The 57,671-nt window shown below is 41.0% G+C and carries 49 protein-coding genes and 1 tRNA gene (2 of these 50 cut by a window edge); 28 read left to right on the top strand and 22 right to left on the bottom strand.

The window, feature by feature from the left end:
* From ACM44_RS10535 to ACM44_RS10545, 3 genes are all read left to right on the top strand, one after another.
* Nucleotides 1–1,299 carry the 3' portion of a putative LPS assembly protein LptD gene (locus ACM44_RS10535; RefSeq protein ID WP_048500010.1) on the top strand. The gene continues 1,293 nt to the left of window position 1, outside the view, so 1,299 of the gene's 2,592 nt are visible here — the last part of the coding sequence; its start codon lies off the left edge, out of view; its stop codon occupies nucleotides 1,297–1,299.
* A 111-nt stretch (nucleotides 1,300–1,410) separates the two neighbouring features.
* Complete coding sequence (locus ACM44_RS10540) at nucleotides 1,411–1,791, top strand: RidA family protein (RefSeq protein ID WP_048500011.1); 381 nt, start codon at nucleotides 1,411–1,413, stop codon at nucleotides 1,789–1,791.
* Nucleotides 1,792–2,235, top strand: a complete 444-nt coding sequence (locus ACM44_RS10545; RefSeq protein WP_048500012.1) for a hypothetical protein — start codon at nucleotides 1,792–1,794, stop codon at nucleotides 2,233–2,235.
* Nucleotides 2,236–2,301: 66 nt separating this feature from the next.
* Here the strand turns inward: ACM44_RS10545 and ACM44_RS10550 are convergent, their stop codons facing one another.
* Nucleotides 2,302–3,819, bottom strand: a complete 1,518-nt coding sequence (locus ACM44_RS10550) for a Do family serine endopeptidase (RefSeq protein WP_048500013.1) — start codon at nucleotides 3,817–3,819, stop codon at nucleotides 2,302–2,304.
* A 389-nt stretch (nucleotides 3,820–4,208) separates the two neighbouring features.
* Between ACM44_RS10550 and ACM44_RS10555 the strand changes: the two genes are divergently transcribed.
* The gene (locus ACM44_RS10555; protein ID WP_048500014.1) at nucleotides 4,209–5,123 is read left to right on the top strand and encodes a dimethylarginine dimethylaminohydrolase family protein; all 915 of its coding nucleotides are present in this window, start codon (nucleotides 4,209–4,211) and stop codon (nucleotides 5,121–5,123) included.
* A 16-nt stretch (nucleotides 5,124–5,139) separates the two neighbouring features.
* On the opposite strand, the gene ACM44_RS10560 is transcribed toward ACM44_RS10555, so the two are convergent.
* Nucleotides 5,140–5,799 carry a copper homeostasis protein CutC gene (locus ACM44_RS10560; protein ID WP_048500059.1) on the bottom strand — a complete coding sequence of 220 codons (660 nt, stop codon included), beginning with the start codon at nucleotides 5,797–5,799 and terminating at the stop codon, nucleotides 5,140–5,142.
* A gap of 66 nt (nucleotides 5,800–5,865) precedes the next feature.
* Here ACM44_RS10560 and ctlX point away from each other — a divergent pair, with 66 nt between their 5' ends.
* Nucleotides 5,866–6,789, top strand: coding sequence for a citrulline utilization hydrolase CtlX (gene ctlX / locus ACM44_RS10565; protein WP_048500015.1), 924 nt, complete (start codon nucleotides 5,866–5,868; stop codon nucleotides 6,787–6,789).
* A 97-nt stretch (nucleotides 6,790–6,886) separates the two neighbouring features.
* On the opposite strand, the gene ACM44_RS10570 is transcribed toward ctlX, so the two are convergent.
* Together ACM44_RS10570 and ACM44_RS10575 are read right to left on the bottom strand one after the other, a co-directional pair.
* Nucleotides 6,887–7,663 carry a sterol desaturase family protein gene (locus tag ACM44_RS10570; protein ID WP_048500060.1) on the bottom strand — a complete coding sequence of 259 codons (777 nt, stop codon included), beginning with the start codon at nucleotides 7,661–7,663 and terminating at the stop codon, nucleotides 6,887–6,889.
* 434 nt (nucleotides 7,664–8,097) lie between these two features.
* Nucleotides 8,098–11,460 carry a methylmalonyl-CoA mutase family protein gene (locus tag ACM44_RS10575; RefSeq protein WP_048500061.1) on the bottom strand — a complete coding sequence of 1,121 codons (3,363 nt, stop codon included), beginning with the start codon at nucleotides 11,458–11,460 and terminating at the stop codon, nucleotides 8,098–8,100.
* A gap of 592 nt (nucleotides 11,461–12,052) precedes the next feature.
* Here ACM44_RS10575 and ACM44_RS10580 point away from each other — a divergent pair.
* The gene (locus tag ACM44_RS10580; RefSeq protein WP_048500016.1) at nucleotides 12,053–12,847 is read left to right on the top strand and encodes a response regulator transcription factor; all 795 of its coding nucleotides are present in this window, start codon (nucleotides 12,053–12,055) and stop codon (nucleotides 12,845–12,847) included.
* A 213-nt stretch (nucleotides 12,848–13,060) separates the two neighbouring features.
* On the opposite strand, the gene glyA is transcribed toward ACM44_RS10580, so the two are convergent.
* The 3 genes from glyA to ACM44_RS10595 form a co-directional block, all read right to left on the bottom strand.
* Nucleotides 13,061–14,332: a serine hydroxymethyltransferase gene (gene glyA, locus ACM44_RS10585; RefSeq protein WP_048500017.1), complete on the bottom strand. Its 1,272-nt coding sequence runs from the start codon at nucleotides 14,330–14,332 to the stop codon at nucleotides 13,061–13,063.
* A gap of 361 nt (nucleotides 14,333–14,693) precedes the next feature.
* Nucleotides 14,694–15,581, bottom strand: a complete 888-nt coding sequence (locus ACM44_RS10590) for a hypothetical protein (RefSeq protein ID WP_048500018.1) — start codon at nucleotides 15,579–15,581, stop codon at nucleotides 14,694–14,696.
* 1 nt (nucleotide 15,582) lies between these two features.
* Complete coding sequence (locus tag ACM44_RS10595; RefSeq protein ID WP_152669341.1) at nucleotides 15,583–15,960, bottom strand: hypothetical protein; 378 nt, start codon at nucleotides 15,958–15,960, stop codon at nucleotides 15,583–15,585.
* Between the two features lie 608 nt (nucleotides 15,961–16,568).
* Between ACM44_RS10595 and ACM44_RS10600 the strand changes: the two genes are divergently transcribed.
* On the top strand, nucleotides 16,569–17,063 hold the full coding sequence (locus ACM44_RS10600) for a Smr/MutS family protein (RefSeq protein ID WP_048500020.1): 495 nt from the start codon (nucleotides 16,569–16,571) through the stop codon (nucleotides 17,061–17,063).
* 16 nt (nucleotides 17,064–17,079) lie between these two features.
* On the opposite strand, the gene ACM44_RS10605 is transcribed toward ACM44_RS10600, so the two are convergent.
* From ACM44_RS10605 to ACM44_RS10635, 7 genes are all read right to left on the bottom strand, one after another.
* Nucleotides 17,080–17,673, bottom strand: a complete 594-nt coding sequence (locus ACM44_RS10605; RefSeq protein WP_048500021.1) for an RsmD family RNA methyltransferase — start codon at nucleotides 17,671–17,673, stop codon at nucleotides 17,080–17,082.
* Nucleotides 17,674–17,804: 131 nt separating this feature from the next.
* Nucleotides 17,805–18,521 carry a DUF3822 family protein gene (locus ACM44_RS10610; protein WP_048500022.1) on the bottom strand — a complete coding sequence of 239 codons (717 nt, stop codon included), beginning with the start codon at nucleotides 18,519–18,521 and terminating at the stop codon, nucleotides 17,805–17,807.
* A 288-nt stretch (nucleotides 18,522–18,809) separates the two neighbouring features.
* Nucleotides 18,810–19,640 carry a glutamate racemase gene (murI, locus tag ACM44_RS10615; RefSeq protein ID WP_048500023.1) on the bottom strand — a complete coding sequence of 277 codons (831 nt, stop codon included), beginning with the start codon at nucleotides 19,638–19,640 and terminating at the stop codon, nucleotides 18,810–18,812.
* 87 nt (nucleotides 19,641–19,727) lie between these two features.
* On the bottom strand, nucleotides 19,728–20,852 hold the full coding sequence (hemW, locus tag ACM44_RS10620) for a radical SAM family heme chaperone HemW (RefSeq protein ID WP_083993713.1): 1,125 nt from the start codon (nucleotides 20,850–20,852) through the stop codon (nucleotides 19,728–19,730).
* A gap of 139 nt (nucleotides 20,853–20,991) precedes the next feature.
* Nucleotides 20,992–21,942, bottom strand: a complete 951-nt coding sequence (locus ACM44_RS10625; protein WP_048500024.1) for a PorP/SprF family type IX secretion system membrane protein — start codon at nucleotides 21,940–21,942, stop codon at nucleotides 20,992–20,994.
* 49 nt (nucleotides 21,943–21,991) lie between these two features.
* The gene (locus ACM44_RS10630; RefSeq protein ID WP_048500025.1) at nucleotides 21,992–23,047 is read right to left on the bottom strand and encodes an RluA family pseudouridine synthase; all 1,056 of its coding nucleotides are present in this window, start codon (nucleotides 23,045–23,047) and stop codon (nucleotides 21,992–21,994) included.
* A 59-nt stretch (nucleotides 23,048–23,106) separates the two neighbouring features.
* Nucleotides 23,107–24,165, bottom strand: coding sequence for a PASTA domain-containing protein (locus tag ACM44_RS10635; RefSeq protein WP_048500026.1), 1,059 nt, complete (start codon nucleotides 24,163–24,165; stop codon nucleotides 23,107–23,109).
* A 146-nt stretch (nucleotides 24,166–24,311) separates the two neighbouring features.
* Between ACM44_RS10635 and ACM44_RS10640 the strand changes: the two genes are divergently transcribed.
* The 5 genes from ACM44_RS10640 (at nucleotide 24,312) to lnt (ending at nucleotide 29,083) form a co-directional block, all read left to right on the top strand.
* The gene (locus ACM44_RS10640; protein WP_048500027.1) at nucleotides 24,312–25,169 is read left to right on the top strand and encodes a YicC/YloC family endoribonuclease; all 858 of its coding nucleotides are present in this window, start codon (nucleotides 24,312–24,314) and stop codon (nucleotides 25,167–25,169) included.
* A 65-nt stretch (nucleotides 25,170–25,234) separates the two neighbouring features.
* A complete protein-coding gene (gmk, locus tag ACM44_RS10645; protein ID WP_048500028.1) occupies nucleotides 25,235–25,798 on the top strand; it encodes a guanylate kinase in 564 nt (187 codons plus the stop codon).
* 107 nt (nucleotides 25,799–25,905) lie between these two features.
* Complete coding sequence (gene nadA, locus ACM44_RS10650; RefSeq protein WP_048500029.1) at nucleotides 25,906–26,925, top strand: quinolinate synthase NadA; 1,020 nt, start codon at nucleotides 25,906–25,908, stop codon at nucleotides 26,923–26,925.
* A gap of 64 nt (nucleotides 26,926–26,989) precedes the next feature.
* On the top strand, nucleotides 26,990–27,352 hold the full coding sequence (folB, locus tag ACM44_RS10655) for a dihydroneopterin aldolase (protein ID WP_048500030.1): 363 nt from the start codon (nucleotides 26,990–26,992) through the stop codon (nucleotides 27,350–27,352).
* A 96-nt stretch (nucleotides 27,353–27,448) separates the two neighbouring features.
* Complete coding sequence (lnt, locus tag ACM44_RS10660) at nucleotides 27,449–29,083, top strand: apolipoprotein N-acyltransferase (protein ID WP_048500031.1); 1,635 nt, start codon at nucleotides 27,449–27,451, stop codon at nucleotides 29,081–29,083.
* A 52-nt stretch (nucleotides 29,084–29,135) separates the two neighbouring features.
* Here lnt and ACM44_RS10665 read toward each other — a convergent pair whose 3' ends face one another.
* Complete coding sequence (locus tag ACM44_RS10665) at nucleotides 29,136–31,256, bottom strand: helix-turn-helix domain-containing protein (RefSeq protein ID WP_048500032.1); 2,121 nt, start codon at nucleotides 31,254–31,256, stop codon at nucleotides 29,136–29,138.
* 123 nt (nucleotides 31,257–31,379) lie between these two features.
* Between ACM44_RS10665 and ACM44_RS10670 the strand changes: the two genes are divergently transcribed.
* Nucleotides 31,380–31,835, top strand: coding sequence for a hypothetical protein (locus ACM44_RS10670; protein ID WP_048500033.1), 456 nt, complete (start codon nucleotides 31,380–31,382; stop codon nucleotides 31,833–31,835).
* Between the two features lie 49 nt (nucleotides 31,836–31,884).
* Here the strand turns inward: ACM44_RS10670 and ACM44_RS10675 are convergent, their stop codons facing one another.
* Nucleotides 31,885–32,436, bottom strand: a complete 552-nt coding sequence (locus ACM44_RS10675; protein ID WP_083993714.1) for a GNAT family N-acetyltransferase — start codon at nucleotides 32,434–32,436, stop codon at nucleotides 31,885–31,887.
* Nucleotides 32,437–32,561: 125 nt separating this feature from the next.
* Nucleotides 32,562–33,074, bottom strand: a complete 513-nt coding sequence (locus ACM44_RS10680) for a gamma carbonic anhydrase family protein (RefSeq protein WP_048500034.1) — start codon at nucleotides 33,072–33,074, stop codon at nucleotides 32,562–32,564.
* Between the two features lie 141 nt (nucleotides 33,075–33,215).
* Between ACM44_RS10680 and ACM44_RS10685 the strand changes: the two genes are divergently transcribed.
* Nucleotides 33,216–34,094 (top strand): NifU family protein, encoded by an 879-nt coding sequence (locus ACM44_RS10685; RefSeq protein WP_048500035.1) that lies wholly within the window; start codon nucleotides 33,216–33,218, stop codon nucleotides 34,092–34,094.
* A 65-nt stretch (nucleotides 34,095–34,159) separates the two neighbouring features.
* Nucleotides 34,160–35,188, top strand: a complete 1,029-nt coding sequence (hemH, locus tag ACM44_RS10690) for a ferrochelatase (RefSeq protein WP_048500036.1) — start codon at nucleotides 34,160–34,162, stop codon at nucleotides 35,186–35,188.
* Between the two features lie 37 nt (nucleotides 35,189–35,225).
* On the opposite strand, the gene ACM44_RS10695 is transcribed toward hemH, so the two are convergent.
* Nucleotides 35,226–36,437, bottom strand: coding sequence for a type IX secretion system plug protein (locus ACM44_RS10695; RefSeq protein WP_048500064.1), 1,212 nt, complete (start codon nucleotides 36,435–36,437; stop codon nucleotides 35,226–35,228).
* A 125-nt stretch (nucleotides 36,438–36,562) separates the two neighbouring features.
* Here ACM44_RS10695 and ACM44_RS10700 point away from each other — a divergent pair, with 125 nt between their 5' ends.
* A complete protein-coding gene (locus ACM44_RS10700; RefSeq protein ID WP_048500037.1) occupies nucleotides 36,563–37,198 on the top strand; it encodes an MBL fold metallo-hydrolase in 636 nt (211 codons plus the stop codon).
* Between the two features lie 23 nt (nucleotides 37,199–37,221).
* Here ACM44_RS10700 and ACM44_RS10705 read toward each other — a convergent pair whose 3' ends face one another.
* Together ACM44_RS10705 and miaA are read right to left on the bottom strand one after the other, a co-directional pair.
* Nucleotides 37,222–37,782, bottom strand: coding sequence for a thioredoxin family protein (locus ACM44_RS10705; RefSeq protein WP_048500065.1), 561 nt, complete (start codon nucleotides 37,780–37,782; stop codon nucleotides 37,222–37,224).
* Nucleotides 37,783–37,835: 53 nt separating this feature from the next.
* Nucleotides 37,836–38,744 carry a tRNA (adenosine(37)-N6)-dimethylallyltransferase MiaA gene (gene miaA, locus ACM44_RS10710; protein ID WP_048500038.1) on the bottom strand — a complete coding sequence of 303 codons (909 nt, stop codon included), beginning with the start codon at nucleotides 38,742–38,744 and terminating at the stop codon, nucleotides 37,836–37,838.
* 158 nt (nucleotides 38,745–38,902) lie between these two features.
* Here miaA and ACM44_RS10715 point away from each other — a divergent pair, with 158 nt between their 5' ends.
* The 5 genes from ACM44_RS10715 (at nucleotide 38,903) to ACM44_RS10735 (ending at nucleotide 46,584) form a co-directional block, all read left to right on the top strand.
* Nucleotides 38,903–39,586, top strand: a complete 684-nt coding sequence (locus ACM44_RS10715; protein WP_048500039.1) for a response regulator transcription factor — start codon at nucleotides 38,903–38,905, stop codon at nucleotides 39,584–39,586.
* The gene (locus tag ACM44_RS10720; protein ID WP_048500040.1) at nucleotides 39,583–40,932 is read left to right on the top strand and encodes a sensor histidine kinase; all 1,350 of its coding nucleotides are present in this window, start codon (nucleotides 39,583–39,585) and stop codon (nucleotides 40,930–40,932) included. Before ACM44_RS10715 ends, ACM44_RS10720 begins: the two co-directional genes overlap by 4 nt.
* 129 nt (nucleotides 40,933–41,061) lie before the next feature.
* Complete coding sequence (locus ACM44_RS10725) at nucleotides 41,062–42,273, top strand: TolC family protein (RefSeq protein WP_048500041.1); 1,212 nt, start codon at nucleotides 41,062–41,064, stop codon at nucleotides 42,271–42,273.
* 7 nt (nucleotides 42,274–42,280) lie between these two features.
* Nucleotides 42,281–43,369: an efflux RND transporter periplasmic adaptor subunit gene (locus tag ACM44_RS10730; RefSeq protein ID WP_048500042.1), complete on the top strand. Its 1,089-nt coding sequence runs from the start codon at nucleotides 42,281–42,283 to the stop codon at nucleotides 43,367–43,369.
* 107 nt (nucleotides 43,370–43,476) lie between these two features.
* The gene (locus ACM44_RS10735; protein WP_048500043.1) at nucleotides 43,477–46,584 is read left to right on the top strand and encodes an efflux RND transporter permease subunit; all 3,108 of its coding nucleotides are present in this window, start codon (nucleotides 43,477–43,479) and stop codon (nucleotides 46,582–46,584) included.
* A gap of 159 nt (nucleotides 46,585–46,743) precedes the next feature.
* Here the strand turns inward: ACM44_RS10735 and ACM44_RS15025 are convergent, their stop codons facing one another.
* Entirely contained in the window at nucleotides 46,744–47,394 is a 651-nt protein-coding gene (locus tag ACM44_RS15025; protein ID WP_083993715.1) for a very short patch repair endonuclease, read from the bottom strand.
* 287 nt (nucleotides 47,395–47,681) lie between these two features.
* On the opposite strand from ACM44_RS15025, the gene tuf reads away from it, so the two are divergent.
* From tuf to ACM44_RS10765, 5 genes are all read left to right on the top strand, one after another.
* The gene (gene tuf, locus ACM44_RS10745) at nucleotides 47,682–48,869 is read left to right on the top strand and encodes an elongation factor Tu (RefSeq protein ID WP_048500044.1); all 1,188 of its coding nucleotides are present in this window, start codon (nucleotides 47,682–47,684) and stop codon (nucleotides 48,867–48,869) included.
* A gap of 58 nt (nucleotides 48,870–48,927) precedes the next feature.
* A tRNA-Trp gene (locus tag ACM44_RS10750) sits at nucleotides 48,928–48,998 on the top strand.
* 13 nt (nucleotides 48,999–49,011) lie between these two features.
* Nucleotides 49,012–49,218, top strand: a complete 207-nt coding sequence (gene secE / locus ACM44_RS10755) for a preprotein translocase subunit SecE (protein WP_048500045.1) — start codon at nucleotides 49,012–49,014, stop codon at nucleotides 49,216–49,218.
* Nucleotides 49,219–49,232: 14 nt separating this feature from the next.
* Nucleotides 49,233–49,775 (top strand): transcription termination/antitermination protein NusG, encoded by a 543-nt coding sequence (gene nusG, locus ACM44_RS10760; RefSeq protein WP_048500046.1) that lies wholly within the window; start codon nucleotides 49,233–49,235, stop codon nucleotides 49,773–49,775.
* Nucleotides 49,776–49,901: 126 nt separating this feature from the next.
* On the top strand, nucleotides 49,902–52,187 hold the full coding sequence (locus ACM44_RS10765) for a T9SS type A sorting domain-containing protein (protein WP_048500047.1): 2,286 nt from the start codon (nucleotides 49,902–49,904) through the stop codon (nucleotides 52,185–52,187).
* A gap of 126 nt (nucleotides 52,188–52,313) precedes the next feature.
* On the opposite strand, the gene ACM44_RS10770 is transcribed toward ACM44_RS10765, so the two are convergent.
* Complete coding sequence (locus ACM44_RS10770) at nucleotides 52,314–53,900, bottom strand: helix-turn-helix domain-containing protein (RefSeq protein ID WP_160304014.1); 1,587 nt, start codon at nucleotides 53,898–53,900, stop codon at nucleotides 52,314–52,316.
* A gap of 573 nt (nucleotides 53,901–54,473) precedes the next feature.
* Here ACM44_RS10770 and ACM44_RS10775 point away from each other — a divergent pair.
* Entirely contained in the window at nucleotides 54,474–55,469 is a 996-nt protein-coding gene (locus ACM44_RS10775; protein WP_160304016.1) for a T9SS type A sorting domain-containing protein, read from the top strand.
* A 128-nt stretch (nucleotides 55,470–55,597) separates the two neighbouring features.
* A protein-coding gene (locus ACM44_RS10780; protein ID WP_048500050.1) for a GEVED domain-containing protein crosses the window boundary here: on the top strand, nucleotides 55,598–57,671 show its start. It continues 3,257 nt past the right edge of the window; 2,074 of the gene's 5,331 nt are visible here — the first part of the coding sequence; its start codon is at nucleotides 55,598–55,600; the stop codon falls past the right edge of the window.

Here is a 57,671-nt window from a genome sequence, read left to right on the forward strand (position 1 = left end):
GGACTTTTGGAAAACATCACCGTAAATACCGGTTTAAACCTCAATAATTACGTGCAAACCCCTATCGATGAGCTCTTCACCAAAGCGATGTTTGACAAGATGCAAACAGGGCTGAAAAACAACATCAGTTTGGGAACAAATACTACTCTGGCAAAGTATTTCACCTTCTCGCTTTCCGCAAATATTGATAATGCATTGACCACTAAAACTTTAACTAGATTTTACGACCCAGTCAATAATAAGCTCGAAGATGTCCTCAATAAAAAAATTGCGGGATATTCCACGTTTTCTACAAGTGCGAGTTTGCAAACGGTACTTTATGGGATGTTGAACTTCAAGAAGGGTTCTGCGATTCAGGCGGTTCGACACATGATGACTCCACAGATCGGATTCTCTTATGCACCAGATTTTTCAGCAGCCAGTTTTGGATATTACAAGAATTATTATAATGAAAGGGGAGAAATGACGATGTATTCCATATTTGACAGAGGAATTATTGGAAGTCCGAGTTCGCAGCTGGTTCAGGCGATGACTTTCGGCATCAGTAATAACTTGGAGATGAAGGTGAAATCCAAGAAGGATTCCACCGGGGTAAAAAAATTGAAGCTATTTGAAAGTCTGAACTTTAACACCAATTACAATTTCGCCGCACCTAGCCATAAGTGGGCAATGTTCCAGTTCAGCGGGCAAACCACGCTTTTTGAAAAGCTGAACCTGAACACGAGTTTGACTTTGGAACCTTATCAAATCGTTTTCGAACCAGGTTCAGAAACCGGAATTAGAACCGAAAACTTTGGCCATTTCAGTGTTCAGGGATTCAATGCGCAAATTTCTTATCCGCTGAGTGAAGCAATTTTCACCGGCAAAGAAAAGGTGGATCTTTCCAAAAAATATCCAAAGAAAGGAGAAATCCGAAATGAAAACTATTACTTTGATGATGATAATTACGCCAGATTCCAGCAACCATGGACATTAAACATCAACGCACAATACGGCTATACCAAAAGTTTATCTAAATTTGGAAACCAGGTAGCATCCGTAGGTTTGGACGCAACCCTTAAGCTGACGCCGTACTGGAACCTCAACGGAAACCTGTATTATGATGTAGTCACAAAACAGATTGCCAACACCAGGATTGGTTTTGCACGCGATCAAAGAAGTTTCACCATTAATTTCAACTGGATTCCTTATGGGCAATATAAAGTGTACGATTTCTTTATTGGAATCAAGGCGAATATTTTGCAGGATGCCCTGAAATACAAGGATAGAAGCTTCAATCAGCCGAATGCACCTTTTTAGAGGAATGATTGAATCATAAAAGTGGCCGGGCAAAATCTCAAACTTTACAACTCCCACCAAATAATTCGAAAAAACTTTATATTTGCAGATTAGATCTAAGAGAAAAGTACTATGAAAAAAATAATCTCTACGGATAAAGCTCCGGCTGCAATCGGCCCTTATTCACAGGCCAATTTGGCCAACGGGATTTTATATATTTCTGGACAGATTCCGGTAAATGCGCAAACCGGAAAACTGGAAGAAGGCATCGAAAATGCAACCCACCAGGTGATGAAAAACCTGGAAGCCATTTTAGCCCAAGCCGGAATGACTTTCAAAAACGTGGTGAAGGCAACCATTTTCCTTAAGAATATGGACGATTTTTCGGCGATGAATGAAATCTACGCTTCGTACCTGGATCCCGAAAGTTTTCCTGCAAGAGAAACAGTTCAGGTTTCCTGCCTGCCAAAAAATGTGGATATTGAAATCTCGATGATCGCTCACGAAAATTAAATGAATTTCCTTCGGAATACTTTGGCGGTGCTTATTGGCCTCGCTGTTTCGGCACTTATTATCACGATCGGGATTCGTTTGAATCCTTCGTGGATCAACTATGAAGCCATGTCGCCATTCCAGCAATGGGAGAAAGTACTGAGAAGTGTGGAACACAATCCGTACTTCTTTGTGGTGCTGCTCATTTCCTCGGGAATTGCGGCAACCGTGGGCGGCGTGGTAACCGCCATCATTGTGAAATATGCTAAAGTGGCTTACGCCATCCTGATTGGCTTTATCCTGCTTTTCATTGCGATGCTGGACATCATTATTTTTCCTTATCATCCTACTTTCTACAAGATTCTGATCTTCCTCACCTTCTTCCCTTTCGCATGGATAGGCGGAAAAATCACTGAAGTGATTTATGAAAGAAAAAAGAAGCGAAACCGAAGGCTTCAAAAATAAAAAAGCGCAACCTTTCAGTTGCGCTTTTCTTATTAATTTTCTTCATTCGTGTTTTTTGTTTCTAAATCAAGGCATTTTAAATCCTCTCGTCGTGATTCTACCGAAATCATCCACATATTTCACCTGAACGTTTCCTTGGTATTTGTCCAGGATTTTCTCCACATCTTTCTGTGAATTCACAGGTTTTCCATTGATTTCGATCACGATATAATTATCTACGATTCCTATTTTCGCCATTTCACTTCCATCTAGTACATTTTTGGCGATCACACCGCTGGTCAAACCATAGTCGGTTTTGAACTTTTCACTTAATGGCTCAAATTCGGCGCCGATTTTTTCGGTCACGCTCAAATCGGCTTTGCTTCTGAAAGTGGTATTCCCTTTTTCATCTTTCAGGGTCACATTGGTGGTGTTTTCCTTGCCGTTTCTAAGGTAAGTTACCGCCACTTTATCTCCCGGTCTTTTGCTTCCCACAGCAAATGAAAGGTCATAATAGTTTGAAATCACGGTATTGTCCACTTTGGTAATGATATCGCCGGGTCTCAAACCAGCATCTTCCGCTCCACCTTTTGCAGTGACATCTGTGATGTAAACCCCTTCATTGGCTTTAATGTTGGTTTTGTTTTGTTGGTTGTATTGCGCAACTTGTCTGGTATCCGACAGATCCAAAGATCTCACGCCCAGGAATCCTCGCTGAACCAAACCAAATTTCTTGATATCTTCCACCACTTTTCTCGCGAGATTGGATGGAACTGCAAATCCGTAACCTTCATAATATCCGGTTTTGGATGAAATAGCGGAATTGATCCCGATCAGTTCTCCATTTGGATTTACCAAAGCACCACCTGAATTTCCAGGATTGATCGCCGCATCGGTTTGGATAAAGTTTTCAATCGGCGTTCTGGATTGCTGACTTAGTAAATCAATGCTTCTTCCTTTAGCAGAAACGATTCCCGCGGTCACCGTGGAATTCAGACCCATTGGATTTCCTACTGCCAAAACCCATTGCCCCACTTCCACATTGTCAGAATTGGCAAAATTGAGGTAAGGCAAACCTTTTTCTTCAATTTTTAAAAGTGCGATATCAGTGGTTGGATCTGTCCCAACCAAGTTAGCGACGTATGTTTTCTTGTTCGAAAGCTGTACCTCCAGTTTTGTGGCACCTGCAATCACGTGGTTATTTGAAATAATATAGCCATCTGGGGAAATAATCACTCCGGAACCCATTCCTCGAGGCATTTCCTGCTGTGGCTGCTGTTGTGGCTGTCTTTGGTTATTCCCAAAAGGATTCCCAAAGAACAGGTCAAACAAATCCTGATCGCTTCGCTGGGAGGTCCGGTTGGAAAAATTCTTGATACTGACCACCGCGGGCACGGTCATTTTTGCGGCCTTCACGAAATCATCACCCACTCCCGCCATATTGAATGATGCGAAACTGGCGTCCGTATTTTTCTTCGGAGCGAAATAGGAAAATTCCGAGTCATGATTTTTGACTCCGAAATAATTAATTGCCCCAAAAGTAGTTGCGCCGGAAATTACTCCGACAAAAGCATAAGGTATAAGCTTTTTCAAGTTGTTCTTCATCGTCATAAATTATTTATCTTTTACTTTTTTAGAATTGTTACTCAACAAATTTAGTGCTAAATAAGTAATGATGGAAATGGGATTGTTTCAGTTTTAACTATAATTTAACAGGAATTAGTATTTTTTAATGTATTGTGCTTAATTTTAACGAAAACCGATATCCGCTTCAACAAAAAATCGGAAATTTTGGCAGATTCCATGATTTCTAAAATGACCTGAAATATGGCTCCAAAACTGAACCGAAAATTAAAACGAAACAAATATTTCCCCAACTCAATTCCTTTGTTTAAATTTGTGACAAGCCGCCGATTTAGAAAATCGGAATCAATAAAAATATAGATTTAAAAGGCGATTCCGGCTAACTATGAAAAAATATTAAACCTTAGCAAATGAAGCTCAACATAAAAAACGAAACCGGAAGATTAAAGTCCGTGGTTCTGGGTCAACCAGGTTCCATGGGAAAAGTTCCGACCCTTGAAGAAAGTTATGATGCCAAATCCTATGACACCATCCAAAAAGGAATTTATCCGAAGGAAGAAGATATTGTCGCTGAAATGACCGCATTCGAGAAGGTTTTGAAAAAATATGGAGTAAAGGTTTTCCGCCCGGAAATCATTGAAGATTACAACCAGGTTTTCGCAAGAGATGTGGCTTTCGTGATTGACGATAAAATGATCATCTCCAATGTGATCTCAGACAGAGCGGATGAACAGGACGCGTACAAAAAAATCTTCGAAGAGGTGAAATGGCGGGATATCATCAATCTGCCAGAATCCGCACATATCGAAGGCGGCGATGTGATTGTCTGGAACGACTATCTTTTCATCGGAACCTGCTACAGCGAGGATTACCGCAATTTCAAGACCGCCAGAACCAACGAATATGCCATTGATATTTTAAAGGAATATTTCCCAAAAAAGAGAATCCTGGATTTTGAATTAAACAAAAACGACCACGAACCTTTCAAGGGAATCCTGCACCTGGACTGCACTTTTAATCCGGTAGGCAAAGACAAGTGCATTATTTACAAAGACGGTTTTGTGGATGAAAGCGACTACACCTTAATCCTGGATATCTTCGGTGAGGAAAACTGCTTCCACGTGACTGCGGAAGAAATGTTTGAAATGAATCCGAATATTTTCTCCATTTCTCCGGAAATCGTGGTTTCCGATAAGTCCTTTACCAGAATGAACAACCACCTTAGAAACGAATGGGGAATGACCGTGGAGGAAATTCCGTACCGGGAGATCTCCAAAATGGGCGGCTTGTTGCGATGTTCTACTTTGCCTTTAGTTCGGGAGTAGGTTTTTCCGGTTTATGCTACAATGCATTTTTCAGCTTTTTGATTTCGTCATCATCCGCAAAGGTTTCATAAGAAGGAATCGCCGAGGAATGAAAGTAGGATCCGCCGGTAAACGATTTCAGCTCATGAATGTTCCCGGATCTTACGCCGCCGCCGATCAGAATATTAATCTGATGGGAATACTGCTCGATAAGTGCTCTTAATTTCTCCTTCCCCTTCATCGCATTTTCGGCACCTCCCGAAGTAAGAACGGTTCGAAAACCAATACGGATAAGCTTTTTGATGGCCACATCCAGATCCGGAGTCCTGTCGAACGCCCGATGAAAAGTGCATGGAATTTCACCCGCAAGTTCCACCAATTGGCGGTTTCTCTCAGTATCGATATTGTTTCCCGCAGTTAAAATTCCAAAAACAAAACCATCTGCTCCTGCTTTTTTAAACTCCACAATGTCTTTTTTCATCTGCTCAAATTCCATGTCGGAATAGAGAAATTCGCCCCCTTTTGGACGAATCATCACGAAAATGGGTTTGCGGTAAACCGACTTCAGATATCTGAACTCCTCAATGTAAGGAGTGGTTCCGCCCAATTGTTGGTCGGCACAGAACTCAATGCGGTCTGCAACTGATTTCAGGGCGGTTTCGGCGGAGGTCATTTCAAAGCATGCGATTTCTAACATATCATTTTTTATTCTGTATAAATTTAAGTATTTTTGAAACAATTTCAATATTAAAAATCACCATTAATGCAAGCTACAGATACCGTTCTGATGATTGAGCCGATCGCTTTCGGATACAATGCGCAAACCGCTGAAAACAATTATTTTCAAGTAGAACAAAAAGATTCCGACATTCAGCAAAAAGCACTTGCCGAATTTAATCATTTTGTGGAAAAATTACGCTCGAAAGGAATTCGGGTCATCACGATCAAAGACACTTTGGAGCCCCATTCCCCGGATTCTATTTTCCCCAACAACTGGGTAAGTTTCCACAGTGACGGAAAAGCGGTACTTTATCCCATGTTTGCTCCAAACCGACGGGTGGAGCGGCGTGCAGATATATTGGAAACTTTGAAATCAAAAGGTTTTGAAATTACGGAAGTGGACGATTTTTCCCAGTTCGAGCAACAGGACAAATTTCTGGAAGGAACGGGTAGTATGATTTTCGATCATGACCATAAAATTGCTTATGGCTCTGTTTCCCTGCGATTGGATGAAGGCTTGTTCAGAAAATTTTGTGATAAATATGGTTTCACTCCGGTTGTTTTTCACTCTTTTCAAAACGTAGGTGGCGAAAGATTACCGATCTATCACACTAATGTGATGATGTGCGTTGCAGATCAGTTCGTGGTCATCTGTCTGGACTGTATTGATGACGAAATGGAAAGAGAAAAAGTTCAGGAAGTCATCAAATCCACCGAAAAAGAGCTCATTGAAATCTCAGAAGACCAAATGCAGCAATTCGCCGGAAACATGCTCCAGGTAAGGAATTCCGAAGGAAAAACATTTTTAGTCATGAGCGAAACCGCCTACAAATCGCTAACTCCCGAACAAATTTCTGCGATTGAGAAATACTCAGAAATCATTTTTTCCGATTTGAACACCATCGAAACCAATGGTGGCGGAAGTGCGAGGTGCATGTTGGCGGAAGTTTTCTTGCCCAGAAATTAGCGGAGGCAATTGATTGAAAATCAACATGATCGATTCCTATTCCGTAAGAACTACCAATTATTAATCTGGATCCTACTACATCCGGTATTCCTGCGATTCAGTTCCGATCCATGTAGATGTCTTTGAAGAGGATCATCTTGGTGATTTTGGATGAAGCCCCGTCATAAAATCCAGTTTCTTTCGAGAACTCCTTTGGATTTCTGAATGTTCCAAATATAAGGTCAAACAAAGGCAGATCAGAATAATTGTAGGCGTGTACTCCTTTGGCATGATGCAGGGAATGGGATTCCGGCCTTTGAAAAATAAATCCCATCCATTGTGGCGTCTTGATATTGGCATGCTGAATGACCGCTAAAAACGTGGCACCGTACAGCGCATAGATACTTGCCTGCGGCGTGAAACCGGCAATCCAGACCATGGTGAGACTCCCCAGAACCGTAAATCCAATCATGTCCATCGGGCTAAAAAAGAACGCCCCATAAGTATCCACCCTTTCCGCACTGTGGTGCATCTGGTGAAAAACCCGCCACAAAACATTGTTTTTATGCATCGACCGGTGCCAGATATAGACGCCAAGCTCATAAAGCAGCAAAGCAACTAAAGCTCCCCAATAATCTCCGAGTAAGGTGAGGTCGAAGATCCGGTATTTGTCTAAAGTTTCACCCCAAATCATCGGCAAATAAGTGGACAAAAAGAAATATGCAACAAATGCAGCAATGCCTTTGAGGCGCCAAAATTTAACATGGGGAAGTTTTCTGCCCGGAACTACTTCTTCGGCGGTCATAAGAATCAAAAAAATGGAAATGACTACGATGGATGCCGGATCCTTTGCAACCTCCCAAGGACTTGGGAGCTGTGAAAAAAAATTGTTCATGATATTTGTTATTAGTTTTATAAAAATAAGTGCCGCACAAAAGAATTTCAAAATTCCATCATCTGCCACAAATGCCATGAAACTAAAACGCCATCCCACACAACCAATCCCGGAGGTGGTTTCTCATGCTTTTGAGCTTCCCCGATCTTCTTCCAATATGCTTTTTATCTAAAGTGGGAAGTTACAAAGAAATCAAATACAAAATAAAAAATATTTACTTTTTTTGAGTAAATCGCAAGTTTCTTCTACAAAAAACATATAAAACAACAAATATTTTCAATCGCCGCTACATAAAAAGCGTCGGAAAAATTCCAGCCAGGGATTGCCGAACATCCTCTCTTTTTGCGGGAAACCCTTTGCAGTTTTAGCAAAATAAAATCTCCCGAAAATTTCGGGAGATCATGACAGTCTTTTTACGGACCTTTTTTCTTTTTCTACATATTTCTCCTGTACTTCCCACCCACTTCAAACAGTGCATTGGTAATCTGTCCGAGTGAGCAATATTTTCCGGCTTCCATCATCACTTCGAACAAATTCTGTTGGTTGATGGCGGCAAGTTGGAGCTTTTCCAGCATTTCACCAGATTTGTCGGCATGGGATTTCTGGAAGTTCTCTAAATTGTGAATCTGCAACTGCTTTTCTTCTTCGGTGGAGCGGATGACCTCTCCCGGTAAAACTGTAGGCGATCCATCTTTGCCAAGGAAAGTATTCACACCGATAATCGGATATTCTCCGGTGTGTTTCAGCATTTCGTAATGCATGCTTTCCTCCTGAATTTTGGAGCGTTGATACATGGTTTCCATCGCACCGAGAACACCGCCTCTTTCGGTAATCCTATCGAATTCCGCATAAACAGCTTCTTCCACCAAATCGGTCAATTCTTCAATAATGAAGGAACCCTGAAGTGGGTTTTCATTTTTCGCAAGACCCAATTCTTTGTTGATGATCAACTGAATCGCCATCGCTCTTCGTACCGATTCTTCGGTGGGAGTGGTAATCGCTTCGTCATACGCATTGGTGTGGAGCGAGTTGCAGTTGTCATAAATCGCATATAAAGCCTGAAGCGTTGTTCTGATATCGTTAAAATCAATTTCCTGGGCGTGAAGCGATCTTCCGGAAGTCTGGATGTGGTATTTCAACATTTGGCTTCGGTCATTTGCGTGGTATTTTTCGCGCATCGCTTTAGCCCAAATCCTTCTGGCAACACGACCAATTACCGCATATTCGGGATCAATTCCGTTGGAGAAGAAGAAGGACAGATTCGGTGCAAAATCATTGATGTCCATTCCTCTTGACAAATAATATTCTACATAAGTGAAACCATTTGCCAAGGTAAACGCCAACTGTGAAATTGGATTCGCTCCTGCTTCTGCAATGTGGTAACCGGAAATAGAAACCGAGTAAAAATTTCTCACTTTATGGTTGATGAAATATTCCTGAACATCGCCCATCAATCTCAACGCAAATTCGGTAGAGAAAATACAGGTGTTTTGTGCCTGATCCTCCTTCAAAATATCGGCTTGCACGGTTCCACGAACGGTAGCGATGGTTTCCGCTTTAATTTTGTTGTACACTTCTGCAGGCAAAACCTCATCACCGGTGATTCCCAAAAGTTTTAATCCCAAACCATTATTGGAAGGTGGAAGTTCACCATGGTAGGAAGGTCTTTTCAGTCCCTTATCATCAAATTTTTCTTTAAGTTTGGCTTCAACTTGCGCCCAAAGCTGATGTTCTTCAATATATTTTTCGCAGTTCTGGTCAATTGCCGCATTCATAAAAAACGAAAGCAACATGGGAGCGGGACCGTTGATCGTCATGGAAACTGAAGTCAGCGCATTGATTAAATCAAAACCGGAATAAAGTTTCTTGGCATCATCCAAAGTGGCGATGGAAACTCCGGCATTACCGATTTTCCCATAAATATCTGGCGGCAAAGCGGGATCCTGTCCATAAAGGGTCACCGAATCAAACGCCGTGGAAAGTCGTTTTGCAGGCATTTCCGCAGAAACGTAGTGGAATCTTCGGTTGGTTCTTTCCGGTCCGCCTTCACCGGCAAACATTCTGGTCGGATCCTCTCCGGTTCTCTTAAAAGGATAGATTCCCGCGGTGTACGGAAATTGCCCGGGAACATTTTCCTGGCCTTTCCAACGGATTAAATCTCCCCAATCCTGGAATTTAGGCAAAGAAATTTTCGGAATCTTCAGTCCGGAAAGTGATTCGGATTTGGTTTCCACTTTGATTTCCTTTCCGCGAACCAGATAAGCGAAAGTGTCCTCTTTCATTTCTTCTTTGAACTTCTTCCATCCTTGCAGGAAAAGAGTGTTTTCTTCAGTAAGTTCCTTTTTGGTTTTGATGAATACTTTCTCCAGTTTATGTTGAGTATGTTCATCATCGGTAATCAGTGCTTTTGCACCATCCACCAAATACATTTTTTTTGCAATCAATGCCTGTTCTTCGACCTCTTTGTCATATTGCCTGTTGTTTTCCACAATTTCGGAAAGGTACCGAACCCTTTTTGGTGGAATGATGGTGGATTCTTCTGAAACATTATGTTCTACATACTCGCTGAAATCCAAATGCTCAAACCTGGAATTGACCTTTTTAATCAAAGCGTTATAAAGCTCGGTCATTCCCCAATCGTTAAACTGGCTTGCTTTTGTAGCGAAAACCGGCATCGCCTCCAACGGTTGGTCAAAGGACAGATGATTTCTCTGGTATTGTTTTCTAACGGCTTGCAATGCGTCTAAAGCACCTCGTTTATCAGATTTATTTAATGCGATCAGATCGGCATAATCCAACATGTCGATTTTTTCCAACTGCGTGGAAGCGCCATATTCCGGCGTCATCACATACATGGAAACATCAGCGATTTCGGTGATTTCCGAACCACTTTGACCAATGCCGGAAGTTTCCAGAATAATCACATCCGGTTTTGCAATTTTCAGAATATTGATCGCCGAATGGATATAAGGCGAAACCGAAACATTGTTTTCGCGTGTCGCCATGGAACGCATATAAACCCGCGAATCGTTGATGGAATTCATCCTGATCCTGTCCCCCAAAAGTGCGCCTCCAGTTTTCTTTTTGGAAGGGTCCACGGAAATGATCGCAATTTTTTTATCCGGATTGGAACGAAGAAATCGGCGGACCAATTCGTCTGTTAATGAGGATTTTCCGGCGCCTCCGGTTCCGGTAATTCCAATGATGGGAATATTGGCGTTTTTTGCTTTTTCGTCAATGGCTTTGACCAAATCTTCTTTCTCTGTGGAGAAATTTTCCACTGCGGAAATGACTTGCGCGATGGATTTTGAGTCTTCGAAAGAGATTTTATCCAGATCGGAAACCGTTACGTTTTCGCCGGTCGCGAAATCCGACTTTTCCACCAAATCATCAATCATTCCCTGCAAACCGAGCGCCCTTCCGTCATCCGGCGAATAGATCCGGTCTATTCCGTAATCCATCAATGCTTTGATTTCTTCCGGCAGAATTACGCCTCCGCCACCGCCGAACACCTTGATTTGGGGGGCGCCTTTTTCATGCAAAAGGTCGTAGATGTATTTGAAATATTCATTGTGCCCGCCTTGGTAGGAAGTCAGCGCAATTGCATTTGCATCTTCCTGAATGGCAGTATTCACTACTTCTTCAGCGGATTTATCGTGACCAAGGTGGATGACTTCACATCCTGTTCCCTGAATCACACGGCGCATAATGTTAATCGACACATCATGTCCGTCAAAAAGTGATGCCGCGGTTACAATTCTTACTTTATTTTTAGGTTCGTATTTTGTGGTTTCCATAAAGAAAATTAAGATTTTTGTGGATTTTTCAAAGATACGGATTTTTGAAATTTTGGAAAAAGGAAAAATTGCAATCTTCCCTGCAATGGGCATACCCAAAAGTAGCGTTATTAATTGGAAAATAAGGGAGGTGTTGCGGCCGGATTTTGATAAAATTTGGAAGGCGCTCGTTCGGCGGAGGAAATCATTTCGATACGATTTCGAAATAGCGACGATCTATTTTGCTTTTTACTATGAAGTGGTATTTTCATGGACTCCTAATGAACTATCCATGAAGTATCTATGAAGCATCTATGGGGGAAGGGTCGGTTGAAGGTGAAGATGACCCCGTCCAAAATTAACTATTCACTATCTTACTTTTGTTTTCCTGCATCAACAACTATGATTTCCGGCGGGTTTTCTTAATTTTCATATTTGTGTTTTTAGAATCTGTTGCATATCAATACATCCCCGGTTACGGCCGGAAAACAAGTTGCTGTCAAATGGTTTTCATCATCGCCTCAAAGTTGCATTAATTTATTGTTACGCGCAATACCGCTTTTGTGGTATATTTAACAAAATATTTGTATTTTTACCTCGAAAATGTTAACAAATGGAAGAGAAATTTAAGAATCACCCCAAAAAACCCCATCCACTGCAAAAGATCTGGAACCGGCATCCCGGATTTTTGAAGAATGAAACCGGCATCTATAAAATGCCTTCGCTGGAAAAGTTGATTGGCGAAATATTTTCGGTGGGTGAATACTATTACTATACTATCAAGCTGACCGACAGCACCCTGAGTAACCACCACGAAAATATCCTCAAAATGCACGGTTTCAACACGCCACCACAACACCTAAGTGAGATTATCGAGCTTGTTCATCCCGACGACATGAATTTCGTGCAGGAAGCCGAACAGATGTCGGTAGAGAAAATGAAGGAAATTGGATTCGAGCACCTGATGCAGCTGAAAACCAGTTACAGTTTCCGGATGCGTACAGGCAGCGGTGGATACGAGATGTTTCATCACCAGTCTGTCCCCACACTGAAATCCGAAAACGGTCAGCTGCTGGAAGCGGTGAACATCCACACGAATATTCATCATGTCGCTCCCAAAAACAACTATTTTGTAGTGGTTTCGGGCATTGGCGGCAGAAGCGATTTTCACAGGATGTCCTGGCCCGGAAAACATCTGGAGGACAACCAGGAGAATCACATCCTCTCCAAAAGAGAAATCGAAATTATCACCCTTCTGGCAAAGGGTCTGGATACCACAGAAATCTCGGAGCAACTTTTTATTTCCGGCCATACGGTTCGCACGCACCGGAGGAATATGCTGGCCAAAACAAAATGCCGAAACAGCTCCGAACTCATCTCCAAAGCGTTCGAACGAGGCTACCTCTAAAATCGCGAAAAAAAGCAGGAGCTGCTCTCAAATGGCCATGCTTCATTTTGATGAAACTTTTATTTCAACCATGTGAAAGACCGGCCCTTTCCAGATGTGGAAATACTAAGGCGTTGGTCTTGACGCAATTGATTTGGAGCACGGATTATCCAAAATATTTTCGGCATCCATCTCAAAGACGGGATTACTTTAAGTTTTCGGAGGGGGCGCTTTCTAGTAATTAAATAGTGCTTTACCTTCCATCAAGTCGTTGACTTTTTTGCGGACTCCGGAAATTACGGCTTCATCCTTAATGTTCATCACCACGTCGTTGATCAGACCCGCGATGGTTTCCATATCTTTTTCCTTCAATCCCCTTGTGGTAATCGCTGCGGTACCCAAACGGATTCCCGAAGTGGTAAATGGTGATTTGTCGTCAAAAGGAACCATGTTTTTGTTGCAAGTGATATCGGCTTTTACCAACGCCTTCTCGGTTTCTTTTCCGTTCACATTTTTATTTCGGAGGTCCACCAACATCAAATGGTTGTCGGTTCCGCCGCTCACAATATCAAAGCCGTTGTCCATCATCGCTTTTGCCAACGCCTGTGCATTTGCGATCACCTGTTTTGCATATATTTCAAATTTGGCATCAATCGCTTCTGCAAATGCCACCGCTTTTCCGGCAATCACATGTTCAAGCGGGCCACCCTGAATTCCTGGGAAAACCGCGCCATCCAAAACCTGGCTCATCATTTTTATTTCGCCTTTCGGGGTTTTGTGTCCGTAAGGGTTTTCGAAATCCTTACCCATCATAATCATTCCACCTCTTGGTCCGCGCAGCGTTTTGTGGGTGGTAGTGGTCACCACATGGCAGTGTTCAAAAGGAGTAGAGAGCAAACCTTTCGCCATCAAACCTGCCGGATGCGCGATATCTGCCCACAAAGTAGCGCCCACTTCATCGGCAACTTCACGGAATTTCTTGAAATCCAAATCTCTGGAATAGGCTGAATATCCTGCAATCAACATTTTCGGCCTCACTTCCAAAGCTTTTTGGCGCATCGCCTCATAATCTATTGTGCCACTTTCCCTTTCAACACCGTAAAAATTCGCATGGTACTGAATTCCGGAAAAGTTCACCGCGGCACCGTGTGTCAAATGTCCTCCCATGGACAAATCCAGACCTAAAATCTTATCGCCGGGTTTCAAAACCGAAAGATAAATCGCCGCGTTTGCCTGCGATCCGGAATGTGGCTGCACATTGGCATATTCCACTCCGAAAAGTTCCTTTGCCCGGTTAATTGCCAAAGTCTCCACTTCGTCCACCACTTCGCAACCGCCATAATATCTTCTTCCCGGATATCCTTCCGCATATTTGTTCGTAAGCACGCTTCCCATCGCCTTCATCACATTTTCTGAAACAAAATTTTCGGACGCGATGAGTTCAATTCCATGGGTTTGTCTTTGTCTTTCCTGTTCGATCAAGTCGAAAATGGGTTCGTTGGTCATGATTTGATATTGATTAAAGATAGCCTCAAATTTAGTGAATTTTCACCACTAAAATCAAATTGAGAATTGGGAAGCTGGTTAAATCCATTTAAATTTAATGATAAATCCTGAGTATGTTTAGCAACGTCACTTTAAATAAAGACTTTTTCATCTCATTGAAAGTGAGTTAAGGCAAATAATGAGACTTCGTTTAGTGATGAAATATAAAGCTTTACTTTTATGTTAAAAAACTTTTCTTTATCGATACTGGATGAATTAGCGGAATTATCCTTGAATTCGAGGCGGTTTTAATGTGCTTGAACTGCCTTTTTCCCAATTTTCCACTTCAGTGAACAGACTTTAGTTTTTTCAAGTAATGAGATTACTGCAGTTTAATCAGTTTTTCCAAAAGAGGTGGAAGTCCGGTTTCAGGGTTTATCTGATCATTGTTCCAAAAACTCATTACCGCACTCACATTTTTATTTCTTACATTTTCAGCAACATAATAAACAGTCAGCGATTTCCCACCGGACATTGCGGCCAAAGCAGAAGGTACTCCTGTAAAATTATAAATCACTTTTTTTGCTTTTGTTGGGACTCCTTCGAACACTATATCTACCATTTCTTCCGAGGTCACTTTTCCGCCTTTTCGTGATTTTGTTACCTTGAGCTGATTATCAACCGCCTCTTTTGCATCTTCCAAAGTTTTGTGGACACTCCAATTCATTTCACCAAAATACGGACATTGAACGGTATTGAGAAAAGTCCAGTAACAACTGTTTCCAAGCTCTATTCTTCTCCCTGCAAAATTGATTGAACTGATTTGCATCGGGACAAAATTTTCATTAGGAATTATATTTTCAATAATTGCATTTACGAGCTTTTCTTCAGTTTCTTTATCTGTTTTTCCGTTTTTGATAAACCAAATTACCGTGATTGTCTTGTCAGGATTTTCAATAAAATAATAATTATTGATTTGGAAATTATCATCCGAAATCTTTTGCTGTTTCGTCACAACCAAATTGTTTGAACTGATTTGATCATCTTTAATTTTTGTTTCCGACTCAGAGATTTGGTGCTTTTTAAAAACTTTTTTTAAACCTTTTTCATCAAAAGTGTTTTTGAACTTTTCGCTTGTAACACTATAGCCATCAATATTATACCAGATTTTCCCATTGTTGTTTAAAGCGGAAAGTCTTTCAAAAATATTATTTTCCTGTGAAAAGCAAATCGAAAAAAACAAGATAAAAAACAAATCTAAAATTTTCATTTTATTTGTTTAAAGTAAAAGTGTATATCTGAATTTTATCTTTACTCGATTTTATCCAGTTTTCTGGCTTTTTGGGATCGTTCATTTCAACCTGGTCAACCGGAAAAATTTCAAACGAAGCAAACCAGCTTTGCGGCTTTTCGCTGTCTTTTTTGAAAATGGTCTGTCTTGCAATGGTGCTGTCATTTGGTTTTACCATAAACGTGTTTTTGTACTCCTGGCAACCAAAAGCCTGAGAGCACTTAATGACTCCGATGGTCATATTAATTGGTTTTTCAGAAGTGTTTTTCAGGATGAAAGCTGTATTTGCTTCGCCGGGCAGAGCAATACAACCGATCATAAAGACTGACACAAAAAGGGAAATAAATATTTTTTTCATATTGAAACATTTGTTTATGAAACCTTATGATTTACTTCAAATTTACAGAAAAAATTCATCTCTCCAATTATTTTTTTCCATTGACCAGGCAAAACACATTAAACTTAGCAGTAAATCATATTTTTTTAAAGAAACGCAAGGATTAAGAATATTTTTTACATCTCATAGAAAATAATTTAGCGCAAAAGAAAGCAGTCCGTTTAATGATGAAAGCCAATTTTTTTAAGCTAAAAAAAATGATTCCGGAGGAATCGTATCTGCGTAGCTGAATCAAATCCTATTTATGGGGCGTTCCGGAGGAACGCTATCTCTTTTCACCCGACTTAAAAACAGTTGAACGTTATTGTTGCAAATTTCCATTTATAAAATATTTTTAACAAAAGGAAAGTTCTTTTTAAGATAGCATTCCTACGGAATGCCAACTTTCTGCGAACTGTCTTTCTACACAGATACCGCTCCTCCGGAGCATTACGTGACGTTTTTAGGAATAAAAACCAGTCAAATAGCGGAATTATCCTTGAATTCGACGGGGTCTGAAAAACCATGAACAAATTAGGATGTTTGAGAATTGAATTATAGATTTTAACTTTGCATTAAAAATAGGAGGCATGAAAATCGGCGATACCGTTTCCGTGGTGGATGAAGATTTGAAGGGCACGATCACTTCAGTACATGGGGAAACCGTGGTTTTCAGGGATGAATACGGCTTTACGCACCATTACAAAAAAAACGAACTGGTTTTACAAAATCCAACTATTTACGAGGGTCTTAATACCATTCAAAAATCTGAATCCCACAAAGCCACCTCCAAAAAGCACCAGAAAAAACACCTGGTTCTGGATCTGCATTTTGAAAATCTGGTGGAAAATCCGCAAGATTACACTTCCACCGAAAGACTGTTCATTCAAAAAGAAAAACTGATCGAAACTTTTGAATTTTGCAGAAAACACCGATTGAAGGAATTGGAAATTGTGCATGGAATCGGCGACGGAGTTGTACAGAACATGGTTCACGATTTCCTGATTGGTCAAACAAAGATCGATTTCGAACAGGATGAATTCTTCTATCATTCCGTTGGAAATGTGATGGTCCGGTTCAGGTAATTAGGCCCAAGAAAAGTTATTGCTCAGAAGGAACTTCCAATGTTTCGGCCTCTTCATTAGGCTTAAAGAATGAAAAACTCACATTTCCGTATTTCCGGGTATCGAGCAAATTCGGGTGGGAAAGCTTGATGCGGCTTTGATGTTCGAGCGCAAAAACTCCCCCTTTTTTTAGAAATTTATTATTTAAGACCAAAGAAATCAACTCGTTATACTTTTCGACCGAAGTCTCGAAAGGCGGATCTGCAACCACCAAATCGTATTTTTTGTGGTTCCTGTTTTTCTTTAAATAATCAAAAACATCGGCACGCTGCACCGCAATCTGCACAGCCATATCCAAATCAGAAGCCGTGGAATTGATAAAGGCGGCGTGTTTTGGATTCATTTCCACGGAAGTCACATCTTTGCAACCTCTGGAAGCCAGTTCCAAAGCGATCGATCCGATTCCGCCAAACAAATCCAGCGCGGAATCAAATTCAAACTCCAAATCAAATCGGTTTTCCAGAATGCTGAAAAGGGCCTCTTTCGCAAAATCCGTTGTAGGACGGACTTCGAAATTTTTCGGTGCCGAAATCCTTTTGGACTTCCATCTTCCACTGATTATTCTGTACATTTTGGGGTTTTCTAATGGTTTATATGTTGTTTAAATTTTCCGGCATCCATCCAGATTTAATTTGCGCATCGCGAAAGAATCTAAATTTGGTCTTCAATGCAGGGAATTTTCCGAAATACGAATGAACGCATTTAGTTCAAAATAAAATTCTTCTGAGGAAGGTTGTCAAAAACAATCTTCAAACTCTTCACAAATTTTTGCAGTTCAGAAATAAAGGTTTCATTTTCGGTGGTTTCGCCATAAACAAAAAAGCTGGTTTCATCTGTTCCAAAACCTATTTTGCTCAAAGTGAACATGATGAAATATAGAAAATCGACCTCAGAATTCACATCCAGATTGTTATAAAGAATCACTTTTTTCTCCTCCAGCGCAAAAAACTCGCACTGGTTGTGATAAAGATTGATGTGGATTTCTTTTTGATTTTTCACGTTAAGGTTATTTAAAAACTGCTCGCCGGAAAAATTAAATCGGGTCGGTTTTTGGATATTTTTGATTTCTAAATAATACTTTTTTGGAAGCGTAAAATAAAACTGTACTCCAAATTTTTTGTTGACCGCAAGCATCAGTTCCTCGTGTTCACGATTGATTTCCGAATTATAAGAAATCAGATCAAAACCCAGTTCGTGGGCGGAAAAATCTGCCGGCATCAGGGTAAACTGATTCAATGCCGAAATGACCGAGATTTCATCAAACTGCTTTTGGGAAAGGATTTCGCCTAATTTTTGCTCGATGAAATTTTCGGGAGTTTCTTCCGAAACAAAAAAAGTGGACTCCTCCAAAAAGGCTTTGTTTTTGGAAATCCGGTACTGTAAACCGTCTTTGGTGAAAAGCAGGGAAAGTTTATGCATGACTGTGGTGCAAATTTAGTCAAAAATAAGAAATTTTGATTGGCGAAAATTCCGAGTGCGCAGAGAAATAGATTTTGCAAATTTATTGTTTCACGATGGCTTCACAGCGGTCAAAAGTTTGCGAAAAAATAATGACGCAAAAAACTCAGAAACCACATGACTTTCAACTATTGAGAAAGGTTCCCGGAACGGCCTGCAAATATGGCGCGATTTCAAATATATTTCGACTGATCGATCGGGATTATTTCGGATACTGGCAAAATCCCGAAATATTTTTTTTCGCATTGATTAAAGTACCTTCAACTCCAAATCAATGGACTTCCCGAAGAATTTCTTGGAAATTTTTTCAAAGTTTTTGGTGATATCCGAAAGATAAAAATGAGTAGTCGGTTTTGGATTATGATCATTCAGCAGATGGTGTTTTTCCAGAATCATCTTCAACTGGTTCGCCACAATATTTGGCGAATCAATGACCCGAACGCGGTTTCCGTAATACTGTTTGATTTCATCAATCAGCAAAGGATAATGCGTGCAGCCCAAAATCAAGGTTTCAATATTTTTCAACTTGCTATTGCTCAGATAATTATAAATAATCGCATGAGTAATCGGATGATTTTTAAATCCTTCCTCAATCGCCGGAACCAAAAGCGGCGTCGCCAATTCATCCACTTTGATGAATTTGTTGTGCTTGCGGATGGATTTTCGGTAAAGGCCTGAATTCACCGTAGCTTTCGTGGCGATCACTCCTACATTGTTGTGGATTTCATAGGAAACTTTTTCCGCCACCGGATTGATTACATCGATCACGGGAACTTTTTCTGCAACCAGATCCTGAACTTCCGCCAAAGCATTTGCTGTAGCCGTGTTACAGGCAATCACAATCGCTTTGCAATTTTTCTCTAGCAGAAAATTGGTGATTTTTGACGAGTATTCCACAATCGCTTCCTTGGACTTATCGCCATACGGAAGGTGTTTGGTGTCACCGAAATAGATCAGATCTTCATGTGGAAGCAACCTTTTAATTTCTTTAGCCACCGTCAAGCCGCCTACTCCCGAATCAAAGATTCCAATGGGTTGCTGCGCGGAAAGATGGCTGAAATCTTGTTTTTTCTTTTTCAAAGGAAAATGTTTGTGCAAAAATAGAGATTTTCTGTGAGTGAAATTGCTTCTCCGTGAAATTGGCAATCCACTTTAAGCATTCCGTTTTTAAACCAAAAACAAATCACTCGCAATTCCATCGGCCATAAACCAGTGTTTTTCGGGAATTTTCAAGTGGTCATTTTCGATGGTCAAAATGCCTTCCTCGATTTTTTGTTGCATTTCATGCTGAAGATATTCGAACGTTTTGACGGGAAACTGCTCCTTTAAAGAAACCAGATCAACTCCCCAAACCGTCCTTAAACCGATCATCAGCATTTCGTTGAACCGGTCTTTTTCGCTGAGGATTTCGGTTTCTTTGGCGAGTTTGTTTTCGCTCAAGAAATCGATGTATTTCTTGTTATTGGATATGTTCCAGCTTCTTTCATTTCGTCCGTTGTAGGAATGTGCGGAAGGTCCGATTCCCAAATATTCCTGATATTTCCAGTACGCCGAATTGTGTTTGGAATGAAATCCTGGTTTGCCGAAATTGGAAATTTCATAATGATCGAAACCGTGATCTTTCAGAAATTCCGACATGTAATAAAATTCCTTATTCTGCTCCGATTCATTGGGTGCCGCTATTTTTCGCTGCTTAATCCATTGGTTCAGCGCGGTTTTTGGCTCAATCGTCAATGCATAAGATGAAACGTGCGGAACTTCCAGGGCTATGGTTTTGTCCAGATTCTGCTTCCAAATCTCAAAATTGGAAGTCGGAGAACCGTAAATCAAATCGATGCTGATGTTTTCGAAGCCAAAATCCTGGGACCGCTTGATGGAACTTTCTGCTTCCGAGGAATTGTGGGCACGGTTCATCATCTTCAAATCTTCGTCAAAAAAACTTTGAGTCCCGATAGAAAGCCGGTTGATTTCGGTATGGGTGAGATCTTTCAGAAAATCTTTGTCTAAGTCGTCCGGATTGGCTTCTATGGTAATTTCGATGTCCTGAGCAAAACTGAAATATTTTAAAACCTCATCCATAATGGATTTCAGCTCATCGACCTTTAAAACTGTAGGAGTTCCACCCCCGAAATAGAGGGATTTCAGGTCTTTGCTTTGAAGTTCATCTTTCCGCAAAAACAGTTCCTTCTTTAATGCCGAAATCATCTGGTCCTTAAAATCCAGAGAAGTGGAGAAGTGGAAATTGCAGTAACTGCATTTTTGCTTGCAGAAAGGGATGTGGAGATAAAGCATTGATTAAGTTACTATAAACAGGTAGCCTGCCTGCAGACCGTCACGAAAGAGGCAAGCAATTTTTGATTGCTATCAACATTCATCCTCGACGCAAAATTGATTTGGAGCTTCCTGGTCTCAAAAAAAGGGTTTCAATTATTTAAAACCTGAACCCTCTCTGATTGATGAAGTTCTCGATATTGTAACCCACGCTTAACATGAAGCTGCTTCCCGCATATTGCTGAATATCTGAAAGTCCGAAATTGTAACTTGCGCCAAAGAAGAATCGGTTCACCGTTGCTTTCACTACAGGAGCGATGCCTAAACTTTGGTTCCCAAATTTGTTATTTGCTGTCCGGAAACTTGCTCCGGCAGAAAATGAACTGGATTCACCTCTTGCTGTTGCCATCAGATTCATGTCTATCATTTTCGCGGAGTTGGTGCTAAAGTTCATCAGGACTGAAGGCGTCACAAAGAAATCTTCACCCAAATGCACGTTGTATCCAGCATTAAACATCAGTTTTGTGGGTTCCGGCTCAATTCCCGCAACAATCGGGATATCATTGCTCAAAGCAATATCATTGACTGAAAATCCGGCGAAGAATTTGCGGAAGGTAATGGCCATCCCAAGATTGGCATAAACCAGGAACAAACTGCTGTTTTCCGGTGCAATGGTGGGATCTCCGGCAGTTTCCGGATTCAACATGCCCAAATCCACGTGCATATTATAAAAATTCACACTGGTTCCAAAAGAAAACTGACTTAATCTTTCACCATCATCATCCATCGGGATAAAATAAGACGCACCGGCAGAAATTCCGTTTGACGAAACCGGCCCGTTTTGGTCCCGAAAAAAATGAAGCCCTGCTCCCACCCGGTCAAAAACGTTTGCATGAATCCCGATCGACTGCACATTTGGCGACTGGTCAAATTTCGAAAACTGCTTTTGGTAATTCAAATTCACCACTACGTCATCCGTTTTCCCATAAAGTGCGGGATTGAAAAGAAAATCACCCTCCAGCAAGTACTGCTGATAATAAGGCAATGTTTCCTGGCTTTTGAAGAAGCCGAAAAAGGAAACGGCAATGATTAGTACTAATAATTTTCTCATAATTAACTTCAGGTGAATTCTTGCAAATATAAAAAACTTTTAAAAACAATCACTCCAAATATTTACGCCACTTATTAATGGCTTCTTCCATGTCTTTGGGCATCGGACTTTCGAAATACATTTCCTTTTTGGTGGTGGGATGTATGAATCCCAAAGTATGGGCATGGAGCGCATGACGGGGCAAAACCTCGAAAACATTCTTCACGAACTGTTTATATTTAGGGAGATGGACTCCTTTCAAAATTTGGTTGCCTTCATATCTTTCGTCATTGAACAGGGTATGTCCAATATGTTTGAAGTGAGCCCTGATCTGATGTGTCCTACCGGTTTCCAGCTTACATTCCACCCAGGTCATGTATTTGAATCTTTCAATAACTTTATAATGAGTGACGGCATGTTTTCCTAAACTGCCATCTTCAAAAACCGCCATTTGCATTCGGTTTTTCAAATGCCTTCCGATATTTCCGCGAATGGTTCCTTCATCAGCTGCAATATTTCCCCAGACAAAAGCCCAGTAAAGCCGCTTGGTTTTCCGGTCAAAAAACTGCTTTGCCAAAAAACTCAAGGCATATTCATTTTTGGCAATCACCAAAAGTCCGGAAGTGTCTTTATCAATCCGGTGGACCAATCCCACCCGATCCAAATCGGATTTCTGGCCGTTTTTTTCGAAGTGGAACGCAAGCGCGTTGACCAAAGTTCCGTCCCAATTTCCAAATCCGGGATGCACCACCATTCCAGCTTCCTTGTCCACCACCACCACGTCATCATCTTCATAAACGATATTTATCGGAATATCTTGCGGAATGATTACATTTTCTCTTGGAGGATGAGTGAGCAGAACCGAGATTTCATCACCTGGTTTTACACGGTAGTTTTGTTTGACTACTTTTCCGTTCACCACCACATTTCCCGCCCTGCAGGTTTGCGAGATCTTGTTCCGCGTAGAATTCTGGCGGATATTGTGCAGGTATTTATCAATACGTATGATTTCCTGGCCTTTGTCCACTTTTATGCTAAAGTGTTCATAAAGGCCATCGGATTCAGCTTCATTTGATTCCTGGCTGAGTAAATCTTCGTCTGAAAAATCTTCGTTTTCTTCCTTCATTTGATGTACAAAAAAACTCCAACTTTCCGTTGAAGTTTTATTTCTATTTAGATTGAAAATTATTCAACAATCACCTTTTTCGCTTTTGGCTTTTCTTCCGGTTTCGGAGTGGCTGGCTTTGAAGCGGTAGTGTTGGTTTTCGGTTTGGTTTCCACAGGTTTTTGCTTTGGCTCCGCTGCGGGTTTCGTGGTTTCTGATTTTGGAACTTCCGGTTTTGGCTGCTCAGGAACCGCCTGTTCTGTGTTCGGCTCCGCAACTCTTTGCTGTGGCTTCTGAAAAACAGGGGTTCTGGAACCTGAAGGCGGTATGGTGGTATCGATCTTAACTCTGTAAATGGAATTCAGCTGTGAAATTTTCGCTCCCAATTCGGCAGGAGTTTTCTTGCTTGCCCAAATATCGATCTGCATTCCCTGATCACGGACATTCATTGATGGTGGATCTTGGAAATAAACAATGTCGGATTCATCTGTGCCGCCGTCTTCATGTTCCACTAAACCAACTTCAAATAAATTCTGTGTAATAATTGCTTTCGCCTGTTGCACGGTAAGTCCAACTAAATTTGGTACCGAAATATTTCTTCTGGGTCCCGCTCCGATCACCAAATCAATTGTGGAGAATCTCGGCAGCAGCGCACCTGGTTTCAAAGTGGCCCCATTGTAAATCATCCTGATGACAGCGTCACGCTGAATATTTGGTTCGAAAATCGTGTCACCGACTTTCAGCCCGACCTGTTCCAATTGCCTAAATGCCAAACCTTTGTACCGGTCCAAAATATCCGGAACAGAAACCTGCGCATAAGTTCTTGGATTCACCTTTAAGATGATGGTTCGTCCATCTTTTACCCTGGAACCTGGGGAAGGATAAATCTGCAGAACTTGGAACGGACGGTATTTCGGGTCGTATTTAAAACTGTCAACTTCATATTCCAGTCCGGAATCGTCCAGAATTTTGATGGCTTGCTGCACGGTCTTGTTCATCACATTCGGCACCGGAATCTCCTTACCATGATTGGTGTGAATCTCCAACCATCGGAAAGTAAGCCAGACCAAACCGGTGAAAACTGCCGCAGCAACGAGTAAGTTTACCAGAACTTTCCAGTGGAAAAGCGATTTAAGCATATTGCCAAGACTTTAATTATAAGTGCAAATATATAAAATTATCTTTTCGGTAATTATGGAAATCTCGCCCATTTTTTTGAAATTCGGCACCCAGAAAAGCTTAAAAAGGTTTTGAAATTTTTATCTTTGCTTATTAAACCCAAACTATGATTTTATCAATGACCGGCTTCGGAAGAAGTGAAGGAGTTTTCGAGGGAAAAAAAATCACCATCGACCTGAAATCGCTCAACAGCAAATCTTTTGACCTGAACATTAAAATGCCATTAAGGTATAAGGACAAAGAATTCGACATCCGGAAAACACTCAATGATAAAATCCTGCGCGGAAAAGTGGACTGCTTCATCAACATGGAAACATTGACCGATTCCAACGATGTGAGCATCAATCACGATCTGGTGAAATCCTATATTGACGAACTGAAAAAAATCACTTCAGACGGGCCCGATTTCGAATACCTGAAAATGGCGATCCGTTTTCCCGACGCCATCTCCACAAGACCTGACGAACTCAATGAAAACGAATGGATTTTTCTTTCCGGTCTCTTAAATGAAGCGTTGGAAAAATTCGACCAGTTTAGAAAAACAGAAGGCGAAACGCTGCACGACGAACTGAAAAAGAACCTGAAAAGCATCGAATCGAGCCTTGCACAAGTCATTCCATTTGAAAACGAAAGAATGGACGGAGTGAAGGAACGGTACCGAAAAACTTTGAATGAATTCGACAATATCGACGAGACCCGATTCTATCAGGAAATGGCGTACTTCACAGAAAAATTAGACATTTCGGAAGAAAAAGTCCGACTAGCCCAACATTTAAAATATTATCTGGAAGTGATGAAGGATGAAGATTTTAACGGGAAAAAATTGGGATTCATTTCACAGGAAATTGGACGCGAAATCAACACTTTAGGATCAAAAGCAAACCACGCAGAAATCCAGAAACTGGTGGTTAAAATGAAAGATGATCTGGAAAAAATCAAAGAGCAAACCTTAAATGTACTATAATTTAGTTTCAAGTTTCATCTTCCGCCTTTGGAAAGCATAAACCTGAAACCTGAAACCTGAAACCAATGAATAAAGTCATCATATTTTCCGCACCATCCGGAAGTGGAAAAACAACTCTGGTAAAGCATTGCCTGGAACATTTTCCGGAATTGGAGTTTTCCATTTCCTGCACGACTAGAAAACCGCGCGGAACAGAAAAAGACGGCGTGGATTACTATTTCATCACTCCCGAAGAATTTCGGCAAAAAATTTGGAAAGCAGCATTTGTGGAATTTGAGGAAGTGTATGAAGACAAATATTACGGAACTCTGGAATCCGAAGTGAATCGAATCTGGAACGAAGGCAAAACCGTGATTTTCGATGTGGATGTGAAAGGCGGAATCTCACTGAAAAAATATTTCGGCGACAAGGCGCTTTCGATTTTCATCATGCCGCCGTCCATCCGGGAATTGGAACGAAGGTTGATTGCAAGAGGAACCGACGATGAGGAAACCATCCAGACCAGAGTGGAAAAAGCGGAGCAGGAATTGACCTTTCAAAATGAATTTGACAAAATCGTGGTCAACGAAAATTTAGACGACGCTAAATCGGAAATCTCCAATTTGGTGCGTGAATTTATTAATTCTTAACTTTATGGTCGAATTGGAGAACCGGTTCCGAATTCGGAACATGAAGCCGGAAACCAGCTCCAATACTGAAATCTACCTGTCGGCAGACAGGCTTTAAACCAAAACAAATGAGCACAGCAACTTTAGATAAAGCCATTTCAAACCTCCCGGTAAAAGGTTTTTTAAAAATTGGCGACCTTGTGATTCCGCAAGGTGAAGAATTGATCCAGGCCATCAAGGACCTGAAAAAGGAAAAAAACGCCATCATTCTCGCACACTATTATCAACCGCCAGGAATTCAGGATATCGCAGATTATCTCGGGGATTCCCTGCAATTGGCGAGAGCTGCGAGAGACACCGATGCGGATATGATCGCGTTTTGCGGCGTCCATTTCATGGCGGAAGCCGCAAAAATTTTGAACCCAACCAAAAAAGTCGTCCTTCCAGATACGCAGGCAGGTTGCTCGCTCGCCGATGGCTGCAGCGGAGAAGGTTTAAGGGAAATGCGCAAGAAATATCCGAATGCCTTGATCGCGACCTATATCAACTGTAACGCGGAGACCAAAGCCGAATCCGACATCATCGTGACCAGTTCCAATGCGGAGACCATCATCAAATCACTGCCGGAAGACCGGCCCATTATTTTTGCACCGGATAAAAACCTCGGAAGATTTTTGATGAAAAAAACCGGCCGCGACATGATTCTTTGGGATGGAAGCTGCATTGTGCATGAAGCGTTTTCGATGGAGAGAATCGCGAAACAGCTGGCTGAAAATCCTGACGCGAAACTCATCGCACACCCTGAAAGTGAAACTCCGGTTTTGGATTTGGCGGATTTCGTGGGCTCGACTTCTGCGCTTTTGAACTTTGTAGAAAAAGACGATTCGCAGAAATTCATCGTGGCAACGGAGGAAGGGATTTTGCACGAAATGAAGAAACGTGCACCACACAAAACCCTACTTCCTGCATTGGTTTTCGATGAAAGCTGCAACTGTTCGGAATGTTTCTACATGAAACGAAACACGTTGGAAAAACTTTATCTGTGCATGAAATATGAACTTCCGGAAATCACGATTGATGAAGAACTGCGTTTGAAAGCCCTGGTTCCCATCGAGAAAATGATGGAATTGTCTAAAACGATCAAGTAATCCGCTTGGCGATCCAACTAACTTAGCAGATTTCGCAATTCAAATTTCGTAATCCGTATTTAAAATGACCAGTAAAATATATTTCGAAAACCTGAAAATCTATGCTTTTCACGGCGTTTTGCCAGAGGAGAAAATGATCGGGACTTACTTTATTTTAAATGTGGAAATCCACGCGGATTTATGGAAAGCGGTGGGTACAGACGATTTGAACGACACCATCAATTATGCGGAAGTGAACGAAATCATCCACAACGAAATGCAAATCCCATCCGAATTGATGGAGCACGTTTGCGGAAGAATCCTGAAAAATATCAAACTAAAGTTTCCACAAATTACCTTCATTAAAGTAAAAATGAGCAAAACCAGTCCACCAATGCAGGGCGAAATGGATGGAGTGAGTGTGGAGATTGAGCAAGATTTTCTTTGACATAAACCTTTCGGGATTTTGAATCATTAAAGCTTTGTATTAAATTTGTGCATCTCCAAAAAGGAGGTCAATCTCCTTTTTTGCCAACCTTTTTTTATGAAATACATCCTCCTCACGCTTTTATCCGCAGTACTTCTAAGCATTTCCTGGCCTACTTACGGAATCCCGTTCTTCCTATTTTTCGCCCTCGTTCCTTTACTGATGATGGAACATGACCTCACCAAATTTTCAAAAATCAGAAGGAAAGGTTGGGCGGTTTTCGGGCTTTCTTATCTTTGTTTCGTGATCTGGAACATCGTGACTACGGGTTGGCTTTATGGCTCAAAAAATCCGGATGGCACAAATTCCCTGATGGCGGTGGTTTTTCCAGTTTTGGTGAATTCCCTCCTGTATTCGCTGGTTTTCCAACTTTATCACTGGTACAAAAAAGTGCAGGGAACCTATTGGGGGCTCACTTTCTTGGTCGCGATCTGGATGGCTTTCGAAAAATTCCACATGAGTTGGGAACTGACCTGGCCGTGGCTGAATCTGGGAAACGCCTTTTCAGACTATCCGAAACTGATCCAGTGGTATGACACTTTGGGCGCCACCGGAGGAAGTTTCTGGATTTTGTTGATTAATGTTTACATGTTCTATACCTTAAGGATTTGGGAAGCCGGAAGAAAACGCAAATCTTTGATAATCAACAGTTCAGTTCTGGCCATTTTCATTTTCGTGCCGATGTTGATTTCAGTGGCAAAGTACCACAGTTTTGATGAAAAGCCGATCGGCTCTGTCAATACTTTAATACTGCAACCAGACCTTGATCCATATCATGAAAAATACACGAAAGACAGTTTGACGATTTTGAATGACTTGCTGACTTTGGCCGAAAAAAATTCAAAAGGGCAAATCGATTACTATATCGGTCCGGAAACTTCTCTTCCGGGTTTTGGTTCGATTTCGGAAACGGGATTTGAACAAAGTTTACTTTTAAACCAGGTTAAAGGATTTCTCTCCAAACACCCGAAATCTGTTTTTGCCACAGGAATTTCCTCGCACCGGTTTTTTCGGGATGGTGAAATGAAAGGAGATGCGGCATACGAACTTTCAGACGGAACTTTTGTGGAGAGTTACAATTCCGCCATTCAAATTATTCCCGACCAAAAAGTGGAAGTTTACCACAAAGGAAAACTCGTTCCCGGCGTTGAAATTTTTCCCTATATGGATGTGCTGAAACCGATTCTCGGTGATGCGATGCTGAATCTCGGCGGAACAGTGGCTTCTCTAGGGATCGACAAAGAACGAAAAGTTTTCACGAACCCCTTCAACAAAGGAAAACTCGCGCCAATTATTTGCTACGAAAGCATTTATGGCGAATTCACCACCGAGTATGTGAAAAGGGGAGCCAACTTCTTGGCCATTATGACCAACGATTCCTGGTGGGGAGTCACGCAAGGTCACCAACAGCTGATGTCTTATGCAAAACTCCGCGCGATTGAAACCCGCCGTGAAATTGCCCGTTCCGCAAACAGTGGAATTTCCGCGCACATCGATGCGAAAGGCGATGTTTTGGCAGACACGCTTTATGGCGATAAAACCGCTTTGTTTGCAAAAGTGAATCTTTACGACGGAATGACTTTTTACACCAGAACCGGAGATTTACTGTCTCGGATTTCTATTTTCGTTTTGGGATTTTTGATATTTTACACCCTCATTAAGAAGATTCAGAACAGGAAGAGAAAAGCTTAATTTGGCGAAAGCCGCAATTAAAATATTCCATCTGCAAACTCATGGCAGAAACTCACTTTTCTCTGGAATAATGATTCAGCAACATTCGGATTTCATTGAACTCAAATTCCTTTGGGAGCGCATTTTTCCACTCGTTTAAGGATTGGTGGACGTCGTGGTTTTTCTTGAATTCTTTTTCAAAGGTTTTGATTTTTTCTTTATCGAAAATTCGGCTTAGATCCAAAAGTCCCTGCGACGCGAATTTTGAGAGATGACCGAAAATGGTTTCCGTAACAAGACCACGTTCTTTCGCGATTTCGGGAATGGTTTTTCCGTCCTCAAATAGTTGGTAAGTAAGGATATGAGATGGAACTTTAGCAATTTTGGTGGTGACTTTCACTTCGTTTTCCCGATTGAAAAGCGGCGTTTCCAAAAGGTACACTTTCTTCAAATCGTTCAGATAATCTTCCAGATCATCCAGAAAAACCCGAAAATCTTCATTGTACTGTTTCAATCCTTTCGAACCTTTATTTTCGGCATAAAAATCTAGCAACGGCAAGAATACTTTTTCATTCACATTCTTAAAAAAGAAATTTACCGCACCTTTGGTTTTGCTTTCCACCTCGCTCCACTCTTCAGTTCCCAAAACAAATTTCCGAGTTTTCTGCCGGATGATCTTTTCAAATTTGTCTAAAATTCCGGTCAAATTTCCAATCTCCGGTTTGATGGCAGAATACAGAAATTGGACTTTGTCTCGGTCGATTGCTTTTGCGCCTTTTGCGGATTTATTCCAGTTTTCAAGCGAATGGATGAACCATCTGCAATCCAGTCGTTTCAGGACTTTGCCGATGGAATAATCATATTTTTCAGCGTTTAAGATTTCCTCCATCTGCTCATTTGCGTGGGTTTCGTCTTGGAACTTCGAAACTCTTCTGTCCGCAAAAATTACGTCGGGAGTGATTTTGGATTTAAGCACTATTCCTTCCAAAGTCCGGCATCGGGAAAGTGCTACATAGACTTGTCCGGAAGCGAAAGATTTCCCCGCATCGATAATGAGTCGGTCAAAAGTGAGTCCCTGACTTTTATGAATTGTCACTGCCCAAGCCAAACGAATCGGGTATTGTTTAAAACTTCCCAAGACATCTTCGGTAATATTCTTGTCCGAATCCAGGGAATATTTTTTCTGTTCCCAAACTTCTTTTTTCAGGACATAGCTTTCATCGTCACCATCAATGATTACGGTGATTTCTTTTTCATCCAGATCCACGATTTCCGCCAGTTTTCCGTTGAAATATCTCCTTTCACCGCTTGCATCATTTCGGATAAACATAATCTGTGCGCCGACTTTTAGTTCTAAGACTTCATCGTTTGGATATTGATTCTCATTAAAATTCCCGACAATTTCCGCGGCATATGAAAAGGATTTTCCGGGAAGCTCCGCAAGTTTCTTCTGGTTGATTTCGTCTGCCATTCTGTTGTGCGAAGTCAAATAAACGTAAGGCTCGTCGGTAGGTTCAAAATCGGGGATGTACCTTTCATTCAAAGCCTCAAAATCGATGTCGCGGATTTCGCCATCGCGGATTTCATTCAGAATATCCAGAAATTTTTCATCTTTTTGACGGTAAACTGTGGTCAGTTCGATGGTAATTAATGGAATTTCCTTCAACGCCAAACTTTCGAAGAAAAACGGCGAGTTATAATATTGACTTAAAATATGCTCATCCCGCACCACCGGCGGAAGCTGGTACAAATCCCCAATGAAGAGCATTTGAACGCCACCAAACCTTTGCTGGTTTCGCCGAACGTGTCTCAAAGAAAAATCCATCATATCCAAAACATCCGCACGAAGCATGGAAACCTCATCGATGATGATGATTTCAATTTCGCGGAGGAGTTTCAGTTTGTCTTTCCGGTATTTGAAATGGTGCATTAAATCGGCAATGTTCATCGCGAGATTGCCATCAATTCTCTCAGTAGTGGGAACAAAAGTGCGCGGCGGCAAACCAAACATCGAGTGAATTGTAACACCACCCGCATTGATTGCCGCGATTCCGGTAGGCGCCACTACAATGTGCTTCTTCTTGGTTTTCAGCACGAAATCATTCAGAAAAGTAGTTTTTCCCGTTCCGGCTTTTCCGGTAAGGAAGATGCTTCTGTTGGTATGTTCTACTAAATTGAAGAGAGATTCGTTCATTTTTCAAAAATACTGAAAAAAGTCTGAGCATTGACCTCGTGAAAACACCTAAAAATGATTTCCAAAAAAAGCCAATCCACAAAAAAAGGCAGTATTTTTGCAAAGTATTAGAAAAATCTATTCATGAAGTATTTTCTCCTCATCGCAATTTCTGCTTTAACCTTCAATGCCTGCAAATCAAAGAAAAACATAGACCAGGAAACGCTTCCGAAAGACATCGCGCTGAAACCCGACAATAACCTTTTGCAACAAAGTGACCGCGAGAAATTATCGGCAATGATTAAGGAAATCGAATCTGACATTGCAAAAGAAACGTGTACCGATGAGGCTTTATGGCGAATTTCCCCGATTGGTTCGAAACCCTGCGGCGGACCGAGTTCCTACATCGCTTATCCCATAAAGATGGAAAACGATATGCTACCGAAAATCAAAAATTTCACCGATGCCCAATCTGCGTTCAACAAAAAATACGGATTGGTTTCCGATTGCGCGGTAGTTCCGGCACCTTCCGGAATTCGCTGTGAAAATGGAAAGGCGGTTTTGATCAGTGGGAATCCTGGAGACGGCGAGGTTCAATAGCAGGAAGTCGAAAACCTCCATTTTGGGGTAAATCTGAACAAGGCCAAAACTATTTCAAAATTGAATACCGATAAACATCGATGAATCTGCCATTTTTGAAAAACTCCTTTTTCAAATGCGCTTCCAACTTCATCCCACATTTTTGCATAATTCTTCCAGAAGCAGGATTATGTGGAAAATGACTGGCATGAATTTTATGGAGCTGTAATTCTTCAAAGGCAAAGCGGATGATTTCGTTTAAGGCTTCAGAAACATAGCCATTGTTCCAAAATTCTTTGGCAAGCCAATAACCTACTTCGGCTTTGTGGTGGTTTTTTTCCGGGTGAATCCCGATGGCGCCGATTAATCTGGGATTTCCTTTTTCACGGATGGCGAAAGTAAAATTGTTGCGGGATGCAAAACCTTTGTCCACCAATTCATTCAGAAAAAACTCCGCGTGTTCTCTTTTGTAGGGAAAAGGAATGTTTAAGGTATTTTCTGAAAAAGCGGAGTCCGAATTAAGATGATGAACCAAATCATCCAAATCACTTTGAACAGGACGATTGAGTATCAAACGGGCAGTCTGAAGTTCCGGAAATTTTTGCAGATTTTGATTATTCATGAATCATTGGATATTCCAATATATTTTGGGGTTTCGAAATGGTAATCAATTCTCTGTCCTGATCCAAACACTTTTTCAGCAACACAAATCCGATTCCCGCTTTCTTCGGTTTTCAGGCTCAAAAATTATTGGTACCACGAAGAATATTTCACATAATTGTTCGCAATCCGGTTCACCTCGCCTTCCAAAAGTTCTGCGGAAATATCTTTGATTTTTCTCGCAGGAACGCCGCCCCAAACTTCGCCCGATTTGATGTGCGTTCCCTGGGTGACGACCGAACCTGCACCGACAATGGAATTGCTTTCCACCAAACAGTCATCCATCACGATTGCGCCCATTCCGATCAGAACATTGTCGTGGATCGTGCATCCGTGCACAATGGCATTGTGACCGATGGAAACATTATCGCCAATATTGAGCGGGAATTTTTCAAACGTGCAATGGAGCATCACATTGTCTTGAACATTCACTTTGTTTCCCATTTTGATGTAGTGCACATCTCCACGAATCACCGCATTGTACCAAATACTGCAGTTTTCGCCCATCACCACATCACCGATGACGGTGGCGGTTTCTGCCAAAAATGTTCCCTCCCCAATTTGTGGGGTTTTGCCCAATAGTTCTCTTATTATTGCCATAAATTTTAGTTCGAGGTTAATTATTGTTAAAGTTCAAAACGGATTTCTATTTTCAAAATAGGCTATTGACAAAGTCTAAAACCCTACTCGCAAACTCCGTGATTTTATCCGTATTTTTGCAACTCAAATTTACTAAATAAAATGACAAAGATGATTATAGAGCCGACCGAGAATCCGAAAGTGATGAAATTTGTGGCGGATTACAACCTGATTCCCGGTTCTTTGGAGTTGGACAGAAATTCAGATATCTCCGAAATCCCTTTAGCTCAGGAACTTTTGAAGTATCCTTTCGTGGAAAGAATTTTCATAACCGCTAATTTTGTGGCGGTGGCCAAAGAGGATGCGGTGGAATGGGAACACGTTGCAGAAAGCTTGAAAGACTTGATTGCTGATGAACTTTCAAAAAACCCCAGAGTTTATATCCAGAAATTAAAAGAAGAAATCCAGATTTTTTCGGAGATGACTCCAAATCCAAATGTGATGAAATTCGTTTCCAACCAGACTTTGCTGGATGGTTTTCTGGAATTGAAATCGCGTGAGGAAGCGGCAGATGTTCCTTTGGCGAAGGCCATTTTCGACCAGTTTGAATATGTGACCCAGGTTTTTATTTCAGATAATTTTGTGGCAGTGACGAAAGACGATTCTTTTCAGTGGCATGAAATCATGGTGGAAGTTCGCGCATTCATCGCAGCATATTTGCAAAATCACAAAGTGGTTTCCAATATTCCGGCCGCAAAACATGAAAATCCGGTAGAACAACTGATTAACAGAGACTATACCGAAAAAGAGCAGAAAATTTCAGACATCCTGAACGAATATGTAGCTCCCGCTGTGGAAGGTGATGGTGGAAAAATTTCGCTCATCGGTTACGACGAGGAAAATAAAGTTGCCAAAATGCTCCTTCAAGGCGCATGTTCCGGATGTCCAAGTTCTACGGCGACTTTGAAAGGCGGAATTGAAAATATCCTGAAGCAGTTCGTTCCGGAACTGGTGGAAAAAGTGGAAGCAGTAAACGGATAAAAAATAAGAACAGTAAACAGTAGGCAATATTTGCAAACGCCGAAGATTACCGATTATCATTATTTATGAATAAAAAAGGAATTTTGCTGGTGAATCTCGGTTCGCCGAAATCGACAAAAGTTGAAGATGTAAAGGAATATCTCGACGAATTTTTAATGGACGAAAAAGTCATCGATTACCGCTGGTTTTTCCGTTCGCTTTTGGTCCGAGGAATTATTTTGAGGACAAGACCCGCAAAATCTGCTGAAGCCTACAAAACCGTGTGGACCGATGAAGGTTCGCCTTTGATTGTGATCACCGAACACATTCAGAAAAAACTTCAAAAACTGGTAGATATTCCCGTGGAAATCGGGATGCGCTACGCAGAACCAAGCATTAAAACCGGAATCCAAAAACTGGTCGATCAAGGAGTTACAGAAATTGTTCTGTTTCCTCTTTATCCGCAATATGCCATGAGTACGACGGAAACCGTGGTTGACAAAGCAGAGGAAGTTCGAAAAGCATTTTTTCCGAATGTTCGAATCAATTACGTGCAGCCTTTTTATGATCGAGATATCTACATCAACTGTTTGGCGGAAAGCATTAAAGAAAAACTTCCGGAGCATTTCGATGCGTTGCAGTTTTCTTATCACGGTGTTCCAGAAAGGCATATTTATAAGACCGATCCCACAAAAACCTGCAACCTAAACGATTGCTGTCAAAGGGAAAACAATCCAAGTCATCAGTTTTGCTATCGCCATCAGTGTTTTAAGACGACCGAACTGGTTTTGGAAAAATTAGGATTAAGCCGGGAAAAAGCCATCATCTCCTTTCAGTCCAGACTGGGAAAAGACAAATGGATGGAACCTTATACCGATGAAACTTTGATGAGTTTAGGAAAAAAAGGAATCAAGAATTTGGCGATTGTTTGTCCGGCATTTGTTTCCGATTGCCTGGAAACTTTGGAGGAAATTTCTGTGGAAGGGAAAGAGCAGTTTCTACATGGAGGTGGCGAAAGCTTCCATTATATCCCGTGTCTTAATGACGAAGACCGCTGGATTGATGTGGTGAAAACACTTTGCGAAGAAAAATTGGAGGAATTTTATTTGGTTTAAGTTCATCTGGATTGGTGGTCCCGGAAAAACCTAAGCATCATCTCACCGGAGTCCGAAATTCTCCGTAACCAATCAGTCCGTCATAATTTCTTCCAAAAGGTTGATAATACAGAAACGCCTGATAGAGATTTTCCGTCTGCCAAAAATTCCCGTTGATTTCCCCAAAATTTAAAGTTCCATCGGGATTTTTTGTAGCCAGCATATAATTGTAGAATCCTTGTTTCAAATAAATACTGGCGATGTATTTTTTAGCTTTTTCATCGTAAACCATCTGGTTTTCCTTCGAGGGAATAAAGTCATTGAACCCGCCTAAAACAAAGATTTCCTTATCGGTTTTCTCAGAATCCAGCGCGAAATAAACCCAGGAATAATCCGCTTCGCGATCAGCATTCCGCTCGATTCCCAAATCATTTCTCCTGAAATAATAGGCACCGTTCACATCCGGTTGGTACTGATAATTCAGCGGATACGCCCAAACCGGATAGAGATAAGTATAATTCACCCCGTCAATAGTTTCGCCATTCGCCACCATGTCGAATGTGCCCATCATATTTTTGTTGTCAAAATAATAGAACTCATTATTTCCGGGAAAAGTCAAATTCATCTGCTGGAAAAGCAGCTTGCTCCCCAAAACCGTACTCGGCTTCTGATTAAGGACGGAAACATTCCAATTGTTATTTTGAACAACATTTAAGGAAACAGAGTTCAAATTGGAATTTAAAACCGGATTATTTCCAATCGCCTGCACTTCCACTCTTTGTCTGATTTCCGGTTTTCTGGCATCTGCTGTTCTGGTTACATTCAAAGCGACATTTGCGCCGTCTTCTACCACACAAAATCTCTTGGTGAAAAGCGGTTTTCCGGGAGCATCGTAATAGACAATCAGCTCAAAATTTCCGGAAATTTTCGGTTGAATTTTATCATTAGGGAAAACCAATGTGTAGTTGGTATAGGCCTGCAAGGTGTTGAAAGAATATTGAAACTGGTCAATCATCCCATTCAAGCTTCCGTTTGCATATTCGGTGAAGAAAAGTCCGTCGTCATTCCAGTTCCGGTCATAATGTTTGATGGTGTACCGGTAAATGTTGCTGGAATTGGAAAGATCGTCAAACCTCAAAATCAACTGTTCATTAAAACCGATCACCGGCGTTTCATCATTGGTTTGCGGATTAAATAACTGCACGCTTCTGATCTGCTGACCAAAAAGAAAAGTGCTGAAAACGATCAGGAAAAAAGATAGCTGTTTCATCGATACGAAGATAACGAAATTTGCGACAGAAAATTGCGAATGGATTTTTTGTTCTTCACTCATCGAAAATGAGCCAAAGAAAAATTTAATGCCGTAATTTTGCAATCAATCATTAATCATCAGTCATGATTCAAATCCAATCGTTCACATTCAATCCATTTTCAGAAAACACTTATGTAGTCCTCAATGAAGAGAAAGACGCTTTCATCATCGATCCGGGAAATTTTGGGGAAGACGAAACCGGGATCCTGAACAATTTCATTGCTAAAAACCAATTGAAGGTCAAAAATATAGTGCTCACTCATGCACATATCGATCACGTTTTAGGTTTGCAGACCGTTCATGACCATTACCAAGTTCCTGTGTTGATGCATGAAACCGAAAAGGAAATTCTAGACCGAAATCCGATGGATGCGAATCGGTTCGGTTTTTTCTTCAGCCCGTTTTCCGGTGAAATCCAATTCCTGAAAGAAGGTGAAACGATTAATTTAGGTGAAGACCTCTTTGAAATCCTTCATGTTCCAGGACATTCTCCCGGACATATCGCTCTTCATAACCAAGCACAAAAATTCGTCATTTCCGGAGATGTCCTATTTGAAGGAAGCATCGGCAGAACCGATCTATACAAGGGAAATCACGAGCAACTTTTGGAGAGCATCAAAACTAAACTTTTCGTTTTGGATGGTGACACCAAAGTTTTCAGCGGTCATGGAAATCCCACCGCGATTGGTTTTGAAAAAAAACACAATCCCTTTTTTTAAGAGACTTTCTTTAGGCTTCCGGCTTAATTTTTCCACTTGATATTGCAGCCCATACTTGGTCTTTGAATCTCTTCCTGCGGTTCGCCTGCAAGCAGATTTTCAAACGCGATGATCAAGTCTTCGCCAGTAATTTCCTTGCTGTTTCCCGGTCTGGAATCATCCATCTGTCCGCGATAAATCAGGTCCAGTTTGTCATCGAAGAAATAAAAATCCGGGGTACATGCAGCGTCGTAAGCTTTTGCAATCGCCTGACTTTCATCGTATAAATAAGGGAAGTCAAATTTCTTATCCACCTGAAATTCCACCATTTTTTCCGGTGAATCTGCAGGGTATTTTTCCACGTCGTTGGAATTGATGGCGATAAACTCGATTCCCTTTTCCTGATAATCTTCATACAGTTCAGAGAGTTTATCGATGATGTGGAGCACAAACGGACAATGGTTGCACATGAAAACCACCAAAGTTCCCTTTTCCCCTTTCAGGTCGTTCAGGGATTGGATTTCGTTGCCGTGTGAAGGATTCGGAAGTTCAAAAAACGGAGCCTTGGTTCCGAGTTCCAGCATATTTGAAGGAGTATTTGCCATAATAATTTTTTTTAAGGCCTGTCTGCCGACAGGTAGATTTGAGGTTTCGAGTTTCAAGTTTCAAGTTTCAAACTACGTAGCAAAGATAAGGATTCCTGAAGCGAATTTTCAAAATTCACCCAGTTGATATTCTTTTCTTTTCGGTACCAGGTGAGTTGTCTTTTTGCGAAACGGCGGGAATTTTTCTTGATTTCTTCAATTGCGAAATCCAAATCCCACTCTCCATCAAAATACTTGAAAAGTTCTGTGTAGCCAACGGTTTGCAACGGTACCAGATTTTTAAACGGAATCAATTCTTCCGCCTCTTTCACCAAACCATCGGAAATCATTTGGTCCACACGCCTGTTGATTCTTTCGTAAATAATTTCACGCGGCGCTTCAATGCCGATGCGGATGACTTGGAAATCCCGCTTTTTAATCTTTGAACTGATATTTTCCGTGTAGGTTTTTCCGGTTTGCCAGATAATGTCGATGGCTCTCAATAAACGTCGGGGATTGTCCTTGTCCACGGTTTTGTAATATTCCGGATCGAGTTTTTCCAGGATTTCCTGAAGTTCCCCGATTCCGTTTTCGTCCCAAATTTGCTGAAGCTTTTTCTGGTTCTCGTCATCTGCTTCCGGCAAATCATTCAGACCTTCGATCACCGCTTTCTCATACATCATACTTCCGCCGACCAGGACCAGGACCTCTTGTTTTTGAAAAAGTTCTGCCAACTTCTCTGCGGCGTCTTTTTCAAATTGCCCGATGGAATAATAATCCTTCACGGAAAGATTGCCGATGAAATGATGCGGTACTTGATCCAGCTCTTCTTTGGACGGAGTTGCAGTCCCAATTTTCATCTCTTTAAAAAACTGCCGCGAATCGCAGGAAATGATTTCCGTTCCGAAATGTTTCGCAATATTGATGGCGAGTTTGGTTTTGCCGATTCCGGTGGTTCCTATGACAGAAATTAAGGTTTTCATTTGGTGTGCAAATGTCAATAAAAAAATTCTAATACACGAATCCCGGAAATTTGTGGCAAAAAATTTTGTTTCCGCCTACCATTTCTTCGTGTTCAAATGAGTATAAAACTCCATTTCATCAATCATAATTTATTAAATTTGCATATATCTTAATAATTATGAAAATTCTTTTATTGGAAGATGACCTTATTCTCTCTGCTGAATTGGGGAAGTTTTTGGAACAAAATAATTTTGAAGTAAAAAAAGTATATGATGGGGACCGTTTTTTGACTGAAGTCCACCAAAATCAATATGACATTTACCTTCTCGACATCAACGTTCCAAAAACGAACGGTTTGGACGTGTGCGAAAAAATTCGAAACGAAGACAAAAACACGCCGATCATCATGATTTCAGCTTATGGGGATCTCTCCGACAAAAAGGATGCTTTCAACCGATTGGCAGATGATTATTTGGTAAAACCGTTCCAGTTTGAGGAATTGCTGATGCGGATCAATTCACTCACCAGAAGAAACAGTACCGAGAACAAATCCGGTGACGAAATAATCTCCATAGAGAATCTGAGCATCAACAAAACGGAACAGAAAGTCTTTAGAAATGGTCAAGAAATCGCACTCACCGTGAAAGAATTTCAACTCCTTTTGCTCTTGGCAGAACATCCGGGCAGAACATTTTCCAAACAGCAGATTTCGGAGCTGGTTTGGCAGCATAATTTCAATACCAACACCAATACCGTGGAGGTTTACATCAACTTTCTGCGCAAGAAAATCGACAAAGATTTTGACACCAAATTAATCCACACCCGCTCCGGATTTGGTTATTACTTAAAAGCCCAGAAGTGAATATAAAGAATAAGATTGCGCTGAACCTCAGTTTGCTCTTTTCCCTTTTTTTGGGATTTATCCTGATCATCATTTACCTGTTTTTTGCAAAATTCCGCAAAGACGAATTTGTCGCGATCCTGAAAGACAGGATTTCCACGGTGGCCAATTATTTTGATGAAGACGAAGACCGCATCAAGGATTTTTCCAAGATTTACAACACGCCGACCTATTCCATTCAGCAGGAGGAAATTTTGGTTTTTAATGAAAATTTCGATTTGGTGTACAGCAGCATCAAAGACAAAACTGTCGATTGGGACCGGGAGGATTTGGTGACCATGAAGAAAGAACACAAAGTGTACCACAGCGAAAAAAATTCCGAGGTTTATGGCGAAAAAATCAAAAACCACTACTTCCTGATAGAATCTACCGACATCATGGGAAAAGAAAAACTCTCTTATTTGGGAACGTTGGTCCTGGTTTCTTTTTTTGTGGCTTCTGCGCTGATGTGGATCCTGAGCTTTTCATTTGCGAAAAAAATGATGGCTCCCCTGGACGTCTTTCAGCAAAAAATCACGCGGATTTCTGCAAACAACCTCACCGAAAGACTGCCCGAAACCGAAAAGAAAGACGAAATCAACCTGCTCGCAAAAGTTTTCAACACGATGCTCGGAAGAATTGACAAATCCTATTCTTCGCAAAAAGAATTTACCGCAAGCGCATCCCATGAAATCAAAACTCCGCTCACCAGAATTGCGTTCCAGCTGGAGAATCTGGCCAAACTGAAAAACCAGAACCCAGAATCAGAAAATTACATCCGTGGAATTTCCGGAGAAGTGTACCATCTTTCAGACACCGTGAATTCGCTGCTGCTGCTTTCCAAGCTGGAGGAAGAGCACCTGAAAGAGGATTTTTCAGAGGTCCGTTTGGATGAGGTGATTTTTGATGCTTTCGAAAAAGTGAAAAGCAATTTCAGTGATTTTGAGCTGAATTTCAATATCAGTGAAGAAAATGAATCCGGCAATTTGACCGTGAAGGGAATCAAGCCACTCTTGGAAATCGTCTTCATCAACCTGTTCAAAAACGCCTGTCTATATTCCACCAAACCCGAAGTAGAGGTTGAGATCCAAGAAAATAAAACCCAACTGACCGCGAAAGTGAAATCCCGCGGCGAGCTTATTTCCGAGGCTGATTCCGAACGAATTTTCAATGCGTTCAAACGGGGCAATAATTCCCAACAAAAAGCCGGTTCCGGTTTGGGTCTCCGGATTTCCCGGCGTATTTTGGATTTTCATGACGCAGCCATTTCCTACCATCAGGAGCTCCCGGAAACCAATATTTTCGAACTGAACTTTCCAGTAAAATAAGGCGAAACAGCCATTTTTAAGCTTATTTTAAGCTTATTTAAAGATGCTTTTAAGTTAAATACCGAACCTTTGCACCCGATAAATCCAAATAATTTGATCGTGGTAAAAAAGTGTGTAATCTTGCTATTCATGCCTTTTCTTTGCTTTTCGCAGCAGTTTAAAACATTGCGGCAATGCGAGGAAGAATTCCTGAAAAACAACCTTCAACTGATTGCCGAGCAATATCAAATCAGCTTCAATGATGCCGATATGATGCAGGCAAAAATCTGGGATTTGCCGCAAGTGAATTTTGAGGCCAATATGATGGATCCCAACAAGCCCAACTTCTTTAATCTGGGACCCTCCAAAAGCGCCGGTGTTCAGCAACTTTTTCTGCTTGGCGGAAAAAGAAAACTCGAAATTGAGTACGCAAAATCAAATAAGGAACTGGCCCAACTTCAGTTCAACCAGCTTTTGGTGGATTTGAAGTCGCAGCTTCGCCAAACGTTTTATGCCCTTTACTTTGACCAGAAAAAAATTAAAAACATTGATAACCAGCTTAGTTATATGAACGATTTGCTAAAGGCATACCGCGTTCAAACAGAAAAGGGAAATATTTCTTTGAAAGACCAGGTTCGGCTCAATGCGATAGTTTTAAGTTTAAACAACGATAAAATCCAAATCAATAACGAGATTGTTTCATTGAACCAAACGATGATGACCTTGACCGGGAATCCGCAAATCATTGTTCCTGAGCTTTCAGTAGCTGAATCCAATGAGCTGTTAAAATCCGCACCACTTCAAGATCTGGAGGAGCTGCAGCAACAAGCACTCCAAAATAATGCGGATTATCTTTTCAGCTTAAAGGCCATCGAAAATAACAAGGTCAACTATAACCTTCAAAAATCGATGAATATTCCGGATTTGACCGCTGGATTGCAATGGAACCAATCGAGTGGACTTTACCAAAACGAGGTGAACTTCAATGTAGGCATCCCGATTCCCCTCTGGAAAAGGAATGAAGGAAACGTGAAAAAGGCACAAATGCAGATCGAGCAATCCCAAAAAAACACCGATTTTAAGAAATTGAGTTTGATGAATGCCGTGGCTTCTGCTTATCAGACCTGGGACAACCAATATCAAATGTACCAGGAAATGCCGCAAAAAGATGTGCAGGATTTGGAAACCGTATATAGGGGAATGACCGAAAATTTCCGGCGCGGAAACGTGACGCTCCTAGAATTTACGGATTTCATGGACAGTTACAAGCAAGCCACGCTTCAACTGCTCGAAATCCAAAAACAAGTCCTGATTTCTGCTGAAGAACTGAGCCGCCTTACCCAAACCAAAATCTTTAACTAAAGAAAAAATGAAATCTAAAATATTATTTGCATTCGTGGCTTTCACCCTGATTGCATGCGGAAAAACCGAAATAAGAAAAGAAGAAGAGCAAAGTGAAAAAGCATTCGTGATCAGCAATACCATGATGAAAACGATGACACTGGCAGAAGTGCAAAAAGAATACATCAGTGATGAAACACGCTTCTTCGGGAAAATTGGTGCAGACAGAAATCAATACATCGACATTTTTCCTTTAGTGGGAGGAAACGTGATTTCCGTAAACGCTGAATTGGGCGATTATGTAAAAAAGGGACAAGTCTTGGCAACAATTCGATCTACCGAAGTTGCAGGTTTTCAGAGGGATTTGAGCACGGCAAAGACGGAACTCGCAGTTGCTGAAAACAATCTCCGTGTCGCAAAGGAAATGTATGAAGGGAAGCTTAGCACAGAAAAAGATGTGATCGAGGCGAAAAGCCAGGTTTCAAAAGCACAGGACGAGCTGAGAAGATCGCAGCAGGTAAGCCAGATTTATAGCGTGAAAAACGGGAATATCTATGCTGTCACTTCGCCGATCAGCGGATATATCGTGCAGAAAAACATCAACAAAGACATGCAGCTGAGAAGCGACCGAACTGACAATATTTTCGATGTGGCGAATACCTCCAAAGTTTGGGCCATCGTGAATGTGAATGAAAGCGATATCAACAAAATTGCCATCGGAATGAAAGCGGAAGTTTCCACACTGATTAATCCTGAAAAAATCTATTACGGAAAAATCGATAAAATCTTTAAAATCATCGATCCGGAAACCAATTCAATGCAGGCAAGAGTGGTTTTGGATAATGCGGACGGAACATTGATTCCCGAAAGCAAGGCGACCATCAAAGTAGTAAGCACCGAAAATAACACCGCAGTATCCATCCCTACCAAAGCCATGATTTTCGACGATAACAAATATTTCGTAGTCGTTTTCAAATCCCAAAACAACATCAAAGTTCAAGAGGTAAAAGTCCTGAAACAAAACGATAACAAAACCTTTATCTCTGAAGGTTTAAGTGCGGGAGACAAAATTGTCACCACCAACCAATTGCTTTTGTACAGAAGTTTGAGCGAATAATCCTTTTGCCGATGAGGCGCATCGATTCGCTGTCAGATTGATTCACAATGGATGTATTCAACCCAGATTCAAACATCTCCTAACTCGAAAAACCTATCTCCAATCAAATGAACAAGTTCATCAAAAATATCATCGCTTTTTCCATTAAAAACAAGGCGTTTACCTTTGTCTGGGTCGGGATTTTGGCGATCGCCGGTTTCATCAGTTTTAAGAATATGCCGATTGAGGCATTTCCAGATGTGACCAATACCCAAATTGTGATTATTACCCAGTGGAATGGAAGAAGTGCCGAAGAAGTGGAGCGTTTCGTGACCACACCGATTGAACTTTCGATGAGTTCGGTCCAGAAAAAAACCAGTGTGCGAAGTACCACGATGTTCGGACTTTCCATCATTAAAATTATCTTTGAAGACGGCGTGGACGATGCCTTCGCAAGACAGCAAGTGAACAACCAGTTGCGAACCGTTAATTTACCAGATGGCACTTCCCCGGAAGTTCAGCCTCCATATGGACCAACTGGCGAAATCTACCGGTATGTCCTGAAAAGCTCTAAAAAAGATTCCCGCGAATTGCTCACCTTGCAGACCTGGGTGGTTGATCGCGCACTGCGTGGAATTCCGGGAGTTGCAGACATCAATGTTTTTGGTGGCCAGCAAAAAATCTTTGAATTAAGCATCGATCCCAGAAAACTGGACCAATTCGGTTTGACGACTTCCCAGGTTTATGATGCGGTCTCAAAAAGCAATTTAAATGTAGGTGGAGACTTGATTGAAAAAAGCGGCCAAAGCTATGTGGTTCGCGGAATTGGTTTGCTGAAATCCATTCAGGATATTGAAAATGTCACCATCCGGAATGACCATGGAAATCCGATTTTGGTCAAAAATGTGGCATCCGTTCAGGAAGGATCCCTGCCGAGAGTGGGGCAAGCCGGCTACAATGATAAAGACGATGTGGTAGCAGGAACCATCGTGATGAGGAAAGGCGAAAATCCGGTAGAAGTCCTGGAACTGGTAAAGGCAAAAATTGACGAACTCAACAACAAGATTTTACCGAAAGACGTAAAACTCGAAACGTTCTATAACCGGGAAAACCTGATGGATTTCACCACGCACACCATCATGCATAATTTGATCGAAGGAATTATTTTTGTGACGGTGATCGTGTTTCTCTTTATGGCGGATTGGCGCACCACGCTTATCGTTTCGATTATCATTCCGCTTTCACTGCTTTTTGCTTTTTTAAGTTTAAAAATGATGGGAATGAGTGCGAATCTGCTTTCACTCGGTGCGGTAGATTTCGGTATTATCATTGACGGAGCGGTGGTCATGGTAGAGGGAATTTTCGTCATGCTTGATCACAAAGCGAAAAAATATGGAATGGAGCGCTTCAACAAACTGGCGAAAGGAGGCTGGATCAAAAACACCGGAATAGGATTGGGCAAAGCAATTTTCTTTTCGAAATTAATCATCATCACCTCGCTGATTCCCATCTTTTCTTTTCAAAAAGTGGAAGGTAAAATGTTTTCGCCGCTCGCTTTCACATTGGGATTCGCACTTTTGGGAGCGCTGCTTTTCACCCTGACTTTGGTTCCGGTTCTCTCCCACCTTTTGCTGAACAAAAATGTGCGAGAGAAGCACAATCCGTTTGTACTGTTTTGGGAGAGGATCGTGGAAAAAGGTTTTACCGTGACCTTTAAACATAAAAAACTGAGTTTGATCATTGCATCTGCTTTTTTAGGCATCACATTATTTTCCGGTAAATTTCTGGGTACGGAATTCCTGCCGCCGCTCAACGAGGGCGCACTTTGGGTCACTGCCGAAATGCCCATGAGCACCAGTTTGAATCAATCGCTGCAAACCACAGATAAACTGAAAAAAGCGATCATGTCATTTCCGGAAGTAACTGGAGTTTTGGCGCAAACCGGACGCAGCAATGACGGAACAGACCCGAATGGATTTGGATTCGTGCAGTTTGGCGTGAATTTGAAACCCAAAGAGAAATGGACCCGAAAAATAACCATGGATGAACTGATCGAAGAAATTGACACGAAATTAAAAGAATATCAAGGAATTACCTATAATTATTCGCAACCCATTTCTGATAATGTGGCAGAAGCGGTAGCCGGTTTTAAGGCAGAAAACGGCGTGAAAATTTACGGAGACAATCTCAATACCTTAGATAAATATGCGAAACAGGTGCTCAGTGTCATCAAAAATGTAGAGGGAGTGAAAGAGCCCGGAATCATTAAAAACATCGGTCAACCGGAGGTGAGCGTGGTTTTGGATCGGAATAAAATGGCGATGTATGGAGTCGCACTTTCTGATGCGCAATCCGTTTTGGAAACGGCTTTCGGTGGGGTCACCGCCTCGGAACTTTTTGATGGTGAAAGGAAATTCGACATCAGAATCCGATATGCCAAAGAATACCGAAAAGACGAAACCGATATTGCCCAACTGATGGTTCCGACGCAGGCCGGAACATTGATTCCACTAAAGGAGATTTCAGAAATCCATTCAGATAATGGTGCCGCGTTTATTTATCGAGACAATATCAAAAGGTATATTGGAATAAAGTTTTCTGTCAGAGACCGGGATTTGGGAAGCACAATCGCTGAAGCCCAAAAAAAAGTGGCTCAAATCAAGCTTCCCGAAGGTTACACTGTGGGATGGACCGGCCAGTTCGAAAATCAGGAACGGGCAACAAAACGTCTTGGACAGGTAGTACCGATCAGTTTGCTGATGATTTTCTTCCTATTATTCATCCTTTTTGGAAACTTGAAAGATTCACTTTTGGTTTTGGCCAATGTGCCTTTCGCCTTAATTGGCGGAATTATAGCGCTGCATCTCACCCGGATTAATTTCGGGATTTCAGCGGGAGTCGGCTTCATTGCGCTTTTTGGGATCTGTATCCAGAATGGGGTGATCCTGATTTCCGAATTCCACCAAAACATCAAATCGGGAATGGATGTTGCCGCCGGAATCCTGGAAGGCGTGAAAGTAAGAACCCGACCAGTTGTAATGACCGCTTTGATGGCTTCGATCGGATTGATGCCCGCAGCACTTTCTACCGGAATCGGTTCCGAATCTCAGAAACCTTTGGCTATAGTTATTATAGGAGGTTTGGTGACGGCAACTGTTTTGACGTTGCTGATTTTTCCAATTATTTTCTGGATTTTCAACAGAACGAAAAAGACGGAGATTTTTGTCAATGACTAATGAGGTGCCAATCTGCATAAATGGATTTCATACTTCAAGTGATGGAGGTTGTTCAATATCTCCCCTAAACTTCAGTGAAATTCCTTGGTGATCATTGTTCTGTCCAGCCTTGATGGCATAAAAAAGGGAGTTTTTAGCTATTGGTCGTATTTGCATCATCTATCTTGGTTCTCTTTTTTTGGGAGCTCCAAAATGCAGCAGATCTCCCGCCACTTTGATTGTGAATTCCTCTTCGGGATATTTTTGATAAAGAAATTCCCGGGTATATTTCACGGCGGTTTTCTTCAAACGTTGAGGGAAATCGTCGTTTTTTCTTTGCAGATAGTTTTGGATTAGGGATTCTTTTTTTGCATGGAGCATTTGCTTTCGGAGAAATTTGGATTCCAAAATTTTCTGTTTTTTAAAATCAACAATCTCCTTTACGAAAAACGCTATTTCTTCTCTATTTTTTTTAAGGTCGCTCTCCCAAAATCTTAAGACGGTCCATCCTTCGTCTCGAAGTTTTTCGTTCACTTTAAAATCTCTCTCCATGTTCCTTTCAATCTTTTCAAACCAGAAAGCTGCATTTGCCCCGAGTTTCCTCCTGCGGTTTTCCCAATCTTTTCCATGCCAGAAATCGCCGTCAGCAAAAATGGCGACTTTATATTTGGTGATGGTGAAATCCGGAGTTCCATGCACTTTTTTGTTGTTTTTCCTATACCTTAAACCTTTCGCAAAAAGCGCCTTCCCCAAAAGAATCTCGATCTTGGTTCCTTTGGATTTGTTGGCCTGCATGCTTTTTCGGCGTTGCTCGGGGGTGAGTTTGTCCATGAGTTGACCTGATTACTAGGATAAAGGTAGCACAATGCGGATGATGTAGGAAAACCATCGATAAAAAAAACGCTTATTTAAAATTTTCATAAAAGAGATCTCTGGAACTAAATTTACAATAAAATTCCATAAATTTGCATTCCGGTTTTTGCACAACAGGTTGTGCTGTAACTTAATGAGATTGAATATTAAAAACTTTTTTTAATAAAATGGTTTTTGATTTTCAAAAATTCACTATATTTGCAAACCGAAAAATTAAATAATTAATTAAATAAATAATTTGAATCATGGCAAAGGAAACGTTTAATCGTAACAAACCGCACTTGAACATTGGTACCATCGGTCACGTTGACCATGGTAAAACTACACTTACTGCTGCTATCAGTAAAGTATTATCTGATAAAGGTCTTGCTGAAAAAAGAGATTTCTCTGCAATTGACTCTGCACCAGAAGAAAAAGAAAGAGGTATCACTATTAATACTTCACACATCGAATACGAAACAGAAAAAAGACACTATGCTCACGTTGACTGTCCTGGTCACGCCGACTATGTAAAAAACATGGTAACTGGTGCTGCTCAGATGGACGGAGCGATCCTTGTGTGCGCTGCTACAGACGGACCAATGCCTCAAACAAGAGAGCACATCCTTCTTTGCCGCCAGGTAAACGTACCTAGAATCGTTGTTTTCATGAACAAAGTTGACATGGTAGATGATCCAGAATTGCTAGAGCTTGTAGAGCTTGAATTGAGAGATCTTCTTTCTTCTTATGAATATGACGGTGACAACTCTCCAGTAATCCAAGGTTCAGCTCTTGGTGCGCTTAACGGCGAACCAAAATGGGTTGCAACTGTTGAAGAACTGATGGATGCTGTTGACACTTGGATCGAGCAGCCGGTAAGAGAGCAAGATAAGCCATTCTTGATGCCGATTGAAGACGTGTTCTCTATTACTGGTAGAGGCACTGTAGCTACAGGTAGAATCGAAGCGGGTGTTATCAACTCCGGAGATCCTGTTGACATCGTAGGTATGGGTGATGAAAAACTGACTTCTACTGTAACAGGTGTTGAGATGTTTAGAAAAATCTTGGATAGAGGTGAAGCTGGTGACAACGTAGGTCTATTGTTGAGAGGTATTGAAAAAACCGACATCAAGAGAGGTATGGTTATCGCTAAGCAAGGTTCTGTGAAGCCACACAAAAAATTCAAAGCAGAGGTTTATATCCTTTCTAAAGAAGAAGGTGGTCGTCACACTCCATTCCACAACAAATACCGTCCTCAGTTCTATGTAAGAACTACTGACGTAACTGGTGAAATCTTCTTGCCAGAGGGTGTAGAAATGGTAATGCCAGGTGACAACTTGACAATCACTGTAGAATTGCTTCAGCCAATCGCTCTTAACGTAGGTCTTAGATTTGCGATCAGAGAAGGAGGTAGAACAGTGGGTGCAGGTCAGGTAACTGAAATCATCGACTAATTTACACCACACATAATAGCGTTGTTAGCGCTTGTGCGCTAACAACGTTTTTTAATCTACGGGCATCGTCCAATGGTAGGATACCGGTCTCCAAAACCGTTGATCAGGGTTCGAATCCTTGTGCCCGTGCAAAATTGAGATAATGAACAATTTAATCAACTATTTAAAAGGTTCTTACCACGAATTTATAGATAAGGTAGAGTGGCCAAAATGGTCAGACCTGCAATCCTCAACAATTGTAACCGCTGTGGCCACTGTAATCTTGGCGCTCTTTACTTTTGGGGTGGATTCCGCGTTTAGCAAGATCATCAATGATATTTTGACCCTCTTCATCAACCTTTTTAATTAAAAGTATTTTCCAAAATGAGTGACTTGAAGTGGTATGTGCTGAAATCCATCAGTGGACAGGAGAATAAGGTGAAAACTTATATTGAGAACGAAATGAAGCGACTAGGTTTTGAAAATTTCGTCACTCAGGTGGTCATTCCTATGGAAAAAGTTATCCAGATGAGAAACGGGAAAAAGGTGCCAAAAGAAAAACCTTACTATCCCGGTTACTTAATGGTAGAAGCAAATTTGGTCGGTGAAATTCCACATATTATCAAAAATATTCCTGGAGTAATTTCATTCCTAAGCTTAACCAAAGGTGGCGATCCGGTTCCAATGAGAAAATCTGAAGTAAACAGAATGCTCGGAAGAATGGATGAACTTTCAGAATTCGCGGTAGAAACAGCCATTCCATTTGTAGTGGGCGAAAACGTGAAAGTGATCGATGGACCTTTCAACGGATTCAACGGAACTATCGAAAAACTGCACGAAGACAAAAAGAAAATCGAAGTGTCGGTAATGATTTTTGGAAGAAAAACGCCGATGGAATTAAGCTATATGCAAGTAGAAAAAGTATAAGAGACTTTCATTACAAATTAAAGACCGTTCAAAAGAGCGGTCTTTTTTTTTGACCCAAATAATCAATTTTTACCATTTTAATGAATTATATTCAAAGAATGTATATATTTGAAGAAAATAACTATTATGAAAATCAAATTTACATTCTTTTTCTCATGGATTTTCTGTGTCTTTTTCTTTGCCCAAGATCAAACATTCGATCTTCTAAAAGACAACACAAAAAGCAAAATTCTATACGATCGAGTTTTTGCCGTATCCAAAGCTAGGGAACTTCAACCTCTGAAAATTTCTTCACAGAATTTCTTGCAGATTTACCACGAAATGCAGCGTGCCGATTTTTTGCAAAGACTGCCCAAACTGGAAATCATCAAATCCAAAGCAGACCATGGTTTCACCAATAATCAGATCCCAATTTCACTGCTCATTACCGATTTCGAAAACATCAAACCAACTGCATTAGAATCTAAGCAGGTTTCCCTAAATTCCAAGAACCAATACGTCATTACCAATAATGCACAAAATGTTTTTGACGAAAACCAGATCAACCTTCTAGCGCCAATCTTGGGAAAAACAAAATCAAATCATCCTGAATTTATTCTAAAATCAGATTTGATTTTTAACACCTCTGATAGATCCGTTTCTTTTATTGAAATTAAAGACGGAAAAACCTGGAAAATCATCATGCAGGATCAATCTTTTCATCTTAACTTCCCGAACAATGGATTGAATGAAGTGTTTTACAAAATTCATTTCACCGATGGAAAAATTCTCACACAATCTTTCGTCATCAATGTTCAGTATCAAAAACGGGCCACTGAAGGATTGCAAAAAAAAAGCTTCGATCCAAATGTTGTCACTCCCATTTCTTCCACGATTCCCTATAAGGGATTTGCAGAAACTGCTGCATTTCTTGGCTTAGGCGAATATGAGGTCTATATGGGAAATGACGGTGTCTTAGATAAACCGATCGTTTTGGTGGACGGTTTTGATCCGGGTGACACCCGCAATACTTCAGCGATATATCAACTCCTGAACTATGGCACCAACCAAAATTTGGGAGACTTGGTTCGCGCACAAGGTTTTGACATCATTGTGCTCAATTTTCCAATTTACACCAGGCCGGGAACAAGTACAATCATTGATGGCGGCGTGGATTACATCCAAAGAAATGCAATGATTTTAGTCGAATTGCTCAATCAGATCAATGCTGCAAAAGTGGGAACTGCAAAGAATGTGGTGATAGGACCAAGTATGGGCGGTCTGATTTCCCGATATGCGCTTCGATATATGGAGCAAAACAGCCTGAATCCAGACACCAGACTTTATCTTTCTTTTGATTCGCCTCATTTGGGCGCAAATGTTCCTTTAGGATTTCAACATCTTTTTAATTACATGGGATTTGGACCGATTGGCGACACCACCATGCAGGACGTGGTCAATGGAATGCTGAAAAGTCCTGCGGCAAGGCAAATGTTGCTCGATCATTTCGAAGGCCACCTGAAAACGGGAAGCACGACAGATTTTGACCCTGCCATTCTCCTTCCTGTAGGCGCACCCAATTACAGAACGTCTTTTCAAAATGAGCTGAACGCGATGGGATTCCCACAAAATATCAGAAATATTGCCATAAGCAACGGAGCAGGGAATGGAACCCAGACCGGAACTCCAGGAATGGTGGTATTGGATCACACTTTTAACACCTCTTCCACGCAAAGGGCGATTATCAAAACCAACTTCACTCCAGCTAAAAACGCAACCGCACAGATCAGCAGTTTCCAAGGTCAGCAATGGATTATTTTCTGGATTTCTGTTTATACCAGTACGGCCAGTGCAAAATCACCCGCGACCTCTGACGGACTGGATTCCGCGCCGGGAGGTAGGTTTGATATCTCCAATTTAGCCGATTCATCCACTGGAAACCCAATGCTGACAGAATTTATGAACAATCTGAAAATAATGTATTTCAACTTTATTCCCGCGGTAAGTTCTTTGGCAGTAAGCAATAATGGCGGAAATTATTATGCCAATATCAATTCCTCCTCTAATACGCCTTTTGCAGCTTACTATGTCCCGTCCACGAACCAAAATCATGTGACTTTGAACGACCCGAACGTGCAGTTTGCGTTAAATGAAATCTTAAATGACCAGTCCTTGGCTGCAACAGACCATCAGCTGATGAACGAAATATCTGTTGAGAATCCGGTGAAAAACACTTTGAAAATCAAGTCGATTGCTGCATTAAAAAATGCAAAAATTAATATTTCAGATGCTTCCGGAAGAATGGTTTTCTCACAAACTCATGATTTAAATGGTCTGACCGAAATTCCAGTAAATTTAACTAACGGAGTTTATTTCCTTACTGTAGATTCTGGCATGCAAAGAATAATCAAAAAAATTGTTGTCGGCCGCTAATTCAATAAAGACCTAAATAGAACAAATTAAATCTTTTATATCATTAAAAAACAACGACTTGGAGTGAAGTCGTTGTTTTCATTTATTTGAAATAGAATCGCAATGGTTTAAGAACAATGCTCAACTTTAATTTCCTTTCTTGTTGACATATCTGATAAACTCTGAGGGAGAAATCCCCACATTGGCCTTAAAAACGGTTGCAAATTTTGAATGAGAAGAAAAGCCGGTTTCTTCTGCTAAAACATTGATCTTGTATTGCCTGTATGCGGGATCTTCACTGATTTTTCGTATAATATAGTCGATCCTTAAATCATTGATATACTTATTGAAATCCTTTTCTTTGTGTTTTTTAATAATATAAGACAAATACTTGGTATTCGTTTCGATCTTTGAAGCAACATAGGGCAATGAAACCTTTCGTTCCAGATAAAGCCGCTGCTTTTCAAAGTCATGGAGTTTTTCCAGCAGTTTTTCTTCGGCTTCCGGCGGCATTATCGCAATATCTTCTTCTTTATTGATCAGGCTATCTTGATTGCTGCCAGTGTCAGCAAATCTTGCGGGTTCGTCTTTTTGTTCCTTCAGTTGCTTTAAGAGGTTTTCAATTTTTTGGATCTGTCCCTGTTTTTTCTTTTTGTAATACAAGAAATACGCAGTACCGCAAGCGATCAGAATCAAACTTAGCAAAGCGTAGGCATAAGTGCGCCTGCTAATGCTGTCGTTATACTCTTGTTCCTGCTTGGAAACGGTGTTGCTCAATGTCTTTCTGTCGATATTGGAGATGCTGTCATTTAAAGCGGTGAACATTTCCAAATATTTTCTGGATTTTTCTGTCTCGTGGAGTTCGAGATAAGATTTGGAAAGCGTCTCGAAAAGCCCCTTCCTAAGCTGCGGAAAACTTGCCTTTTTCTCCAGAGCAAGTCCATATTCAGCATATTCCACCGCTTTATCATATTCTTTCCGGCTATTATAAAAAGAGCCCAACTCGCTTACTAGAACCACCTTTTCCACCAGGGGGACAGGTTTTGACTCATGTATCTTGAGCGCTTTCAAATAATATTCTCCGGCCCTCTCCTGGTCTCCGGATTTGAAATATTCGTTTGCAAGAATTATGTAGGAATAAGCAATAAGGCTATATTTTTTGGAAATATAATCCTCCTGCGTCTCACTAATTTTTTTTGCTTCTGCGATGCTTTTGTTGATATTGGCATATACTGAATTCCAGGGAGTGCCGCTTCTGATCAGATGACTTGCAAGGTTGCCATAAATAACGCTAAGCGCATAATATTTTGGATTTCCCGGATTAATTTTTTCGGCATAATGAAGCGCCAAACTATACTCCTGGTCCCCCTTTTTCAGCAATCCAAGTTCCGAATATGCGCAACCTTTCAGCCTGTAAATTTGAGACATTCTCCCATAATCCTGCACTTCATCTGCGGCCTTTAAAAAATCATCGCTAAGGTTAATGACCTTGTTATAGTCTGAACTATTGAAATAGATAATCGCCAGCGCATTGCCCACTCTGGCTATGCCGGACTTGTATCCAATTTTTTTGCAGTTATTGTTTATTTCATTCAATATGGGGATTGCCTTTTCGGGATTATCAGAAGTCACATAATGAAGCGCAGTATCGAACTGCTTATTGATGGTTTCCTCAGTTACGACTTTCTGCGCCGCAAAAAAGTTGCTCCAAAACACAAAAAAAAGACACATCATGCCTACACCCTGGGGAAAGACAACTTCTTCAAAAAAGCGAAAAACCCCCATATCTATTTTCTCTAATACCTTCCGAATATTCAATTTAATGATATAAAATTTATAAAAAAAAGAAGTAAAACGCTTTATGGCTAAAACGATTACAGCAGCCTAAATTATAAAAAATAAATCGAATTTCCCGAAATATGGTAAAAATAAATGACAATTCAAGAGGCAAAACCCTGATAAAAATCATAATCCCTATCTCTAAACACTGCTTATTACGCTTCAAAAAGAACCCATTGAGATATACAAAACACTGACTATCAACAATGAAAAAGAAAACAGTTTTGCAAATTACCGAAAACGGATAGACTTAATCTTTCATATGAAGTCAAATCTTAATTTATTTGTGCATGATTTTTTAAACCAAATTTTTTTAGGGTTCTTTATTAAAATACCACCAAACAAGTACCCGAAATTTCAAATATTTTTCAAAAAACAGCAATGTTTTGGTTAAAATCTCAACCCGACCGGCTTATTGATTATCCGGAAATTGCACGACAGCAAATTTTAATATTTAATCTTAAAAATATGATCAAAATCTCCCTCCTTAAAAGCATTGCGATTTGCATTTCAATGCTTGCAACCAACTCCTTGTTCTCTCAGCAAGAAATTATTTACCAACAAAACTTTGACGGAAATAACGGAACCTTCACCAACACCATTTTATCGGCTGTAACGGCCAACAACAAATGGTTGTCTAGTTCCACTGACACACAATATGGAAACTACCGCCATGTCTGGAATTTCTCTAATGATGCGGCGGGTGGTAACCCCAATGTGATGCCTATTTCCGGCAGATCTCTCGGAATGGGTTTTTTTAACGGCAATAATCCCAATGTACCCAATCAGCCGTTCAGAACCTGGGATGGAACCACCATTCCAAACCCTCCTTTTTACACCACAAGATGGGCGCATGTGGGCATTTCCACCGTGGGCTACAAAAATATTACGGTAGAATTCAAGTGGCGGTGCACAGGTGAGGTAGAGGCAGGGAAGATTTACGACTATGGAACGGTGAACACCTCAATTGATGGGGGCGCATCTTGGGCAATGGACCAATCCGGTGGACAAGGCGGGGTAACCAGCGAACACGGGACTTTTAACGGCGGATTGTACTATGGGAACTCCGGTGTACAAACGGCAATTTTGACCCTGCCCGCCAACAGAGGCAACCAGGCGAACTTCCGGCTGGCTTTCCGAATGGTTGTGGACGAAGGTTACGGGACAGGTGGCGGATTCATCATTGATGACATCATTGTGCGCGGCGAGAAGCTGCTTGCAACTTCTGAAACGGTAAAAAGCACCATAGATGCCTACAAAGACGGCACAGACTTCGTGGTGAAATCCCCAAACAAAAACATCCTTCAGGTTGACGTTTACGACCTCTCTGGAAAAATGACCGGAAGCCACAAAAACAACAGCAAGGAAGTTAGAATTAATGCCATCAGCCTCGCAAAAGGCATCTATATTGTAAAGGCAAAATTAGAGAGTGGTGAAGAGCTTGCAAGAAAGCTGAGAAATTAGCCACTATTTTCCACAGGAAGGAATCCGGTAAATACCATTTACGGATTCCTTCTTCTTTTTCAAGATGCCTCTAACTCATCTTTCCGATAAACACACTTGATAAAAGCGATCTAATCCTACACATTCTGATGAAAAAAATATCTTCAATCATTCAAAAAAGGCTTTTGGTTTTTTCTGTTTTGCTGTTTTCTCTCTGGAGTTTGGGGCAAAACAAAACCGACCAGTCAATCCTTCAGGCTTCCGCAAAATCTGTTCAGGCTATAAAGCCGGTGGAGGGAAATCCCCTGGAAATGATGAAAGGTAAAACGGAAGAAATTTCTAAAAGGGACGCTTTTTCCAAGCATTTCAAAAATGCGGACGGAAGCATGACGGCGGTCATCGGTGCTGGTCCCATTCATTATTCCAAAAACGGGAGGTGGGAAGATATTGACACGCATATTAAAAAAAATGCCTCAGAGGACTTCCCCTATTCCAACACAGCCAACCTGATGGAATCCTATTTCGGAATCACTTCCGACAAAGGGATCGTATCCCAAACCAAAGAAGGCAAAATCAAAGAATTCCTAAATACGCAAATGTATTGGGAGGTGAATGGACAGGCGGTAAATGTCCAAAATGGCTCAGATATACCAGCATTGATTAAAGGTGATAAAGTATATTATGATAATTTGTTTGGAACTATTTCTGCAGAGTTCACTGTAAAATCAGGTCAAAGAAAACTAAACTACATTATTCCAGATAAACAAAGTTTAGGAAAAATACCTTTAAATGCAGATTACTTGGTTTTTACCGAAAAAATTAAATTACCCGATAATTTTAAAATCATTGACAACTATAAACATTATAATAAGCTAAAGAAAGAATACCAAACCATTCCTGGGATTTTTGTTATAGATGTTGATGGAAAAGTAATTTATGAGTATTCCGCACCGGAAATTGTAGAAGATTATTCTTCTGACGTGATGGGGCTTCCTGCACAGATGTCCCCCGAAATAAGTTTTGAAAAAGATGGAGATTTTATTAATCTATTTATCAAAGTTAAAGCAAAGTGGATAGTTGACGAGGCAAGGACATATCCTATCGCTATAGACCCAACTGCAACAGCATATCCCTTCACAGCAAATTACTCTTCCGGCCAAACTTATAGTTCAGGTGGTGGAAGCGGTAATATTGCAGCAGGTTATTCGGGAGGGTGGTATAGAGGGTGGGCTACATTCAACCTTACTTCGCTGCCATCATTATCTGGTGTTACAGCTGCAACAATATCCCTATATATAAACAGCAAAGGCGGAACAATGGGAGGGGCGGCTTCCAGCATTAACGTAGGCCATACGAGTTTTGACCTCTCAAGATTAGTTTGGCTAAGTAATTATAATCTTCTTTATAATGCGATAACGGCAGCAAACAATTCTACCGGAGCATATAATTTTATGCCGAACCAGAATGCCGGAACCTGGGCAGCTGTAGATTTAAAGCCCGGTACTAACACAATGGCTATTGATGAAATAGAAAAGAAATCCGGCAATGACATGGCATTTTTTCCTGTAAGTTTTAGCCCTTCATGGGGAACTGGAACCACCGTAAGGTATTATGTGATCGCAGGATATTCTGATCCAAACAAACCTTATCTAACGATAACCTATACAGCGGTTGACCCATATAAACATGCTGCCTACCAGTATGCAAATGCAGGTGCAATTGGAGATGTGGGATATATACAGATTGGGAATGTAAGTATAGGAAGTATTAATAATACTACTTCCATTACTAATTATGCGGCAAATGCAGCTACTATTTATAGAAATACTCCTACGGGATATAACAAATATAATCTCAGTACAGATGTTTATCCAGGCACTACACACACTTTAAATACCACTTATCGTGATTTGGGTGCACCTTACAATAGCGGTAAAATTGCTGTATGGGTAGATTGGAATGAAGATGGAGATTTTGCTGATGCAAACGAATACATAGGAATATCTCCCAATACAACATCAGGAAACCAGATTATGAGTTTCAGCATAAATGTTCCATCAACTGCAACGGCAGGCACAAAAAGGTTAAGAATACGTTCGTTCTTGCATGATGATGTCGTTACCGCTAATGATTATGACAAAACCTTTGAATATGGAGAAACAGAAGATTATTCTATAAATGTACTTGCAGTTTCAAATCCCACATTAACCGTTTCCCAAGCCT

The organism is Chryseobacterium koreense CCUG 49689 (assembly GCF_001045435.1).
Classification (GTDB): Bacteria; Bacteroidota; Bacteroidia; order Flavobacteriales; family Weeksellaceae; genus Kaistella; species Kaistella koreensis.

What these genes read in the sequence shown, in the direction of transcription:
- ACM44_RS10540 (WP_048500011.1), top strand. Translation starts at nt 1,411, where the DNA reads ATGAAAAAAATAATCTCTACGGATAAAGCTCCGGCTGCAATCGGCCCT.
- ACM44_RS10545 (WP_048500012.1), top strand. Translation starts at nt 1,792, where the DNA reads ATGAATTTCCTTCGGAATACTTTGGCGGTGCTTATTGGCCTCGCTGTT.
- ACM44_RS10550 (WP_048500013.1), bottom strand. Translation starts at nt 3,819, where the DNA reads ATGAAGAACAACTTGAAAAAGCTTATACCTTATGCTTTTGTCGGAGTA.
- ACM44_RS10555 (WP_048500014.1), top strand. Translation starts at nt 4,209, where the DNA reads ATGAAGCTCAACATAAAAAACGAAACCGGAAGATTAAAGTCCGTGGTT.
- ACM44_RS10560 (WP_048500059.1), bottom strand. Translation starts at nt 5,799, where the DNA reads ATGTTAGAAATCGCATGCTTTGAAATGACCTCCGCCGAAACCGCCCTG.
- ctlX (WP_048500015.1), top strand. Translation starts at nt 5,866, where the DNA reads ATGCAAGCTACAGATACCGTTCTGATGATTGAGCCGATCGCTTTCGGA.
- ACM44_RS10570 (WP_048500060.1), bottom strand. Translation starts at nt 7,663, where the DNA reads ATGAACAATTTTTTTTCACAGCTCCCAAGTCCTTGGGAGGTTGCAAAG.
- ACM44_RS10575 (WP_048500061.1), bottom strand. Translation starts at nt 11,460, where the DNA reads ATGGAAACCACAAAATACGAACCTAAAAATAAAGTAAGAATTGTAACC.
- ACM44_RS10580 (WP_048500016.1), top strand. Translation starts at nt 12,053, where the DNA reads ATGGAAGAGAAATTTAAGAATCACCCCAAAAAACCCCATCCACTGCAA.
- glyA (WP_048500017.1), bottom strand. Translation starts at nt 14,332, where the DNA reads ATGACCAACGAACCCATTTTCGACTTGATCGAACAGGAAAGACAAAGA.
- ACM44_RS10590 (WP_048500018.1), bottom strand. Translation starts at nt 15,581, where the DNA reads ATGAAAATTTTAGATTTGTTTTTTATCTTGTTTTTTTCGATTTGCTTT.
- ACM44_RS10595 (WP_152669341.1), bottom strand. Translation starts at nt 15,960, where the DNA reads ATGAAAAAAATATTTATTTCCCTTTTTGTGTCAGTCTTTATGATCGGT.
- ACM44_RS10600 (WP_048500020.1), top strand. Translation starts at nt 16,569, where the DNA reads ATGAAAATCGGCGATACCGTTTCCGTGGTGGATGAAGATTTGAAGGGC.
- ACM44_RS10605 (WP_048500021.1), bottom strand. Translation starts at nt 17,673, where the DNA reads ATGTACAGAATAATCAGTGGAAGATGGAAGTCCAAAAGGATTTCGGCA.
- ACM44_RS10610 (WP_048500022.1), bottom strand. Translation starts at nt 18,521, where the DNA reads ATGCATAAACTTTCCCTGCTTTTCACCAAAGACGGTTTACAGTACCGG.
- hemW (WP_083993713.1), bottom strand. Translation starts at nt 20,852, where the DNA reads ATGCTTTATCTCCACATCCCTTTCTGCAAGCAAAAATGCAGTTACTGC.
- ACM44_RS10625 (WP_048500024.1), bottom strand. Translation starts at nt 21,942, where the DNA reads ATGAGAAAATTATTAGTACTAATCATTGCCGTTTCCTTTTTCGGCTTC.
- ACM44_RS10630 (WP_048500025.1), bottom strand. Translation starts at nt 23,047, where the DNA reads ATGAAGGAAGAAAACGAAGATTTTTCAGACGAAGATTTACTCAGCCAG.
- ACM44_RS10635 (WP_048500026.1), bottom strand. Translation starts at nt 24,165, where the DNA reads ATGCTTAAATCGCTTTTCCACTGGAAAGTTCTGGTAAACTTACTCGTT.
- ACM44_RS10640 (WP_048500027.1), top strand. Translation starts at nt 24,312, where the DNA reads ATGATTTTATCAATGACCGGCTTCGGAAGAAGTGAAGGAGTTTTCGAG.
- gmk (WP_048500028.1), top strand. Translation starts at nt 25,235, where the DNA reads ATGAATAAAGTCATCATATTTTCCGCACCATCCGGAAGTGGAAAAACA.
- nadA (WP_048500029.1), top strand. Translation starts at nt 25,906, where the DNA reads ATGAGCACAGCAACTTTAGATAAAGCCATTTCAAACCTCCCGGTAAAA.
- folB (WP_048500030.1), top strand. Translation starts at nt 26,990, where the DNA reads ATGACCAGTAAAATATATTTCGAAAACCTGAAAATCTATGCTTTTCAC.
- lnt (WP_048500031.1), top strand. Translation starts at nt 27,449, where the DNA reads ATGAAATACATCCTCCTCACGCTTTTATCCGCAGTACTTCTAAGCATT.
- ACM44_RS10665 (WP_048500032.1), bottom strand. Translation starts at nt 31,256, where the DNA reads ATGAACGAATCTCTCTTCAATTTAGTAGAACATACCAACAGAAGCATC.
- ACM44_RS10670 (WP_048500033.1), top strand. Translation starts at nt 31,380, where the DNA reads ATGAAGTATTTTCTCCTCATCGCAATTTCTGCTTTAACCTTCAATGCC.
- ACM44_RS10675 (WP_083993714.1), bottom strand. Translation starts at nt 32,436, where the DNA reads ATGAATAATCAAAATCTGCAAAAATTTCCGGAACTTCAGACTGCCCGT.
- ACM44_RS10680 (WP_048500034.1), bottom strand. Translation starts at nt 33,074, where the DNA reads ATGGCAATAATAAGAGAACTATTGGGCAAAACCCCACAAATTGGGGAG.
- ACM44_RS10685 (WP_048500035.1), top strand. Translation starts at nt 33,216, where the DNA reads ATGACAAAGATGATTATAGAGCCGACCGAGAATCCGAAAGTGATGAAA.
- hemH (WP_048500036.1), top strand. Translation starts at nt 34,160, where the DNA reads ATGAATAAAAAAGGAATTTTGCTGGTGAATCTCGGTTCGCCGAAATCG.
- ACM44_RS10695 (WP_048500064.1), bottom strand. Translation starts at nt 36,437, where the DNA reads ATGAAACAGCTATCTTTTTTCCTGATCGTTTTCAGCACTTTTCTTTTT.
- ACM44_RS10700 (WP_048500037.1), top strand. Translation starts at nt 36,563, where the DNA reads ATGATTCAAATCCAATCGTTCACATTCAATCCATTTTCAGAAAACACT.
- ACM44_RS10705 (WP_048500065.1), bottom strand. Translation starts at nt 37,782, where the DNA reads ATGGCAAATACTCCTTCAAATATGCTGGAACTCGGAACCAAGGCTCCG.
- miaA (WP_048500038.1), bottom strand. Translation starts at nt 38,744, where the DNA reads ATGAAAACCTTAATTTCTGTCATAGGAACCACCGGAATCGGCAAAACC.
- ACM44_RS10715 (WP_048500039.1), top strand. Translation starts at nt 38,903, where the DNA reads ATGAAAATTCTTTTATTGGAAGATGACCTTATTCTCTCTGCTGAATTG.
- ACM44_RS10725 (WP_048500041.1), top strand. Translation starts at nt 41,062, where the DNA reads ATGCCTTTTCTTTGCTTTTCGCAGCAGTTTAAAACATTGCGGCAATGC.
- ACM44_RS10730 (WP_048500042.1), top strand. Translation starts at nt 42,281, where the DNA reads ATGAAATCTAAAATATTATTTGCATTCGTGGCTTTCACCCTGATTGCA.
- ACM44_RS10735 (WP_048500043.1), top strand. Translation starts at nt 43,477, where the DNA reads ATGAACAAGTTCATCAAAAATATCATCGCTTTTTCCATTAAAAACAAG.
- ACM44_RS15025 (WP_083993715.1), bottom strand. Translation starts at nt 47,394, where the DNA reads ATGGACAAACTCACCCCCGAGCAACGCCGAAAAAGCATGCAGGCCAAC.
- tuf (WP_048500044.1), top strand. Translation starts at nt 47,682, where the DNA reads ATGGCAAAGGAAACGTTTAATCGTAACAAACCGCACTTGAACATTGGT.
- secE (WP_048500045.1), top strand. Translation starts at nt 49,012, where the DNA reads ATGAACAATTTAATCAACTATTTAAAAGGTTCTTACCACGAATTTATA.
- nusG (WP_048500046.1), top strand. Translation starts at nt 49,233, where the DNA reads ATGAGTGACTTGAAGTGGTATGTGCTGAAATCCATCAGTGGACAGGAG.
- ACM44_RS10765 (WP_048500047.1), top strand. Translation starts at nt 49,902, where the DNA reads ATGAAAATCAAATTTACATTCTTTTTCTCATGGATTTTCTGTGTCTTT.
- ACM44_RS10770 (WP_160304014.1), bottom strand. Translation starts at nt 53,900, where the DNA reads ATGATGTGTCTTTTTTTTGTGTTTTGGAGCAACTTTTTTGCGGCGCAG.
- ACM44_RS10775 (WP_160304016.1), top strand. Translation starts at nt 54,474, where the DNA reads ATGATCAAAATCTCCCTCCTTAAAAGCATTGCGATTTGCATTTCAATG.